Below are 57,203 nucleotides of genomic sequence, written 5' to 3' on the forward strand. Positions count from 1 at the left end.
TCGTACGAGGCCGGCATCAAGGCCGACCTGTTCGAGCGCCGCGCGCGCCTGGGCCTGAGCGTGTTCCGCTACAACGTTGACGGCCAGCAGCTGATCGCCGTGGGCGGTGCCAACAACACCGCCACCCTGCTCAACGCCGACAAGACCATCGGCCAGGGCGTGGAACTGGACCTGGAAGCCTACCTGGCCGACAACGTCCTGCTGACCTTCGGCAGCAGCTACAACGACACCGAGATCAAGGACAAGAACCTTGCGGTGGCGATCTGCGGTGGTGGCTGCACCATCAACGACCCGACCACGGTCATCAACGGCGGCACCTATGCGCTGGTGAACGGCAACCCGCTGCCGCAGGCGCCGAAATGGATCCACAACGCGACCCTGCGCGTGGGCTTCCCGCTCAGCGATGGCAGCGAGCTGTACGCTTACACCGACTGGGCCTACCGCAGCGCGGTGAACTTCTTCATCTACGAGTCGCCGGAATTCCGCGGCCGCAGTTCGCTGGAAGGCGGCCTGCGCCTGGGCTACAACTGGGATTACGGCCAGTACGACGTGGCGGTGTTCGGTCGCAACCTGACCAACCAGACCCGCGTGGTCGGCGCGATCGACTTCAACAACCTGACCGGCTTCCTCAACGAGCCGCGTACCTGGGGCGTGGAGTTCACCGCGAAGTTCTGATGCGGTGGTTGCGTTGATGCAATGCAGAAGGGCCGGCGCACTGCCGGCCCTTCTGTTTCCTGCTTCGTGTAGAGCCGAGCCTGCGCTCGGCTGCTCTGAGCCGAGCATGGCTCGGCTCTACAGAGGCGTGGCCTACAGCGCGCTCTGCGGGCGCACCTTCAGCACCGCATTCTCGGTGGCGCAGTCGCGGCTGGAGTGCAGGCCGGCCTTGCGCGCCGCTTCGATCTCCTTGCGTGCGGCCAGCAGGTCCTTGTTGAAGGCCGCGTTGTCGTGCAGGCGGGCCACGGCGGCCGCGCCCATGAAGCGGCCTTCGAGGATGTCGCTCTGCCAATGCACGTTGCACACCAGGCGGCTCTCGCCGTAGTTGCGGCCGCGGGCCTGGATGGCATCGGCGCGGTCCGGCGCGATCTCCGACAGGATCAGTGCCCATGCCCAGCCGATCGAGGTGTGGCCGGACGGGTACGAGCCGTTCTTGCGCAGGCCGTCTTCGTCCTTCGGCGAGCAGGTCGGTTCACCGTTGACCATGAACGGACGCGGGCGCTGGTAGTGGTTCTTGGCCGCCTTGGTCGCCGCACTGGCGTCGATCCGGCTGCGCTCCAGCAGGCGATACAGCGCCGGGGTCTTCACCGCATCGACGTCGATGTCGGCGGCGCAGGAGAAGTGGTTGGCGCCTTCGGGGAAACCGAGTTCCGCATCGACGCCGGCCTGGGCGAAGCGCGGGCTGCCACGCAGCGCGCGGGCCTCACGGCTGACCTGCTCGTCCAGGGCGAACGCGGCCGAACCGGCCACCGGTGGTGCCGGTACCAGGTCGAGGCTGGCCGGAACCGCGCTCTTGTCCAGATAACCCACCGCCTTGGTGGTGATGTTGGCTTCGACGGCGGTCGGCTTGGCGGCGGTGGCGGCACAACCGGCCAGGGCAGCGGCCACGGCAAGGCCGAGCAGCGGGCGGGCAGGGTGGGAGATCAGCGACATGGACGGGCTCCGGAGAAAGAACATCGCGTCATGATCGCAGTCCCAGTGCGGCACCGCAGTGGCCATCGGTCATACGGCCAGAACCGGCATGGTCATCGAAACAAGATGAAAAACGTCATCAAGTGACGCCAGTCTCCTGAATCCGGGCGCAGCGCACGGACTTTCACGCGCCCGCGCCGTGAGCATCGGCACATCGGCAGGCACCAGAGGCCGTCCAGTTCCAGCCGGGTCGGGGGGATCCGAAGACAGAGGGAGAGACGCGATGCGCAGCACCGCAACAGGAAGTACCGTCCTGGCCCTGCTCCTGGGGCTTGCAACAGCGCCGGCGCAGGCCGCCGACGTGGTCGGCGTGGCCTTCGTGCATGGCACCGGCGCGCAGACCAACGCCACCCAGGACTACTGGCAGCCGACCATCATCGACACCGTGCGCCAGGGCCTGCCCAACAGCAGCAATTACGTGGTCATCAACTGCGATTTCACCCAGTACATGTGGAAACCGGAAGCGGCCGGCTGCCTGGCCAACCAGCTGACCCGTTTCATCGACAGCCGTGGCATCACCCAGCTGGTGGTGATCACCCACTCCAACGGCGGCAACGTGGTGCGCTGGATCCTGTCCAACCCGACCTACGACAGCCGCTATCCGAACATCATCCGCACGGTGCGCAAGGTCACCGCGCTGGCGCCGTCTTCGGCGGGCACGCCGCTGGCCGATGCGGTGCTCAACGGCAATACCTTCGAAACCTCGCTGGGCTGGCTGCTGGGCTACAAGAACGACGCGGTGCGCCAGCAGCAGGTGGCGAGCATGGCCACCTACAACGCGCAGAACCTGTACGGCACCGCAGGCCGTCCCGCCCTGCCCAAGCCGTTCCGTGCGGTGGTCGGCAGCGACGTGGAATCGGCGGTATGGGACAGCAACAGCTACTGCGGTGGCTACGCCGCCAATGTCGGCCTGGAGTTCACCCAGAACTGGCTGTCCTCCTGCTCCGATGGCTTCCTGGAGTGCAGCAGCCAGAAGGCCGCCGGCACCACCTGGTTCACCGACACGCAGCGCACCCAGGGGGCAGAGCCGCTCAGCCACAACCAGAGCCGCCGCGAGTGCTTCGGCCTCGGCACCCTGCTGCGCAACGACCTGACCCAGTGAGGGAGACGACCATGACGATTCATTCCACCCTGCTGGCCAGTGCGGTGCTGGCAGTCCTGTCCCTTTCCGCCGCGCAGGCCGCGCAGCCTCTGCAGGCGGCCCGCGTGGGCGACCAGGTGCCTGCGGCGCTGGTTGCCGCGCCATTGCCGGCCGATGACAGCGAACGTGCACCGCTGTCCTTCGCCTGGGCGTTGGACCCGGCACAACCGCTGCAGGCGGCCACGCCGTATGCCTCGGTCAGCCGCAGCTACTGGCAGCAGGTCGATGGCTCGCAGCTGCAACGCGGCCTGGACCTGCCGCTGACGGCGCCCGATGCGGTGATCCAGCTGAGCCCGGCCGCAGGTGCCCGCGCGCTGCCTGCCAACACCCTGCAGATGCGCGACCCGGCTGGCCGCAGCAGCGTGGCCCGCAGTGTCGATGCGCGCGCGCTGCAGGATGCCGGCATGCCGGTGAGTGATGGCAGCAGCATGCTGCGCACCGGCGCGACCAGTTCGGCCGGTGCGTACACGCTGCAGAGCACGCAGGCGCAGGGCCGCTATGTGGTGCAGGTGCTTGAGCCGAACAGCCCGCTGCGGCTGGAAGTGCAGGCCAACCAGGCGCAGGTGCTGGCCGGTGGCAACGTGCAGCTGCAGGCACGCCTGCTGGAAGACGGCGCCACCACCGCGCAGCTGGCCTCGCGCCGTGGCGGCCTGGGCGGCGAAGCCCTGCTGGTCGCACCGGATGGCCGCAGCTGGCCGCAGCGCCTGCTGCGCACCACCGATGGTGCCCTGCGTGCACAGGTGCGGATTCCGGCTGATGTCGGCAGCGTGCAGGGGCTGTGGGAACTGCAGGTGTTCGCCCAGGCCGATGGCGTGCTGCGCGACGGCAAGGTGGCTTTCGCGGTGGCACGGCCCACTGCTCGCTTCAGTGGCCAGGCGGCACCCGACCCGGCCAGCCGCCAGGTCGCGCTGCCGCTGCAGGTGGCCGCCGCCGGTCGCTACGAGGCGCGTGGCACGTTGTATGCCACCGGCCGCGATGGCCAGCTGAAGCCGGTGGCGCAGGCGCATGCGGCCGCGTGGTTCGATGGACCGGGGCGTGGCCAGCTGGTGCTGCCATTCGACCAGGCCGCGTTGCCGGCTGGCTTCGGCGCACCCTACGAACTGCGCGACCTGCAGCTGCAGGACCAGAGCCGGATGGCACCGATCGAGTCGCGCGCGCTGGCGTTGAAGTTCTGAGCAAGGGTGCAGCGGGCGGGGTTCCGGCCCGCTGTACCGTTTTCTGTAGAGCCGAGCCTATGCTCGGCTGCCGTTCCCCGCGGCCAGAAGCAGCCGAGCATAGGCTCGGCTCTACAGTGGCATGTCGATTATCCCGCGTACGCGGTCAGCCGGCCTTCCTGCTCGCATACCGTGATCGCGCCACCGAACACCGCCGACAGCGGTTCGTTGCGCAGCAGCTCGGCGCGGGTACCGTCAGCCAGTACGCGGCCGTCACGCAGCAGCACCACGCGTTCGATCTCGGGAATGATCTCTTCGATGTGGTGGGTCACCAGCACCAGGGTGATGCCCTGCTGGGCCAGCACGCGCATGGTCGCCACCAGCTGCTCGCGGGCGACCAGGTCCAGCCCGGTGGAGGGTTCGTCCAGCAGCAGCGCCTGCGGCCGGTTGACCAGCGCGCGCGCGATCAGCACGCGGCGGGTTTCGCCGGCCGACAGCTCGGCGTAGGCACGTTCACGCAGGGACAGCGCGCCGGTCATCGCCAGTGTCTCGCCGACACGTGCGCGCATGTCGGCGGTCACCTCGCGGAAGCCGGGCACCACGTAGCTGGCGAAGAAGCCGGACAGCACCGCCTGTTCCACGGTCAGCCCCGGCATGTCGGCCAGGTTGCTGCTGAGGTCGCCGGTGACGATGCCCAGCTGCGAGCGCAGCCGGTCTACCTGCCAGCGGTTCTGGCCCAGCACCCTCACCGCGACGGAGCCGTCGACCTGCGCCAGCGGGTACAGCTCGCGGGTGATCAGCTTGATGAAGGTCGATTTGCCACAGCCGTTGGGGCCGAGCAGGGCGGTGTGCTGGCCCTGCGCGATGCGCAGGCTGAGCCCATGAAGCACCTTCACCTGGCCACGCACCACGGTGGCGCGGTCCAGTTCGATCAAGGGGGGCAGCTCCGCGACGGGCGGGGCGGCGGAAATGCGGCTGGCGCGTGGATCAAGGCTCGACAACTCAGGTCCCCAACTGTGAACGGTGCCACGGATGGCGATGCCAAGCACCGCCGCAGGGATGCAGTTTGCAACGCAAGCGCCCATCATGTCTGCCATCCCCGCGTGGATCCGGAGAGCTGCCATGCCTGATGCCCTGATGTCCCTGTTGACCGGTGGTGTTCTCGGCCTGGGGTGGTGGGCCATGCTGGCCGTGTTGCTGGTCTTCACCCAGATCACCATCTTCTCGGTGACCCTGTACCTGCATCGCAGCCAGGCCCATCGCGGGGTCGACTTCCACCCGGCGCTGGCCCATGTGTTCCGCTTCTGGCTGTGGTTGACCACATCGATGATCACCCGGGAATGGGTGGCCATCCACCGCAAGCACCACGCCAAGGTGGAGACCGAGGACGACCCGCACAGCCCGGTTACCCGCGGCATCGGCAAGGTGTTCTGGCACGGCGTGGAGCTGTATCGGGAAGCGCGTGGCATGCGCGCGGACATTGAGCAGTACGGGCGCGGCACCCCGGACGATGCGATCGAGCGCCACCTGTACACTCCGCACGCCACGCTGGGCCCGGTGCTGCTGCTGGCAATCAACAGCGTGCTGTTCGGCCTGCCCGGCGTGGCCCTGTGGGCGATCCAGATGGCATGGATCCCGTTCTGGGCGGCCGGCGTGGTCAACGGCCTGGGCCACTGGTGGGGCTACCGCAACTACGAGTCTGCCGATACCTCCACCAATCTCACGCCGTGGGGGTTCTGGATCGGTGGCGAGGAGCTGCACAACAACCACCATGCCTTCCCCAGCTCGGCGCGCTTCGCGATGCGGCGCTGGGAATTCGACATCGGCTGGAGTGCGATCCGCCTGCTGCAGGCGCTGCGCCTGGCCAAGGTGCTGCGGGTGGCACCGGCCATGGACGTACGCCCGAACATCGCCGTGCCCGATGCCGAGACCCTTAAGGCGCTGCTGTCGCACCGCTTCCAGGCGATGACCGACTACCAGCGCAACGTGTTCATGCCGGCCCTGCGCGAGGAAGCCGCGCAGGCCGGGGCCAAACTGCGTCGCCTGCTGCCGCGCCGGCTGCGCCGCGGTCTGGTCAACGATGGCCGCTGGCTGAAGCCGGACAGCCGTGCCCAGCTGAGCGCCTGGGTGGCACAGCGCCCGCGCATCCGCACCCTGGTCGAGTACCGCGCGCGGTTGGCGGCACTGCTGGAGGCGCGCGGCCACGATGCTGCCGAGCGCCTGCATCAGCTGCAGGCGTGGTGCCGCGAGGCCGAGGGAAGCGGTATCGCGGCATTGCAGGCCTACGCCGCACGATTGAAGGGCTACAGCCTGGTGGGCGCGTGAGGGCAGGGTACGGACTACTGCTGGCGGCGCTGCTGCCGGGCGCGGTGCTGGCCCAGGTCACCGACACCGCCAGCTACCTGCAGCGGATGGACAGCGATGGCGACGGCAAGGTCAGCGAGGCCGAGTACGTGCAGTGGATGCTGTATGCCTTCGACCGCATGGACCGCAATGGTGATGGCGTGCTGACAGCCGAGGAGCTGCCCGGTGGCAAGGGCAGGGCGATCAGCCGCGAGCAGCAGCGGCAGGTGATCGTGAAGCGCTTCCACACGCAGGATGCCAACGGTGATGGCGTCCTGGATGCGCGGGAACTGGCGGCACCGCCGCGCTGACTCTGCACCGTCGCCGGGCCATGCCCGGCGGCTTCGCATGGCCCGGCGTAGAATCACCCCATGCCCGAACTGCCCGAAGTCGAAACCACCCGCCGCGGCCTGGCGCCGCACCTGCAGGGCCGTCGCGTGCATGGCGTGATCCTGCGCCGCGCCGACCTGCGCTGGCCGATTCCACCGGAAGTGGCCGAGCTGATGCCGGGGCAGCGCATCGAGGACATCCGCCGGCGCGCCAAATACCTGCTGCTGGATACCGCCGTCGGCAGCGCGGTGCTGCACCTGGGCATGTCCGGCAGCCTGCGCGTGCTGCCCGGTGATACCCCGCTGCGGGCGCATGACCACGTCGACATCAGCCTGGACAACGGCCGCCTGCTGCGGTTCAACGATCCGCGCCGCTTCGGCAGCCTGCTCTGGCAGCCGGCCGGCGAGGTCCACCCGCTGCTGCAGGGGCTGGGGCCGGAGCCGCTGGACGAGGCCTTCGACGGCGACTACCTGTTCGCCCGCAGCCGGGGCCGCAGTGCGCCGGTGAAGACCTTCCTGATGGACCAGGCGGTGGTGGTGGGCGTCGGCAACATCTATGCCGCCGAGAGCCTGTTCAAGGCCGGCATCAGCCCGCTGCGCGAGGCGGGCAAGATCTCGCGCGAACGCTACCAGCGGCTGGCCGGGGCGGTGAAGGAAATCCTCGGCTATGCGATCACCCGGGGCGGCACCACGCTGCGCGATTTCATCAGCCCTGACGGCGCACCGGGCTACTTCGAGCAGGAACTGCTGGTGTACGGCCGCGACGGCCTGCCATGCCCGAACTGTGGCCGCGCGCTGAAGCACGCCACCATCGGCCAGCGCGCCAGCGTCTGGTGCAACCACTGCCAGCGCTGAGCCGGGCGGCCAGCGGCAGCTGAACGGGCAGGAGACGTCTCCGCTGCCCGTTAACGTTTGTCTGCCTATCATGGCCGACCTTCCCTTCGTGCCTGACGCGCCTGCATGCAACGACGCGACTTCATCCGCAATGCCTCCCTCGCCCTGGCAGCATTCGGCCTGCCGTCCCTGCCCGCGTGCGCGGCCAGCAGGAGCGGCCAGATGGGCCTGCGCCGCCTCGGCCAGCCGCAGCCGTTCGACTTCGCTACCCTCAAGGGCCAGGCGCGCGCGCTGGCACAGGCGCCCTACAAGAGCCACAAGCGGGTGCTGCCGGGCCGCCTGGAAGGCTTGGACTGGGACCAGTACCAGTCGATCGGTTACCGCCAGGACCATGCGCTGTGGGCTGACCAGCCAGGCAAGTTCCAGGCCAAGTTCTTCCATCTGGGCCTGTACTTCCATTCGCCGGTGCGCATGTTCGACGTGGTCGACGGCAAGGCGCAGGAGCTGGCCTATGACGGCGCGGCATTCAACTACGGCAAGAGCGGCATCAAGGACGGCGAGCTGCCGGCCGACCTGGGGTTCGCCGGTTTCCGCTTGAACACCCGCAAGGACACCGACCGCGACTTCGCCGCCTTCCTCGGCGCCAGTTACTTCCGCGCGGTCGGCAAGGAGGGTCAGTACGGCCAGTCCGCGCGTGGCCTGGCGATCGATACCGGCATGGGCAAGCCGGAGGAATTCCCGGATTTCATCGCCTACTACCTGGAACAGCCGTCGGCTGATTCGGACACGATCGTGGTCTACGGCCTGCTGGATTCGCCCAGCGTGGCCGGTGCCTATCGCTTCGCGATCACCAACGGTGACGTGCTGCTGATGGACATCGACAGCGCGCTGTACCCGCGCAAGGCGATCGAGCGGTTGGGCATCGCGCCGTGCACCAGCATGTACCAGGTGGGCGAGAACGACCGCCGCATGGGCTGGGACTGGCGCCCGGAGATCCACGATACCGACGGCCTGTCGCTGTGGACCGGTGCCGGCGAATGGATCTGGCGCCCGCTGCTGAACCCGCGCAACCTGCGCTTCAACATGTTCGTGGACCGCAACCCGCGCGGTTTCGGCCTGCTGCAGCGCGACCGCAACTTCGACCACTATCAGGACGACGGCGTGTTCTACGAGAAGCGCCCGTGCCTGTGGGTGGAGCCGAAGGGCGAGTGGGGCGAAGGCTCAGTGCAGCTGGTGGAGATTCCCACCGTGGACGAGACCTTCGACAACATCGTGGCGTTCTGGAATCCCAAGGAAAAGCCGCAGCCGGGCCAGGAGCTGCTGGTCGGTTACCGCCTGTACTGGGGCGCCGAGCCGCCGGCACGGCCGCCGATGGCGCACTGCGTGGCCAGCCGCACCGGCCTGGGCGGTGTGGTCGGCAAGAAGCGCGAGTACTTCAGCTGGCGCTTCGCGGTGGACTTCGAAGGTGGCGAACTGGCCAGGCTGATCGACAAGGGCGAGGTCGAGGCGGTGGTGGAAGCCAGCCGGGGCCGGGTCGAGATCGTGTCGGCGCGGCCGCTGCGCGAGATCAACGGCTACCGCGCGATGTTCGACCTGGTGCCGCCGGAAGGCAGTACCGAGCAGATCGACATCCGCCTGTTCCTGCGCAGTGGTGGCAAGACCCTCACCGAGACCTGGCTGTACCAGTACACCCCGCCGCCGGCCGGAGCGCCGGAGCGCACGCTGTACTGAGTGGTTTGGGATTGCAGGGCTTGCAGCCCTGCACCCGCTTCAAGCCAAGGCAACGTCAAATGCGTGCATTCCGTGGGATGGCGGGGTGGGTCCGGTTGCGGGGGACGCTGCAAGTACGTCCCTGTAAGCTCGGTCGCCGCATCCATGCGGCTCACGCCCCCGCAACCGGACCCACCCCGCCTTCGACAGACCTCCGCGATCTGTCGGAACAGCTCATGGGGTCAGATCCGTTTTCCGAAGGAAAACGGATCTGACCCCACGGAATTTCATTCGATATCTGACAACAGATGTGTCGACCAAGGTCGACACCTACCAACAGCCGCAGAAATCTGTCAGAGGTGGGGTGGTGTCGGAGTGCGGGGTGTCAGCCGCATGGATGCGGCTGCCAAGCTTACAGGGACGTACTTGCAGCGTCCCCGCACTCCGACACCGCCCCGCCATCCCACGGAATGCCCGCTGTTGCCGTTGCTTCGGCTTGAAGCAGGTGCAGGGCTGCAAGCCCTGCAAAAGAACACCCCTTACAGCGGCAGGGGCGCCTGCGCCGGATCGATCCGCCCTTCGCCGCGGGTGATCTTCTTGAACTCGGCGCGGCTGACCGACACGTAGCGGTCGTTGCCGCCGATCTCCACCTGCGGGCCGTCCTGTACTGCGTGGCCATGCTCATCCACGCGTACCGTCATCGTTGCCTTCTTGCCGCTGTGGCAGATGGTCTTGATCTCCTGCATCTCGTCGGCCCAGGCCAGCAGGTACTGGCTGCCCTCGAACAGTTCGCCGCGGAAGTCGGTGCGCAGCCCGTAGCACAGCACCGGAATGCGCAGCTGGTCGACCACCTCGCTGAGCTGCCAGACCTGGGCGCGGGTCAGGAACTGCGCCTCGTCCACCAGCACACAGCCCATCGGCCCGTTCGTCGCCAGGTCCTGCTCGACCCAGCGTTGCAGGTCGGTGTCACGATCGAAGGCCATGCCCTCGGCGCGCAGGCCGATCCGCGAGGCGACCACGCCGGCGCCGGCACGATCGTCCAGGCGCGGGGTCAGGATCGCCACCCGCATGCCGCGCTCGCGGTAGTTGTGAGCGCTCTGCAGCAGGGTGGTGGTCTTGCCGGCGTTCATCGCCGAATAGTAGAAGTAGAGCTTGGCCATCGACGGATTGTACGCCGCAGCTCCGCTCCGCCGAAGCCGTTCAGCAACCCCGCCGGCGGCCCGCTGTGGTCGTCACCCGGCCCCGCTACAATCCCCATCCCATGCACGGTCTCAATCCCCCCCAAGCCGCCGCCGTCCTGCACATCGAAGGTCCGTTGCTGGTGCTCGCCGGCGCGGGCAGCGGCAAGACGCGCGTGATCGTGGAAAAGATCGCCCACCTGATCGGCTGTGGCCGTTATCCGGCGCGCCGCATCGCAGCGATCACCTTCACCAACAAGTCGGCCAAGGAAATGCGCGAGCGTGTGGCCAAGCGCCTGTGCGAGCAGGATGCCGACGAGGTGACCATCTGCACCTTCCATGCGCTGGGCCTGAAGTTCCTGCAGATCGAACACGCCGCCGTGGGCCTGAAGCGTGGATTCTCGATCTTCGATGCCGACGATGCCGCTGCGCAGATCAAGGACCTGATGTATGGGGCCAAGCCCGACGACATCGAGGACATGAAGAACCTGGTGTCGCGCGCCAAGAACGCCGGCCTGTCGCCCGAACAGGCGATGGCCGCCGCGCGCAGCAACCGCGAGAAAGAAGCGGCCAGTGTCTACGAGCGTTACCAGCTGCGCCTGACGGCGTTCAACGCGGTCGACTTCGATGACCTGATCCGTTTGCCGGTGCAGATCCTGGAGGAAAATCCGGAGATCGCGCTGGCCTGGCGTGAGCGCATCGGCTACCTGCTGGTGGACGAATGCCAGGACACCAACGACGCGCAGTACCGGCTGCTCAAGCAGTTGGCCGGTGACAAGGGCAACTTCACCTGCGTGGGCGATGACGATCAGTCGATCTACGCCTGGCGCGGCGCCAACCCGGAAAACCTGCAGCAGATGGGGCGCGATTACCCCACGCTGGAAATCATCAAGCTGGAGCAGAACTACCGCTGCTCCAACCGCGTGCTGCGCGCCGCCAACGCGCTGATCGCCAACAATCCGCATGAGCACCTGAAGAAGCTGTGGAGCGACCAGGCCGACGGCGAACGCATCCGCGTGTGGGAATGCCGCAACAGCGAACACGAAGCGGAAAAGGTCGCCGCCGAGATCGCCTTCGTGGCGCAGTCGCGCAACGTGCCGTGGAGTGATTTCTGCATCCTGTTCCGTGGCAACTTCCAGTCGCGCCCGCTGGAAAAGGCGATGCAGCTGCTGCGCATTCCCTACCACCTGACCGGCGGCACCATGTTCCTGGAACGCCAGGAAGTGAAGGACACGCTGGCCTGGCTGCGCCTGCTGGTGAACCCGGACGACGACACCGCGTTCATGCGGGCGGTGCAGTCGCCCAAGCGCGATGTGGGTGCCGGTACGCTGGCCAAGCTGGCCGAGCTGGCGCAGGAAAAGGACATGCCGATGGCGCATGTGGCCGAGACCATCGGCGCCCTGCAGCAGTTGCCGCCGCGCGCGGCCAACAGCCTGGCGCGCTTCACCGACATCCTGCGCGACCTGCGGGCGCAGATGCGCCAGGTGACGTCCGGCGACATGATCCGCAAGGTGGCCAAGGAATCCGGGTTGCTGAGCGAGCTGCGCCAGCAGGCCAAGGAAGAGGCCAGCTACCAGCGCCGGGCGAACAACATCGAGGAACTGGCGCAGTGGTTCGAGGGCGGCCCGCGCGGTGCCACCGCCGCCGACCTGGCCGGCCAGCTGGCGCTGCTCTCGCGCAGCGACAAGGACGAGGGCGGCAACCAGGTGCGCATGATGACCCTGCACGCTTCCAAGGGCCTGGAGTTCCCGTACGTGTTCATCGTCGGCTGCGAAGACGGCGTGTTGCCGCACCAGGTCAGCCTGGATGAGGGCAACCTGCAGGAAGAGCGGCGCCTGCTGTACGTGGGCATCACCCGCGCCAAGATCCAGCTGTGGATGAGCTACAGCAAGCTGACGCGCAAGTTTGGCGAACATGTGCGGTTGAAGCCGAGCCGGTTCTTCGAAGAGATTCCGGCCGAGGAGATCCAGCGCGATGGCGCGGACCCGGTGGCCGATGCGGCGCGCAAGAAGGAACGGGCGAGCGCGGGGTTGGCCGCGATCGAGGCGCTGTTCGATTGAGGATCGAAAAGCCACTAAAGTGGTATTCCAATCCGTCCGATTGACGCTTCTGGCCTTGAGCCTGCATCGGGTTAAGGCCTAGTGTGAGCGCACCCGAAGTGCGCGCCGTGTCCTTCATCGTGTCCAACGATATCCCTGCTGTTCTCACCCGTACCTTCCTCGGGCTGGGCCTGGTCCTGCTTGTTTCAGCGCTTCTGGCCTACGTTGGGGCCAGGCGCTTCCTCGATGCGGCGGTCATTGCCGATGGCAGGATCACCCATGTGGATGCCGTCAGCGTTGATCGCGGTGGTTCGCGCACTTCAGGGGTGAAGTTCCTGTACTGGGTGGACTTCACTACCAGCAGCGGGCAAGTGATGCGGTTCTTCGCAGGTCGTACCCGCCATCGTGCCTACATGACGGGCGATCATGTAGATGTGCTGTACCTGCCGGACCGCCCGGACAAGGCCTTGGTGCGTTCGCTCTCATCACCCTGGGGCCTGAGCGTCATACTGGGAGTGACCGGCGGCCCATTCTTGCTGGGGGTGGGAATTCTGCACCTGCCGCAGGCGGCGAGGGCATGGCGGCGCAGGCAGCTCCTTCGCCACGGGACACGGGTGCAAGCCAAGGTCCGGGCGATCAAGCGCGATCGCGGAGTATTTTCGGGGGGAAGGCATCCGTTCGTCATCGTCTGCGCCTGGCGCGATCCTGAAACCACTCGATGGCATGTCTTCCACAGTGCGTATCTCTGGGCCGATCCCCGTGCACAGGTGAGTGGGCGTGAACTGGATGTCCATGTCATGCCGGGCAATCCGCGCTACTACCATGTCGATACCTCCTTCATCCGATCAGCGCCGGCACCTGCACGCTGATCGATCAACCCGGCCAGCACCCTGCCCACCCTCCTCAGATGTTTTTTGCTGTTTTTCTTTGCCGTGGGCCTGCTGATCCTTCTGGCCGCCGCCTGGCTGTTCGTGGACGTCCAGCGTTTCGCGCGCAAGGCCGTTTCCGTAACTGGAACGGTGGTGGCCGTCCAGGCAGAGGATGCCCGGTCGGAAATGGAGGGGATGCCCGCACGTGACATCACCCTGCATCGCCCGGTGGTGAGGTTCCAGACCGCACAGGGGCAGATGATTCAGTTCACCGCGTCCTCTGCTACCGGGGCACCACTGTACGTGGTCGGCGAACAGGTACAGGTGCTGTATCCCGGCGGCATGCCTTCCAAGGCTCGTATCCAGCACCCGGGATTGCGCTGGGGCGCACCGCTGCTGTTGGCGCTGATGGGCATGGGGTTCTGCCTGATCGCCGCATGCGTCCATCGCCTGTGCGTGCGCTACTGGCCGATCCTGTTCGGCCAGCGTGACGGGGCATGTGGCTAGGCTGGGCATCGTAGTGGCCCACCTGGCCTGAGCGTGCTGCACGGCGGGCGCTGGCGTTGCAAAATCGAGGTATTCCTTCCGGAGCCCACCCATGCATCCCATCGAAAGCGAACGCCTGCGGCTGCGCCGCCTGGAACCAGACCGGGATGCTGCGCCGATGCTGGCGCTGCTCAATGATCCAGGCTTCGTGCGCTTCATCGGCGACCGCAACGTGCACAGCGAAGAACAGGCACGCGAGTACATTGCGCTGCGGGTGCTGCACAGCTATGCGTTGAATGGCTTCGGCATGTATGCCATCGAGCGGTTGTCCGATGGTGCCTGGCTGGGCAACGCCGGGCTGGTGCGGCGGGATGGCCTGCCGGGGCCGGACATCGGCTATGCGGTGCTTTCGCAATTCGCCGGGCAGGGCTATGCCGGTGAGGCGGCGCGGGCGGTGTTCGCGCATGCACGCGGAGCGCTGGGCCTGCACGATCTGTATGGCATCACCGACCTGGACAACGTGGCGTCCGGGAAGATCCTGCTGGGCTTGGGCATGCAGGAGCGCGGGGTGATCCAGTTGCCGGGCGTGGACAGCCCGAGCCGGTTGTATGCCACGCCGGGTGCGGCGCAGGTCTGACCCTTGATGTTGGTAGGTGCCGGCCGCTGGCCGGCACAGTAGCGGCTGATGGTAGGTGCCGCTACTGTGTCGGCACTATTCAGATGCAGTGCCGACCAACGGTCGGCACCCACCCCCTCAACCGCGCAGTTCGGCCAACTGTGCCTGCAGTTCGGCCACCGCCGCTTCCAGCTGGGCCACGCGCTCGGCCAGGCCCGGGTCGGCCGCATCGCTGCTGCCACCGCCGCTGCTGGCGTACTTCGCCGCCAGCGCCGCGCCGTCCACTTCGCCGCACAGCAGGTGCATGTAGCGGTCTTCGCGCTGGCCGCTGGCGCGCGGCAGCACCACCAGCAGCGCGCGCTGCTGCAGGCGCTCGATGGCGTGGCGGGCTTCATCGGCGTCGGCGAAGCGGTGCAGGCGCTCGCTGCGCGTGATCAGTTCGCCCAGGGTCTGCGGCCCACGCAGCAGCAGCAGCGCCAGCAGCACGGTCTGCTGCCGGGTCAGGTCCAGCGCGGCCTGCAGGCGGTGCTCGTAGCGGTCCGCGCGCGAGGAGAAGTGCTGGCGGGCCAGGCCCATCGTTTCCAGCTGGCGCAGCGCGTGCTGCACGCTGCCGGCATCGACGTTCATCACCGGCTCGCGCGCGGTCTTCTGGTTGGCGGCCGATTGGGCGGCGTTGACCGTCAGCGGGTAGGTGTCCGGTGTGGTCGCCTCCTTTTCCACCAGGCAGCCCAGCAGGCGTGCCTGCACGGCGTCGAGCAGGGGGACGTCGGGGGTCTGGGTGGAATCGGTCATGGCGGCCTCCGGAAGGGCAACGGGTCAACCGCCAAGCATAGCCGTCCCGGGGCCGCCTTTGCCGGTAAAATGCGCCGGTATATCTGATTGCCGGTGAATCCATGCGTCGTCCCGTTTCCCTGTCCCTGACCCTGCTCGCTACCGCGGCGCTGGGCCTGTCCGCCTGCAAGCGCGTGGATGCGCCTGCTGCCGAAGCCGTTGCCCCGGAGGCCCCGGCCGCCGCTGCCAAGGCTGATGGCGCGCTTGATGCGACCGCCAACGACAATCTCAACGCAGTGCTGTGGATGCAGCGCGCGCAGGAGTACAAGGCCATCACCGAGCAGACCTACCGTGCCGCCGCCGACCACCTGGATGTCGCGCTGAAGGAAGCGCACTGGGATGCGCTGGTGCCGGAGGAACGCGGCAACGAGGCCAAGGGCCTGAAGCCGGCCGTGGTACTGGACGTGGATGAGACCGTGCTGGACAACTCGCCCTACCAGGCGCGCCTGGTGCGCGACGGCAAGGAATACGACGAGCTGAGCTGGGACCAGTGGGTGGCCGAGAAGAAGGCCAAGGCCATTCCGGGCGTGGTGGATTTCGCCAAGGCTGCCAACGCCAAGGGCGTGACCCTGCTGTACATCTCCAACCGCGCCGTGCACCTGAAGGACGCGACCCTGGCCAACCTGCGCGAGCAGGGCCTGCCGGTGGCCGATGACAGCGTGTTCCTGGGCCTGGGCACCGTGGTCGAAGGGTGCGAGCAGGCCGGTAGCGAGAAGAACTGCCGCCGCCGCCTGGCCGGGCAGAAGTACCGCGTGCTGATGCAGTTCGGCGACCAGCTGGGCGATTTCGTGGAAGTGACCGCCAACACCAACGAAGGCCGTGACGCACTGCTGCAGCAGTACCACGACTGGTTCGGCGAGCGCTGGTGGATGCTGCCCAACCCGACCTACGGTGGCTTCGAGCCGGCGCAGTTCAACAACGATTACAGCCAGTCGCGCCAGGCCCGCCACGACGCCAAGCGCGCTGCCCTGGACTACGCACCATGAGCCGCGCGCCACTGCCGCTGCGCGACGACGAGCGCCTGATCTTCGCGCTGGACGTGCCTGATCGCGCGCAGGCGCTGGAGTGGGTCGACCGCCTCGGCGACAGCGTGGCGTTCTACAAGATCGGCATGGAACTGCTGGCGTCGGGCGAGTACTTCCAGGTGCTGGACGAGCTGGCCCGCCGCGACAAGCGCGTGTTCGTCGACCTGAAGTTCTTCGATATCCCGGCCACCGCCGCGGCGGTGATCAAGCGACTTTCGCAGTGGCCGGTCAGCTACGCCACCATCCACGGCTGGCACCCGGCGATGATGGAAGCCTGCGCCGCCGCCAACAGCAGCGACATGCGCCTGCTGGCGGTGACCGTGCTGACCTCGATGGGCCGCCCGGACCTGGCGCAGATGGGCATCGACCGTGAACCGGTGGAGGTGGTGGTCGAACGCGCGATGGCCGCGCAGGCGGCCGGCATCGATGGCGTGATCGCCTCGGGCCAGGAGGCCGGCCCGATTCGCGCCGCGACCGGCGCCGGGTTCTCGATCGTCTGCCCGGGCATCCGCCCCGGTGGCCCGGTCGGCGATGACCAGAAGCGTACCGTTGGCGTGGCCCAGGCGTTTGCCGATGGTGCCGATGCCATCGTGGTTGGCCGTCCGATCCGCCTGGCCACCGATCCGCAGGCCGCGGCCCGGGCCATCCAGCAGGAAATCGCGTCGGCACTGGGTGCGCGCTGAGGTTCCGTTGCGAAGGCTGCAGGCCCGAACGCCATCCCGGCCCGCGCGGGATGGCGTTTTTGCATCTGTCTACCGAGCGGTTGTGCCCGAATCGCCGCAAAACCTGCCGTAGATTTCATTGCTTCCACCCCATCATCAGGTGGATCAATAAAATCAATAGTTTAAGGCGCACTACGTGAAGTGTTGCCTTAACTTGAGCGGCAGCGTAGGATCGCCGCCATCCGGTCCTCGGACCGGACATGTGCCACAACACTGTCCACCGGCCCTGCGCCGGTTTGAAGAGCCTGTGATCCCCGTGATCCCGGCTCTTTTTTTATTCCCGTCAGTGACTTGCACAGGCAACAGCGGAAACCGTGACGTCCCGGCTTGCCGCTGTCACGTCGCAGGCCGCAAGATGCGGACCGGTCCGGGGAGTCCGATTGCATGAGCGTGGCGGTGCGAGGAAGGTCTGCGCGTGGATGGGGGCTGGCAGCCATGCTGCTGCTGGCGGTGGCCGCGTGCCGCGAATCAGCCGATGATCCGGCCAAGCCGGCAGCCGAACCGGTCGCGGCGGTGCAGGCGATGGCCCTGCGCCTGGCCGAGGACGATCTGGTCGGCTACGCGAAGCTGTCGGTGCCGCCCAGCCAGTACCAGCGCCTGCAACAGGCCTGGACCGAAGGCCACAGCCAGTGGCCGCTGACCGAACTGCCGCTGGGTGACCAGCTGCTGCCGATGCTGGCCGCGCTGCGCAAGCCCAACGCCAGCGCCGAACTGCAGCGCAGCTTCGATCGCCAGCTGGCCGGACAGGCCGGCGCCGTTCGCCAGGCCGCGCAGTCGATGGGCAACTTCGGCGTGCAGTATCTGCGCCACCAGAAGGGCTATACGCCCGGCCAACAGGCGCATTACATCGCCCTGGTGGAAACCCTCGCCAGCTGGGCGCAGGGCGCACCGATCAGTGACCGCGCCCGCGCGCGCAGCACCATCGCCGCACTGGTTGGCGCGGCCGGCAAGGTTGGGTTCGATGATGAGGCCGGCCTGCAGGCCGCCGGCATGGAAGGCAGCCTGCAGCAGCTGGCGCCGTTCATCCACACCCTCAAGGCCGTGCTGGGCAGCTACGGACTGGGCGTGGACGAGGCGCTGCGCAGCGTGCGCGGTGAGCTGCTCTCGGTGGAGGGTGACAATGCGCTGGTACGCCTGCACTACGACCTGGCTGGCCGCGAAATGATCCTGCAGCTGCCGCTGAGCCGCCGCGAGGGCCACTGGTACCTGACCCGCACCCTGGCCGACACCGATGCGCTGCTGCGCAAGGCCGACGCGGCCCGCGCTGCGGCCTCGCCATCACCGGCTGAAGCCCCTGCTGGGGGTGGGGAAGCAGCAACGCCGCCGCCTAAGCCATAATGGCGCCGATGTCGAAACAGAACCCGCTGCCGTTTCCCGGCGAAGAATCCCAGTCGACGCCCGCCGATACGGTGCCGGCGTCCCCCTCGACCGGCACCGGCCCGAACCCGGTACCGCCGCCCGTGCACGCGCGTCCGGCCGGCCGCCGCCCGCTGTGGGCTCGCCTGCTGGGCCGCCTGGTCGAGCCGTGGCTGTCGCTGAAGATCGAGCCGGAAGACCCAGGCCAGTACAACGATGGCCGTCCGGTCGTGTACGTGCTGGAAGACTACGGCCTGTCCAACGCGCTGATCCTGGACAAGGCCTGCCGCCAGGCCGGGCTGCCCTCGCCGCTGGTGCCGCTGGCCGGTGACCCGACCGGGCGCAAGCGCGCCTACCTGGCGCTGTCGCGGCGCAGCTCCAGCAACTCGCTGATTCCCGAGCAGCGCGGCGCCAAGACCCACTCCGATTCGCTGGCCAAGGTCCTGCAGGCGCACCGCGTGCGCGACGACCTGGATGTGCACCTGGTGCCGGTGTCTATCTTCGTCGGCCGCGCGCCGGACAAGCAGAGCGGCTGGTTCGCGGTGCTGTTCTCGGAAAACTGGGCGCTGGTCGGTCGCTTCCGCCGCCTGCTGGGCCTGCTGCTGAACGGGCGCAATACCATCGTGCGCTTCGCCCCGCCGATCTCGCTGCGCAGCACCGTGGACGAAGGCCTGGAGCCGGAGCGCACGGTGCGCAAGCTGCAGCGCGTGCTGCGTACGCACTTCCGGCGCATCCGTGAATCGGTGATCGGCCCGGACCTGTCGACGCGGCGCCTGCTGGTGGACCAGGTATTGGCTGCCGAACCGGTGCGCGAGGCGATCGCCGCACAGGCCAAGCGCGACAATTCGAAGCCGGCCGATGCCTGGAAGAAGGCACACGCCTACGCCTGGGAAATCGCCGCGGACTATTCCAGCCCGGTCGTGCGCTCGGCCAGCTTCATGCTCAGCCACGTGTGGAACCGCATCTATGCGGGCGTGCTGGTGCACCACCTGGACAAGTTCAAGGCTGCCGCGCCGGGCCACGAAGTGGTGTACGTGCCCAGCCACCGCAGCCACATGGACTACCTGCTGCTGTCCTACCTGCTGTACGACCGTGGCATCGTGCCGCCGCACATCGTGGCCGGCATCAACCTGAACCTGCCGGTGGTGGGTACCCTGCTGCGCAAGGGCGGTGCGTTCTTCATCCGCCGCTCGATCCGCGGCAACGCGCTGTACTCGGCGGTGCTCAGCGAGTACGTCGCGCAGCTGGTGGCCGGTGGCTATTCGCTGGAGTATTTCGTTGAGGGTGGCCGGTCGCGCACCGGCCGCCTGCTGCAGCCCAAGGGCGGCATGATCTCGATGACGCTGCGTGCGTTCCTGCGCCAGCCGCGCAAGCCGGTGCTGTTCCAGCCCGTCTACATCGGCTACGAGAAACTGATGGAAGGCGGCAGCTATCTGGACGAACTGTCCGGCCGGCCGAAGGAAAAGGAATCGATCTGGTCGCTGCTGTGGGGCATCCCCAAGGTGCTCAAGCAGAACTACGGCCAGGTGGTGGTGAACTTTGGCGAACCGATCGCACTGAACGACGTGCTGGCCGAGAAGGCGCCGGAGTGGAAGGGCGAGGCGGTGTCCGAGGACGAGAAGCCGGCCTGGCTGTCGACCACGGTGGATACGCTGGCCGAACGCATCCAGGTGCGCATCAACGGCGCCGCCGACGTCAACCCGATCAACCTGCTGGCGCTGGCGCTGCTGTCCACGCCGAAGCACGCGATGGGCGAGGCCGACCTGATCGCGCAGATCGAGCTGTGCAAGACCCTGCTGGTCGAGATGCCATATTCGGACCGGGTGACGGTGACCCCGCACTCGCCGGAGCGGATCATCGCCCACGCCGAGGAAATCAACGTCCTCACCCGCATCAAGCACCCGCTGGGCGATGTGCTCAGCGTCAGCGGCGATACCGCGGTGCTGCTGAGCTACTTCCGCAACAATGTGCTGCACCTGTTCACCGCCTCGTCGTGGGTGGCCTGCTGCTTCCAGAACAACCGCCGCATGAGCCGCGCCGGCCTGGTCCAGCTGGGCCGTACGGTGTACCCGTTCCTGCAGGCCGAGCTGTTCCTGCCGTGGAGCGAGGACGAGTTCGCCCAGCGCATCGACCAGACCATCAACGTGTTCGTGCGTGAGGGGTTGCTGCAGAACGTCAATGACGACGACGGCGGCATTCTGGCGCGCAACACCGGGCAGACCGACGAGGTGTTCCGCCTGCGCGCCATCGGGCACTCGCTGCAGCAGGCGTTCGAGCGCTACTACATCGCCATTTCGGTGCTGGTGAAGAACGGCCCCGGCGTGCTTGGCGCCGCCGAACTGGAAAGCCTGTGCCAGCAGGCCGCGCAGCGCCTGAGCCTGCTCTATGCGCCGGCGGCGCCGGAGTTCTTCGACAAGGCCCTGTTCCGTGGCTTCATCCAGAAGCTGCGCGAGCTGCGCCTGGTGTGGCCGGACGAGAACAGCAAGCTGCTGTTCGACGAGCGCCTGGATGCCTGGGCCAAGGATGCCAAGTTCATCCTCGGCCGCGAGCTGCGCCACACCATCGAGCGGGTCAGCCCGGAAGCGGCGCGCCCGGACGAGCCGGCACCGCAGGATTGAACTGAATCCTGCGGTGGGTGTGGACCTTGGTCCGCACACCTTCCCGTCGTGCCGACTAGGGTTGGCACGTACCGGAGCAGGAGGCCAACCCGGGTTGGCACCCACCTGAACCCGGCTCAGGCCGGCTCGTCGGGAATCTGCAGGCTCTCCAGCCTGGCGATGCAATCCTTCAACTGCAGCTTGCGCCGCTTCAGGCGCTTGGCTTCCAGTTCGTCCTCGCCGTTGGCCGCCATGCGGGTGATCTGTTCATCCAGCAGGCGGTGCTCGGCGCGCAGGGCGGCGAGGCGTTCGACGATCTCGGCGGGGTCGTAGGTGTCCACAGGTCCCGAGCATACACAGCGATGATGACCGCCGGGAGAGGGGAATACCGACCCCCGGCCGGGGCCGCTCCGAGCCGTTAGAATGGAACCCATGAGTGCCGTGATTTCCCTTCCCGATCCCCTGCCGCGTTCCCAGCCGCGCGCCGCCCGCGATCCGCGCGTGGCCGAGCGCGAGCAGCACAAGCTGGCCAAGCGCCTGCGCCGCCAGGTCGGTGAGGCGATTGCCGACTTCGGCATGATCGAAGCCGGTGACAAGGTCATGGTCTGCCTGTCCGGCGGCAAGGACAGCTACACCCTGCTGGACGTGCTGCTGCAGCTGCAGAAGAAGGCGCCGGTGCCGTTCGAGCTGGTGGCGGTGAACCTGGACCAGAAGCAGCCGGACTTCCCCGAGCACGTGCTGCCGGAGTACCTGGCAGGGCTGGGCGTGCCGTACCACATCATCGAACAGGACACCTATTCGGTGGTCAGCCGGGTCATTCCGGAAGGCAAGACGATGTGCTCGCTGTGCTCGCGGCTGCGTCGTGGTGCGCTGTACAACTACGCCGAAAGCCATGGCTTCACCAAAATCGCGCTGGGCCACCACCGCGACGATATGGTGGCCACGTTCTTCATGAACCTGTTCCACCACGCCAAGCTGTCGGGCATGCCGCCGAAGCTGCGCAGCGACGACGGCAAGCATGTGGTGATCCGGCCGCTGGCCTACGTGCGCGAGAGTGACATCGTCGAGTACGCGCAGGCGCGCCAGTTCCCGATCATTCCCTGCAACCTGTGTGGCAGCCAGGAGAACCTGCAGCGCCGCCAGGTCGGCCTGATGCTGAAGCAGTGGGAGAAGGACCACCCGGGCCGCATCGAGCAGATCGCGCGCGCCATGAGTGAAGTCCGGCCCTCGCAGCTGGCTGACACCACCCTGTTCGATTTCATGGCGCTGGGCCGTCGCGACGACGCGCCGCTGCCCGACGCCCATGCCTGGCTGGCCGGTTCCCCGGCCGACGCCGACACAGATCCCGAGACGCCCGCCGTTTAAGGTCGGCCGCCCTTCCTCTTTGCCATCCGGAATTCCATGTTCTTTCGCAACCTGACGTTCTTCCGTTTCCCGACCACCACCGATTTTTCCGAAGTCGACACCCTGCTGCCGCACGCCCTGCTGAAGCCGGTCGGCGCGCTGGAAATGAACTCGCGCGGTTTCATCTCACCGTTCGGCCGCGAGGAGAAGGAGCTGCTCTCCCACCGCATCGCCGAGCACCTGTGGCTGACCGTGGGCGGGGAGGACAAGATCCTGCCGGCGGCGGTGGTCAACGACCTGCTCGAGCGCAAGCTGGAGGAGATCGAGGAGAAGGAAGGCCGCCGCCCGGGTGGCCGCGAGCGCAAGCGCATGAAGGACGACCTGCTGCATGAACTGCTGCCGCGCGCCTTCGTGAAGTCCTCGCGCAACGACGCCTTCATCGACCTGCAGCACGGCTACGTGGCAGTGGATACCTCCAGCCGCAAGACCGGCGAATACTTCATGTCCGACATCCGCGGCCTGCTCGGCAGCTTCCCGGCGATGCCGCTGAACGCCGAAGTCGCGCCGCGCTCGATCCTGACCGGCTGGATCGCCGGCGAGCCGCTGCCGACCGGGCTGAGCCTGGGCGAAGAGTGCGAGATGAAGGACCCGGTGGAAGGTGGCGCGGTGGTCAAGTGCCAGCACCAGGAGCTGCGCTGCGACGAGATCGACAAGCACCTGGACGCCGGCAAGCAGGTGACCAAGCTGGCGCTGATCTTCGAGGACAACCTGTCCTTCGTGATCGGCGACGACCTGATCGTGCGCAAGCTGAAGTTCCTCGACGGTGCCCTGGACCAGCTGGAGCATGCCGACGAAGATGGCCGCCGCGCGGAGTTCGACGCCCGCTTCGCCCTGCAGAGCGCCGAGATCCGCCGCCTGTTCCTGTTGCTGGAAGAAGCCTTCAAGCTCAGCAAGGCTGACTGAACAGGCAGCCCGACGGCCGCCGGTCATCCGGCGGCCCGAAGCAGCGCTATGCTGGGTGCATGAGCCGTCTGCTGCGCCGCCTGATCAGCCCGACCCCGCCCGCCACCGTACAGCGCGACACCGTTCGCCTGCGCCTGGAGGATGCCGAGATCGAGGTACTGCGCGTGCGTGATCCGCGTGCACGGCGCATCAAGCTGAGCGTGGATGAGCGCGGCGCGCGCCTGACCCTGCCGCCGCGCGCAAGCCTGGTGATGGGCGAACGCTTCCTGGAACAGCACCGCGACTGGCTTGCACTGCAGCTGCGCCAGTACCAGGGCCAGGGCCTGCCGGCGCCGCTGCAGCCCGGCGAAGACGGCGTGCTGCCCCTGCGCGGCGAACTGCTGCCACTGCGCTGGCAGGAAGGCCGCTATGCGCGCCTGGAGATCGACGCGCACGGCGCCTGCGTGCAGTGGCCCACCCGTGGTGGTGACGCCACCCTGCGCCGTCTGCTGCGCGAGTTCTACGAAGCCCAGACCCGCGCCGACGTCGGGCGCTGGCTGCCGAAGTACCTGCCCACCCTGCCGCGCGCACCCAGCCGCCTGCGGCTGAAGGTGATGTCCTCGCAATGGGGCTCACTGGCCCCCGACGGCAGCATGGCACTGGACCTGGCCCTGGTGCTCGGTCGTCCGGAAGCGTTCGAGTATGTGCTGGTGCACGAGCTCTGCCACCTGATCCAGCCCAATCACTCGCCTGCGTTCTGGCACGAAGTGGAACAACGCTTCCCCGCCTGGCGCGAGCAGCGCGACTACTTCCAGCTGGAAGGGCGACGCCTCAAAGCGATGCTGCACCAGCTGCTGTAGAGCCGAGCCGATGCTCGGCTGACGCGCGCAGCGCGGGGTTCCAGTCATCACGTTGAAGAGCAGCCGAGCATGGCTCGGCTCTACAGAAGAGCGCGCACAGCGCGCGACCCGCTTTGCTCCTGCTCTTCCTTCTTTCTTCCGTGGTGGGCACACCGGAAACTGTCGAAGGACGGGATGGGTGGGATTGCGGGGGTGTCCGCGGCATGGATGCCGCGGCCAAGCCCCCAGGGACGGGTTTACGGCGTCCCCCGCAATTCCACCCATCCCGGCCAACCTCATGATCGTGCAGACCCACCGACCACGAAGGGCTCAGCCGTTGGCCGAAACCCTCACCCCGCCCGCAGCGCCGCCGCCGCCGCCCACCGCGCCGCCACCCGCGGCGCCGTAATGCACACCGCCTGATCGGTCACCGTCGTCACCGCGCGCTCCAGCAGCTGGATATCCGCCTCATGTTGGCGCGCCACGTGCGGATCCTCGAAGAAAATCGCACGCTGGCAGCGCCCCTCCAGCACCCGGTCGGCAATCTGCGCATCACCGCCCATCGGGCCGCTCTGGTAGCGCGTCACCCACGGCGTATCACGTGGCCAGCCCCGGCTCCAGGCCAGTTCGTTCAAACGCTGGCCGGTGGTGCCCGTCGCCACCCGCTCGCCGAACCGGACCAGCACATCGAAGTGCTCATCGGCGAAGGCCAGCATCGCCGGCTTCATCGCATCGTGCGCGATCAGCGCCAGCGTCTGGCCTTCGAACGCATGCAGGTCGTCGGCGCCGCCGTCTGCCGCCAGCCCGGCGTGGACGCGCTCCACTTCGACCCAGTCGCGTGCGGTGGCCACGGTCGAAATGAACGGCTTGCCGTGAATCACGCACTGGCGCTTCAGCGCCGTGGCTTCCGGAAATACCGAGGACGGATCGACCGGGTCGATCAGGTAGATCGCGCCATCCAGTGTCCGATCCGGACCCATGCCAACGACTTCGGCGACCAGCTTCATCAGCCCACCCTCGCGACCGTAGGGATAACGGTGCAGGCCCGCGTACCCGGCTAGGAAGCCCTGTCGTTCGATCGCGTCATGGGTGCGACCGACCGCATGCAGCGACACGCCCAGCTCGCGCAGGCCGGCCTCGCTGCTGCGCAGCCAACGGAACAGCGCGGCGCGCGCGTCGTGGTGATGAAGACGGTTGGCAGCCAGGCCGATGCGCATCGAACGCTCCGCAGTTACGGGTGAAGGCGGCAGTGTATGTCGGCATTCCCCTATCTGGATGCTTTTACAACTTTCTTCATTGCCGTCGGTCCGCACGTCGATAGCGTGGCAGGTAGCGGTACCGCAGCGCGGCCGTTCCTTCCGCCCGCGAGATGAGGATGCCTACCGTGAATGTCGCCGGCTTCCCGGCAGCCATTGCTGTCATGGCCAGCCTGCTGCTGCCTGCCACGGCCTCCGCCACGGGCTGCAGGACACCGCTGCGCATCGCCTGGCCTTCCGACCGCGCACCCTTGTCGTCCAGCGAACAGGGTGAGGCACGGGGGCTCGGCGCGGTGTACCTGGAGCTGTTGGGCCGGCAACGGCCACTGCAGCTGCTGCCCGTGCCGGCCGCCAGCGTGGACCGGGATGAGCTGCCGGCCGGCACCCAGGCGCTGCTGGGGTGGCCACGCTCGCAGCTGCCCGCCGGGTGGGTGGCCAGCACGCCCTACCTGCAGCTGCCACAGGTGATCGTCCGCCGGGAGGGTACGCCGCCGGTGCTGGGCCTGGAAGATCTGCGTGGACGAACCGTGGCCAGCCCCAGCCGGATGCCGCTGCAGGGGCTGCTGGCCGAGCAGGCAGCGGGTGCACAGCTGCTGCCACCGGCAGCGCTGGACGATGCGCTCCCGCTGCTGGGCACCGGATTGATCGATGCGGTCGTCGCCAACCTCGGCGACGTCGAGGCCGCGTTGCGCCGCTACCAGGGCGATGCACTGCTGATCGCTGCGCCGGCCGGTTTCGATGATGCCCTGGTGCTGGCGACCACGCCCGCCTGCGCCGATGTCATCGCCGGCTTCGAGCAGGCGCTGTCGCAGCTGACCGATCCCGAGCGCGAACAGATCCGTGCGGACTGGCTGCCGGACCGGCCGCGTAATTCCCCGTCATCGTCGCCCCTGCGCTGGCTGGTGCCGGCCTCGTTGATCCTGCTCGCCCTGGCGCTGGTACATGCCTACGGTTACTGGCGGGTGCATCGCGAAAGCGTGCGCCGCCGAGTAGTGGAGCAGCGCCTGCAGGAGGTGACTGCGAACCTGCCGGCGGTGGTCTACCAGGCGCGTCGGTCGGCGGGCGGCCATTACAGCTTTCCGCAGATCGCCGGTGACGTGCAGGCCCTGTTCGGAATCAGCGTGGAGACCGCGCGGATCGATCACCAGCGGTTGTTGGCCGCGGTCCATCCGGATGACCGCAGCCAGGTGATGGCCTGTGTCGAGACGGCTGCATTGGCGCGTGGCCCGATCGACGTCACTTTCCGCACCCGTTCGCCACAAGGGTGGCGATGGGTGCGTTCGCATGGGCGGCCGTTGCCCTGCGACGACAGCGACGTCGAGTGGAGCGGCTATTGGATCGACGTCAGCGAGGTGCAGTCACGTACCCGCGCGCTGGCCGACGCGCGCCGCCAGGCCGAACAGGCAGCACAGGCCAAGGCGCACTTCCTGGCAACGATGAGCCACGAGATCCGCACCCCGATGAGCACCTTGCTGGGCATGCTCGAACGGCTGGCGGGCAGCAGGCTGGAGGCGCGCCAGCAGCAGGTGCTGGCCACGGTCGATGATGCCGCGCGGATGTTGCGGCAGATCCTCGACGATGTCCTGCACAGCCAGCGCCTGCAGGGCGCACCACTGCAGCTGCGGCCCATCGATCTGGCGGCACTGGTGCGCGCGGTGCAGCAGCTGCTGATGCCGGTGGCCGCCAGCCGCGGCCTGCACCTGCAGGTGGTGCTGGATCCGGAGATGCAGCCGGGATCGCTGGCCGACGGCCTGCGCCTGCGCCAGATCCTGTTCAACCTGGCCGGCAACGCATTGAAGTTCACCCGGCAGGGCCACGTGGAACTGCAGGTGCAGGTACTGCAGCAGCGTGACGGCGGCCAGCGGCTGCGCCTGCAGGTGAGCGACAGCGGCGTGGGCATCAGCGAGGAACGCCAGCAGGCGGTGTTCGCCGCCTATACCCAGGCGGAGCGCTCGACCACACGGCGCTTTGGCGGCAGTGGGCTGGGCCTGGCGATCTGCCGCGAGCTGGCAACCTCGATGGGGGCGGAGCTGCAGCTGCGCAGCTCCCCTGGGCAGGGCACCACGGTATGGATGGATCTGGACCTGGAGGCCTGCGAGGCACCCATGGCCGCACCTTCGGCGGCATCAGCGGATGAGCATCCATTGCCGGCGGCGTGCGTACTGGTGGTTGAAGACCATCCTACCAACCTGCAGCTGCTGGAGCAGCGCCTGTGCGCGCTAGGGCTGCGGGTCCACGCCTGTACCGATGGGCGGTCGGCGCTTGAAGCATGGCAGGCGCAGCCGTTCGAGCTGGTGATCACTGACTGCCACATGCCGGGCATGGACGGCTTCGCACTGGCGCGGGCGATCCGCGCTGATGCCTGCCCGGCACGTGCGCAGGTGCCGATCATCGCGCTCACGGCCAGCGTGATGGAAAGCACCCGCGAAGCCTGTCGCGCGGCTGGCATCGACCACTTCCTGGCCAAGCCGGTGGAGCCGCACGTGCTGCGGGCGCTGCTGGCGGTACTGCTGGCGCCGGACTCAGTGGGCCAGTAGCCGGACGATGCTGGCGGCGGCATCGCGGCCCTCGGCCACGGCGGTCACCACCAGGTCGGCACCGCGTACCGCATCACCACCGGCGAACAGGCGCGGATGCGCGGTCTGGAACGGCAGGCGATCCTTGCCTCCGGCCACGATACGGCCGTTGGACCGGCCTTCCACGCCGTGCTCGGCCAGCCATGCCGGAACGGTCGGCGAGAAGCCGAAGGCGATGATCACCACGTCGGCCTCCAGCAGCGATTCGCTGCCATCGATCGGCACCGCGTTCTGGCGGCCGTTCGCATCCGGCTCACCCAACCGGGTCTCGACCACGGTTACGCCGATTACTTCGTCATCGGCGCCGGCTTCGATCGACAGCGGCTGCCGGTTGAACAGGAAGCGCACACCTTCCTCGCGTGCATTGGCGACCTCGCGCGCGCTGCCGGGCATGTTTGCTTCGTCGCGGCGGTAGGCGCAGGTGACCTTGGCCGCGCCCAGCCGTATCGCGCTGCGCACGCAGTCCATGCCGGTATCGCCACCGCCGAGCACCACCACGCGCTTGCCGTTGAGATCGGGCAGGGCGATGGTGTCTTCCCAGCCGGCAATCGGCCGGCCCTTCGGATCATCACCACCGACGATGCGGCTGTTCTGCACCAGGAACGGCAACGCCGGCAGCACGCCTTTCAGGTCCTGGCCGTCGAGGCCGCCATCGGTGTAGCGGTAGGCGCCGGTGCCGACGAACACCGCATCGTGGGTATCCAGCAGCTGCTGCAGGCTGATGTCGCGGCCGATCTCCACGCCGAGGCGGAACTGCACCCCCATGCCCTCCAGCACGTCGCGGCGGCGACGGATCACGTCCTTGTCCAGCTTGAAGCTGGGGATGCCGAACTGCAGCAGGCCGCCGATCTGCTCGTAGCGGTCATAGACCACGGCGGCAATGCCGGCGCGAGCCAGGCGGTCGGCACAGGCCAGCCCCGCCGGACCGGCGCCGATCACCGCCACGCTGTGGCCGGTCGGCTGCACCGCGGCCAGATCCGGGCGCCAGCCACTGGCCAATGCGGTATCGACGATGTACTTCTCCACCGCGCCGATGGTGACCGCACCGAACTCCTCCAGCGTGCAGCTGCCTTCGCACAGCCGGTCCTGCGGGCACACCCGGCCGCACACTTCCGGCAGCGGGTTGGTGCTGTGGCACAGCGTGGCCGCCTCGTGGATGCGGTTCTCCTGCACCAGCTGAAGCCACTGCGGAATGGCGTTGTGCACCGGGCACTTCCAGCTGCAGTACGGGTTGCCGCAGTCCAGGCAGCGGCCGGCCTGGTACTGCGCGTCTTCCTTGCCGAACCTGCCGTACAGCTCACCCCAGTCGCCGGAGGTGCGCAGTTCCACCGGAATGCGCTGCGGCATGGTGCGGGGCAGGTCGAGGAACTGGAAAGCGTGCTTGCGGCTCATGGCGGGCTCTGTAATGCGAGGGGGAACGTTGCCGGCCAGCGGCCGGCACTACCGGAAAACATCACGCGGCGCGTCGCAGGGTTTCGGTCAGCGACTCGATGCTGGCGGCCTTCGGTTTGACCAGCCAGAACTTGCCGATGTAATCGCGGAACTCGTCCAGGATCTGCTGCGCCCAGATGCTGCCGGTCAGCTCGCGGTGGCGGCCGATCAGGCGGTGCAGGTGCTGGCGATAGTTCTCGAAGCCCTCGGCGGACACGCGATGGATGTCGATCAGCTCGTGGTTGTAGCGGTCGACGAAATCGCGATCAACGTCCAGCACGTAGGCCAGGCCGCCGGTGAAACCGGCACCGAAGTTCAGCCCGACCTTGCCCAGCACCAGTACCACGCCATCGGTCATGTACTCGCAGCAGTGGTCGCCGGCACCCTCCACTACCGCCAGCGCGCCGGAGTTGCGTACCGCGAAGCGCTCGCCCGCCCTGCCCGCGGCGAACAGCTCGCCGCCGGTGGCGCCGTACAGGCAGGTGTTGCCGATGATGGCGGTGCTGCGTGCCTCGAAGCGGGCACCGCGCGGCGGTCGCACCACCAGGCGGCCACCGGCCATGCCCTTGCCGACGTAGTCGTTGGCTTCGCCTTCCACCTCCAGGTGCAGGCCACCCACGTTGAATGCGCCGAAGCTCTGCCCGGCGCTGCCGCGAAAGCGCAGTTCCAGCGGTGCCTCGGCCATGCCCTGGTTGCCGTGCGCGCGTGCCACCGCGCCGGCCAGGCGGGTGCCGATGCTGCGGTCGGTGTTGTGGATCAGGAAGCGATGCTCGCCGCCGCGCTTGTGCTCGATGGCCGGGGCCAGCAGGCCATCCATCTGCGTGGCCAGGCTGTCCGGCGATTCGTACAGGCGCTGCGCGGCGCAGTGGCTGCCCTCGTAACGGGCATCGGCCAGCAGGCGCGACAGGTCCACGCGTACGTCGTCACGCGGCGCAGCCTCGATCTGGCGCAGCAGGTCGGTGCGGCCGACGATCTCTTCCAGCGAACGTGCGCCCAGGTAGGACAGCCAGCCACGCACTTCTTCGGCCAGCAGCCGGAAGAAGTTCTCCACGCGCTCCGGCTGGCCGGTGAAGTGGTTCTCGCGCAGGCGTTCGTCCTGGGTGGCCACGCCGGTGGCGCAGTTGTTGAGGTGGCAGATGCGCAGGTACTTGCAGCCCAGCACGATCATCGGCGCCGTGCCGAAGCCGAAGCTGTCCGCGCCCAGCAGCGCGGCCTTGACCACGTCCAGGCCGGTCTTCAGCCCGCCATCGGTCTGCAGCAGGGTGCGCCCGCGCAGGTCGTTGGCCAGCAGCGCCTGGTGCGCTTCGGCCACGCCCAGCTCCCACGGCACGCCGGCATAGCGGATCGAGCTGACCGGCGACGCACCGGTGCCACCGTCATGGCCGGAGATGGTGATCAGGTCCGCACCGGCCTTGACCACACCGGCGGCGATGGTACCAACGCCGGCATGGCTGACCAGCTTCACCGATACCAGCGCGGTCGGGTTGACCTGCTTGAGGTCGTAGATCAGCTGCGCCAGGTCTTCGATCGAATAGATGTCGTGGTGCGGCGGCGGCGAGATCAGGCCGATGCCCGGCCGCGCGTAGCGCAGACGTGCGATCAGTTCGTTGACCTTGTGGCCGGGCAGCTGGCCGCCCTCGCCGGGCTTGGCGCCCTGCGCGACCTTGATCTGCAGCACTTCGGCATTGACCAGGTACTCGGCGGTAACGCCGAAGCGGCCCGAGGCGACCTGCTTGATCTTGCTGCGCTTCGCAGTGCCATAGCGCGCGGGATCCTCACCGCCTTCGCCGGAATTGCTGCGGCCGCCGAGGCGGTTCATGGCGATGGCCAATGCTTCATGTGCTTCCGGCGACAGTGCGCCCAGGCTGATCGCCGCAGTATCGAAGCGCGGGAACAGGGTACTGGCTGGAGCGACCTCGTCCAGCGGCACGGGCGCGGCCGCCGGCACCAGCTCCAGCAGGTCACGCAGCGCCGATGGCGGGCGCGCATGCACCGCATCGCAGTACTGCTGCCACGCACGCGGGTCACCGCTGCGCGCCGCGCGCTGCAGGGTGGTCACCACGTCCGGGTTGTACATGTGGTATTCGCCGCCGTGCACGTACTTCAGCAGGCCGCCGACATCCACGCCCTGCTGCGCGTCCCAGGCCTGCGCGCACAGTTCGCGCGCGTCGGCATCCAGGCGGGCAAAGCCGGCGCCGCCGATGCGCGAGGCGGTATCGGGGAAGCACAGGTCCACCACTTCCGGTTCCAGGCCGATGATCTCGAACAGCTGCGCGCCGCGGTAGCTGGCCACCGTACAGATGCCCATCTTCGAGATGATCTTCGACAGGCCCTTGTAGATACCCTTGCGGTAGCGGCGGCCGATCTGCGATTGCTCGCCGCCCTTGCTGAGCTTGAGGATGCCGCGACGGCCCAGGTCGAACAGGGTCTGGTAGGCCAGGTACGGGTAAACCGCCGTGGCACCGAAACCGAGCAGGCAGGCCATGTGGTGCGGGTCACGTGCGGTGCCGGTCTCGACGATGAGGTTCACGTCGCAGCGCAGGCCCAGCCGAGACAGGTGGTGGTGGATGGCACTGGTGGCCAGCAGCGCATGCACCATCGGCCGCCCGGCCACCGGGTAGCGGTCGGACAGCAGCAGCATCACCATGCCATCGCGCGCGGCCTGTTCCGCTTCGCTGCAGATGCGTTCGATGCCGGCGCGCAGGCCTTCGTCTTCGCTGTAGGAAAGGTCGAGCAGGCGGTTGGCCTGCACGTACTGGTCCATCTTCAACAGCTGGCGCAGCTTGCGCTGGCTCAGTACCGGCGAATTGAGGATGACGTGGTTCACCGTCTCCGGGCCGGCATGGAAGATGTTGGTTTCCTTGCCGAGCTGGGTGGACAGCGACATCGCGCAGTCTTCGCGCAGCGGGTCGATCGGCGGGTTGGTGACCTGCGCGAAGGCCTGGCGGAAATAGTCGTACAGCGGGCGGCTGCGCTGGCTCAGCACCGCCATCGGCGTGTCGTCGCCCATCGAGCCGGTGGCTTCCTGCTCGGTCTCGGCCAGCGGCCGCAGCACCTGCTCCACCTCCTCGCTGCTGAGCTGGTACAGCTTGTGGTAGCTGCGCAGGGTGCCTTCGTCGAAGGGCTCTTCCACCAGCGACGGGTCGATCAGTTCGGTCTGCAGGTAGGTCACGCCCTGCTGCAGCCACTGCTTGTAGGGCGCGCGGCCGCGGTTGATGCGGTCCACCGCATCGGAGTCGAGCAGGTCGCCGCGCTTGAGGTCGATCGCGATCATCTCGCCGGGGCCGAGCTTGCCCTTGCGCACCACGCGCTCGGTCGGCACTTCCCACACGCCGGCTTCGGAGGCGACCAGGAAGTGGCGGTCGGCGGTGAGCATCCAGCGCGCCGGTCGCAGGCCGTTGCGGTCCAGCGTACACACCGCATAGCGGCTGTCGCAGGCGACGATGCCAGCCGGGCCGTCCCACGGCTCGCTGTTGAGGCCGTGGAATTCGTAGAACGCGGCCAGGTCCGGGTCCTTGAATTCCAGCGACTGCGTGGCCGGCGGCACCAGGATGCGCAGCGCCTGGATCAGCTCCATGCCACCGGCGACCATCAGCTCCAGCATGTTGTCCAGGCTCTGCGAATCCGAACCGTGCATGGAGATGACCGGATCGAATTCGGCGATGTCGAAGCGCGGGGTCTTCCACACCTTGCTGCGCGCTTGCGCCCAGCGCCGGTTGCCTTCGATGGTGTTGATCTCGCCGTTGTGGGCGAGCATGCGGAACGGGTGGGCCAGCGGCCAGCGCGGCAGCGTGTTGGTGGAGAATCGCTGGTGGAACACGATCGCGCTGGAGGCCAGCTCGCGGCGCTGCAGGTCCGGGAAGAAGCGGCTGAGCTTGTCCGGCAGCACCATGCCCTTGTAGCTGATCGCATCCGGGGTGAGGGTGGTGACGTAGAAGTCGGCGTGATCGCGCAGCTGCTGTTCGCTGCGGCGGCGGGCCAGGAACAACGCCAGCGCGAAGCCGGCATCATCCTGGCCAACCCCCGCATCGACGAACACCTGCTCGATGCGCGGCAGCGTGTCGCGCGCCAGTTGGCCGCAGACGCTGTCGTCGGTCGGTACCTCGCGCCAGCCAGCGACCTTGCAGCCCACCGCTTCCACCTGCGCCTGCAGCTGCGCGCGGCAGGCCTGCGCCGCGTCGGCGTCATGCGGCAGGAATACCAGGCCGGCGGCGAAACGCGCGGCGGTGGCGATGCCGGCTTCGCTGGCCAGCAGTTTCAGGAACGCATCGGGGCGGCGCAGCAGCAGGCCGCAGCCATCACCGGTCAGGCCATCGGCGGCAACACCGCCACGGTGGGTCATGCGCGAAAGCGCGGCGATGGCGGTATCAACCAACAGGCGCGATGGTTGATCGTCGAGCTGGGCGACCATGCCAAATCCACAGGCATCGCGCTCGGAGCGCGGGTCGTAAAGCCCTTGGCGGTTGCGGGGGGCCATCTCTACCTCGATGCGTATAGGGTTGGCGGCGACACTCGTCCCCGCTCATTCCCTGGAGCGCATCGTGAGGCCACCGGATGCCTCGACTAGATCACAGGTTGCTGCAACGCCGCAATACACGGTTGCAGGTGCAACAGAACGCGCCGGCAACCCAGTGCCGGCGCGGGGCGGGACTCAGCCGCAGCGCACGCCGCTGATGGCGCCCTTGGCGTCCACTTCGATGTTCAGGCGGTCGCCTAGGAACTCCATCGTGGCCACATCATTCGGCTTGAGCACGCGTACCTGGCTGGCGCCTGCATCTTCCTGCGCCTGCTTGCCCAGCCCATCGGTGTAGGCCTGGCCGACCAGGCTCTGCACCTGGCTGGCATCGCAGGTGCCGACCGGCGGCGCCTCGATGGCCTTGCCGGCTTCGTCGGCCGGTGCCTTGGCGGCTTCGGCCGCCTGCTGGGCGTGGGCCGTGGCCGAATCCTGTTCATCCAGCGCCGGTGCCTGGCAGGCGGTCAAGGCCAGCACAGCCGGCAGCAGCAGGGCGGAGAGCGAACGGGCGCGAATCGGGAACGACATCATGACTCCGGAAGGGGTTGTGAAGACCCGAGCATAGCGGCGAACCGGCCCTCACGTGTTTGTCTTGTGTTATCGACAGGATCGCGGCACGGCGACCGCGACACTACTGGCATGCCGACCGCCTCCACTCCCGAACGACAGGCCGCGCGCGCGGCCGGCCTGCGCTATGTCGACGACACCCAGCCGGGCATCAGCCGGCGCCGCGCCGGAAAAGGTTTCAGTTACCGCGATGCTGATGGCCACGCGATACGCGACGCCACCACCCTGCAACGCATCCGCGCACTGGCGATTCCACCGGCCTACACCGCGGTGTGGATCTGCGCCCACGCCAACGGCCACCTGCAGGCCACAGGCCGCGATGCGCGCGGGCGCAAGCAGTACCGTTACCACCCCGACTGGGCGAAGGAGCGCGACGCCGGCAAGTTCGACCGCATCATCGCCTTTGGCGAGGCCCTGCCCACGCTGCGGCGGCGGTTGTCGCGGGATCTGAAACGGCCGGGTTTCCCTAAGGAAAAGGTGCTGGCCATGGTGGTCGCGTTGCTGGCCGACACCCTGGTGCGGGTCGGCAATGAGACCTATGCGCAGCAGAACCGGTCATTCGGACTGACCACACTGCGTAACCGTCATCTGGAGCTGCTGCGTGGCGGCCGGGTGCGAATGCGTTTCCGCGGCAAGTCCGGGCAGCTGCAGGAGGTGACCGTGGGCGACCGCAGGCTGGGGCTGCTGGTGCGGCGCCTGCAGCAGCTGCCGGGGCAGGCGTTGTTCCAGTACCGCGATGACGACGGTGCGCTGCAGCCGGTCGACTCCGGTGCGGTGAACGACTACCTGCGCGAGGTGATGGGCGAGGACTTCACTGCCAAGGATTTCCGCACCTGGGGCGGGACCGTCGCGGCGGTGCAGGCGTTTGCTGCCACCGAGCTGCCGGAACCGGCCAGCCAGCGTGCGCTGGCGCAGGCACAGCGCAGCGTGGTGTGCCAGGTGGCGGCCCGGTTGGGCAACACGCCGGCGGTGTGCCGCAAGGCCTATATCGACCCGTGCGTGTTCGTCGGCTGGGAGCGCGGTGAACTGGCCAAGCTGGCCGGCCTGCGCGGGCCGCGCCAGTGGGAGCAGGCCACCCTGCGCGTGCTGCGCAGGGCACGCCGGCTCAGCCGCAGTCGTCAGCCGCAGTAGATCGCGACGATATTGTTGGTGCGGCCCTTCTCGATGGTCAGGCGGTCGCCGCCTTCGCTGGCCGGTGGCACCCGCGGGCCGTCGTGGCGCAGGACCCGCACGTGCAGGCTGTCGCTGTCCACGCGTGCGCGGGCCACAGTGGCGTCCGAGGCGGCCAGGCCCACCGCGCCGCGCACCCTGTCGCTGTGGCACTGGCCGGAAATCACGCCGTCGATCGGCTGCACCTGGGCCATCGGTGTGCTGCTGCAGGCGGCGAGGGCAAAGCAGACGGCGGCGGTGGCGATGGCATGTTTCATGGAGGCGTTCCCTGTGTGGTTGCGTGCAGGGTGCGACGGCGCACGTGGTGGCGGAATGAATGCCGTGCACATCGTGGACACGGCGCGCTCACTGCCGCCAACAGCGTGCGTAGAGAGACTGCAGGTGCGGCGTGCGCCGCCCCCCCGGTAGTGTCGGCCGCTGGCCGGCAGCCCCGTTCCCTCCCGAGGAGACCTGCATGGCCACCACCAAGAAGACACCCGCCCGCCGAAAGGCATCGCCGAAAGTGCGTAAAGGCAGCACCCCGGCCAAGGCGGTCGCCGACCCCGATCGCCCCCGCGTAGTGAAGACCGCGACCCGCAAGGCGGCCGCCAGCGATCCGCGGGCAGCACGCGTCGCGGCCCGGCAGCGGCGCCTGCAGGACCAGGAGAAGGCCAAGGACGCCCGGGCGGCCAGCAAGGCCACGAAGAAGACCGCAACCCAGGCCGGCGCACGGCGCCAGCCGGAGGCGATGCCGGCGCAGCAGCTGGCCAAGCCCGGGCATGAGCACGAACTGGAGCTGGCGCCCCGCTTCCTTGCACCCGACTACGCGGGCAGCGGCAAGCTGCATGGCATGCGGGCGATCGTCACCGGTGGCGACTCCGGCATTGGCCGTGCGGTGGCGGTGCTGTTCGCACGCGAAGGCGCGGACGTGGCCGTGCTGCACCTGGACGAGGCCGAGGACGCGGACATCACCCGCCAGCACGTGGAGCGCGAAGGCGGTCGCTGCGTGGTGATCGCCGGTGACGTGCGCGATCCGCGCTTCTGCGACAAAGCGGTGAAGCAGGTGGCCAAGGCGTTCGGCGGCATCGACATCCTGGTCAACAACGCCGCGTTCCAGCTGCACTGCGAGCGGCTGGAAGACCTGGAAGACGCGCACCTGCAGGAGACCCTGCAGACCAACATCGGCGGTTACATCCAGATGGCGCGCGCGGTGCTGCCGCATCTGGGCGAGGGCGCCAGCATCATCAACACCGGTTCGGAAACGGGCATCTTCGGCAGCAAGGCGCTGATCGACTACTCGGCCACCAAGGGCGCGATCCATGCGTTCACCAAGTCGCTGGCCAGCCAGCTGCTGCCACGTGGCATCCGGGTGAACTGCGTGGCGCCGGGGCCGGTGTGGACGCCGCTGAACCCGGCCGACAAGCAGTCCGAGGACGTCGCCGAGTTCGGCAAGGACAGCGACATGGGCCGGCCCGCACAGCCCGAGGAACTGTCGCCCGCCTATGTGTTCCTGGCCTCTCCGGCCTGTGCCAGTTACATCAGCGGGGTGATCCTGCCGGTGATGGGCGGTCCACGTGGGTGAGACGGGCCTGCCGGCCGCTGGCCGGCAGCCTCAGGGCACGGTCACCGCAGGCGCATAGAGATCGGCAATGCGTGGAATGAACTGCTGCGGATTGGCACCGACCAGGTTGGTCAGCACCACCACCGCCACGCCGCGCTCGGGATAGACCACGAACGCCGCACGCGCACCGCCGATACCTGCCACCTGCAGGTCGGGCGATGCGCGCAGTACCGGCCAGCCCTCCGCCCACGGGCCGGCACGGCCATCCGCCAAGCGCTCTGCGCTCCACATCCGCCGCAGGGCCGCCTCCGGCAGCAGGCGGCCTTCGGTCAGCGCGGCCAGCCAGCGCGCGGTGTCGTCGGCGGTGGTGAGGATGCCGCCACCGGCCCACAGCGAAGGCGGTATGTCGTAGAACCAATGCGACAGGCGTGGCGGTGCATCGGCCGCGTCGGTGGCACGCGGGGCCAGGCTGTACATCGTCGCCGCATCCGGAATCAGGTCGTAGCTGTCGCCGAAGGTGGTGCGTGCCATGCGCGCGCTGCTGAACTGGCCGGTGGCGAGGAAACGTTCGTAGGGCATGCCGGATTGCTTCGCGATGATCCGTGCCAGAAGAACGTAGTTGGTCTGGTTGTAGGCGAAGCGCTGCCCGGGTTCGGCTTCGACCGGCTGCGCAGTGACGGCCGCCCACGCCTGCGCTTCTGAGCCAGCGCCCAACAGCCCGTTCGCATCAAGGATGTCCGGAAGGCCGGAGGTATGCGCCAGCAGCTGGTGTACGCGTACGTCTCTCCACGCTGGTGGAAGATCATCCAGGTAACGCGAGGCCGGCGCGTCCAGATCCAATCGCCCCTCCTGCGCCAGCTGCGCGGCGGCCACGCCGGTGAACGCCTTGGTGGCCGAGTTGAGCGGGAAGCGGGTGTGGCGCGAAGCAAGCACGCCGTTCTCGACGTTGGCCAGGCCGTAGGCTTCAGACAGCACGATCTGCCCGTCCTTGACCACCGCGACCTGCAGCCCGGGGATGCGCTGCTGCATCATGATCTGGCGGATCAGGCGGCGGGTCTGGTCGTTGGCATGGTCCTGGCTGGCAGAGACGGCGGTGAAGGGCAGGGCACTGATGAGCATGAGCACGACTCGGAGCATTGGACGGAACATGCGGAATTCCAGCGGGCGTTGCGGATCGGATGCGGACAGCACGCCAAAGGTTTAAGTGCTCGGCGCCGCTACCGTTCGTCGGCCCATGACTTCCGGGGGGTTGACTACAGCTGTCGTCAAGCTGACAGTGGCGACACGTGTAGTCAAGGGAGTGGTGTCATGCGTGGCAAGACCATCGGGGACCAGGAGCTGGCCCTGCTGCAGTACATCGATGAACATGCGCCGGCCAGCGTCGGCGAGGTCGCCAGTGGATATGGAGAGGCCCGAGGCCTGGCCCGTTCCACCGTGCTGACGATGATGGAGCGGCTGCGGGCGAAGGGGTATCTTCAGCGCCGGCAGCAGGACGGCGTCTACCGCTACCAGGCCACCCGTGGCCCGCAGAGCGTGCTGCAGGGTGCCGTGGCCCAGTTCGTCGACAACACCCTGCAGGGCTCGGTGTCGCCGTTCGTGGCCTACCTGTCGCAGCGCCAGCAGGTCAGCGACAACGAGCTGGCCGAGCTGGAAGCGCTGGTCGCCCAACTCCAATCGCGTCGCCACGAGGGCTGAGCCATGGACACCACGATGCTGATCCCGATGCTGGAACGGCTGGGCTGGACCAGCCTGCAGACCGTACTGCTGGTGGCGCTGGTGTACGGCCTGTGCCGCGTGCTGCCGTCGCTGTCGGCGGCCACCCGCTGCCGCCTGTGGTGGCTGGTCTCGCTGCAGGCCGTGCTCGGCCTGTTCTGGAGCCAGCCGTTGCAGTTGCCCTGGCTGCCGGCCCCGCAGGCGGTGGCGATGACCGCGACCGACGTGGCCGCTGACATGGTCTACCCGCTGGCCCCGGAGGCCTCGGCACAGTTGCTGGCCGCGATGCCGATGCCTGCAGCGGACGTGCCGGCAGTGGCGTGGTGGGCCGTTGCACTGGCTGCGCTGTGGGCATCCGGCGTGCTGCTGATGGCGCTGCGCACCTTGGGTGAGTGGCGCCGCTGCCGCGCACTGCTGGCTGCGGCCTATCCCTGCGAGGACGAGGCGCTGGTACAGGCGCTGCAGCTGGCCTCCGATGCGCACGGCGTGCGTCCTGCGCCGCGGTTGTGGATGAGCACGCAGGTGGACGCACCGCAGCTGGTCGGGCCGTTCCGCCCGGTGCTGCTGCTGCCGGCCGGCGACAACGCCCTGCAGGGCGACGCGCTGGACCTGGCCCTGACCCACGAACTGCAGCACCTGCAGCGGCGTGACCTGCAATGGGGCCTGCTGCCTGCACTGGCCCAGCACCTGTTCTTCTTCCACCCGCTGCTGCGCCTGTCGGTGCGTGAATATGCACAGGCGCGCGAGGAAGCGGTGGATGCAGCGGTGGTTGGCCAACATGGCGCCAGCCGCCAGGCCTATGGCCGCCTGTTGCTGCAGTTGGGCGTGGCCCCGCAGCCGCATCTGGGCGTGGCCAGCGCCGCACCGAGCACCACCAGCCTCAAGCGTCGCCTGCTTTCGCTGCAGTCGCCCCGGTCCTGCCCGCGTCTGCTGGCGGTGGCGCTGACCGCTGCGGTGGTGGTGGTGGGCGTGGCGCCGATGCGGCTGGTCGCAGCGCCGGTGCCGCCCGCCCCGCCCGCCCCTCCGGCCGCGCCGAAGGCCGTGGCGCCGCCACCGCCTAAGGCCCCGGAAGCACCGTCCGCACCGCCGGCGGCCGCGGCTGCCCCAGCGGCACCTGCCGCACCGGCAGCCCCGGCCGAACCTGCTGACGCGACCGGGCCCGACGATGCCGACGTGGCCGACGTCGACGATTCCACCGGCATGGCCGAAGACGATGAAGGCACGGTGTCGGCCGCCCGCTCCATCACCACCTACGGCCGCCTGGACCTGGGCAAGTCGCCCCGGGAGGCTTTTGTGCTGGTCGATGGTGATTCGACTTTCGCCAACGGCGGCATGGACGACGTGACGGTGGCCCGCAGGCAGCTCGGCAAGGGCCCGGCGCTGTGGTTCCGCCAGGGCGACAAGCGCTATGTGGTGCGCGACCCGATGCTGATCCAGAGCCTGCAGCGTGCCTACAGTGGTGCCGCAGAGCTGGGTCGCCAGCAGAGCGAACTGGGCCGCCAGCAGAGTGCGCTGGGTCGCCAGCAGGGCGAACTCGGCAGGCAGATGGGTGAGATGAGCCGCCTGCAGGGCGAGGAGTCGCGCCGCATCGCACTGATTGCCGCCGAGGCTGCACGCAATGCGATGGCCGCCCACGACATCAACCGTGAGGCCGCCGCGGAAGCGGCGAAGGCAGCGCGCGGTGCAACCGGCGATATGGCCGTTGCGCGTGAGGCTGCACGCGAGGCCGCCGCCGAGGCACGTCGTGCGATGCAGGAAGCCCGCAGCGAGGCCACGCAGTCCGGCCGCACCCGTGACATGCGGCGTCTGGCCAACCAGCAGTCTGAACTGGCCAGCCGCCAGGCGGCACTGGGCAGCCAGCAGGCCGCGCTGGGTGAGCGCCAGGCACGTGTGCATGCGCAGGCATCGCAGCAGGCACAGCAGGTGATCGCGCGTGCACTGGCCAGCGGCAAGGCCGAGCGCCTCTGAAACGGCGGTAGCGCCGGGCCATGCCCGGCGAGCGCAGCGGCACACCTGAAGAGGGAAGGCGCCGGGCATGGCCCGGCGCTACCAGCGGAACATCAACCGCAGCTGGCGCGTTCGATGCGGTTCTGCGCATCCACCTGCACGGTCACGCGGTCCTGACGGAAGTCCATGGTCACCGCCATGCCAGGCTTGACCACCCGTGCATTGCGCGCGCCGCTGGCGCTGACCAGCTGCTTCACGGTGGCCTCGTCGGCGGTCTTGCCGGTGAAGGGTTCAAGCTTGTCGGGCTGGCACTCATGCGGGCCATCGGCCGCCGGTGGCGGCGTGGTCTCATGCGCGGTACTGCTGCCGGCATGGCTGCAGGCGGCCAAGGGCAGGATGGCGAGCAGGACCAGGGGATTGAGGCGCATCGTCGGGCTCCAGGCGTGGATGGTGGCGGCAGTGTCACCGCTGCCACCGTCAGGGCATGTCAACGCTGCCCCGTGTCATTACTGCCCGACCAGCGCCAGTGTCTCGCGCTCGCGCTGTTCCTCGCGCACCAGCCGCTGCAGCAGCAAGGCCAGCGTCACCACGTCCTGATGATTGTGATCGGCCACCCGGCGCAGGTTCACGGCGTCGCCGCCACGCAGGAAGCGCAACCATGCTCCCGGTGCCTCCGAGCCCGGCAGGTCGTCCTCGCGCACCACGCGCAGCAGCTGGCGCTCGATGGTGGACAGCCTGCAGTTCTCCCAGGTGCCGCGATAGCGGCGACGGGTGGGGTAGAGCAGGTCGACGTGGTCCAGCGCGGTGATCGGATCGCGTTGGCGCGCCAGCCGGTAGCGCGCCTTCAGCAGCGGCGCATCGTAGCTGCGGCCGTTGTAGCTGCAGAACACGGTGGAGGGCTGCAGCCAGCTGGCGAAGGTGGCCAGCATCGCTTCTTCCGCAGCCATGGTGGACATCAGCAGCTGGCGGATGCGCAGGCCTTCGCCACGCTGCGGGCACACGTACCAGTCGGCCGCGCCGATCATGAAGGCACGCGTGCCGGTGCCACCGGCCAGGCCGGTGGTCTCGGTATCGAAGAACAGCAGGTCGCGCGCAGCTACGTGCTGGTCCTCGCGCTTGGCGAAGGCCAATGACAGCGGGGTGGTCGGGATTGGTTGCGGCTGCAGCGATTCGATCAGGAACAGGCCCGGTGCGATCTCCTCGCCGGGCAGCTGACGATCCTGTGCGCTGGCGCGTGCCGGCGTGGTACTGCCGCGGGAGCGCAGGCCGAGCAGGCGATGCAGGCTGCCTACTTCCGGCCGACGCAGCGGTACGGGTGCCGGTGCGGAGGCCGCAGCGCCGGTCGGCTTGTGGCGGATTTCCTGTTCGACCCAGGCGAACACCGAACGTTCGGCCGGTGGTTGCCGCGCATCGTTGGCGGCCACGGATGCCGGTGGCGCAGGGGGCACGTCCGGCGCGGCCGGTGTGCTCGCCTTCGGGTCGCCGGCCTGCTTCCGCAGCAGGCGCAGCTTGTCCAGGCTCAGGCTCACGGTGCCAGCAACTCCATCGGCTCGCGCGTGGTGATCACCACGTCGGGCACATCCTGGCAGGCGTCGGCATCGAACAGGTCGAGCACGCGCAGCGCCAGCGTGCGCGGCGAAGTCTCATCGTCTTCCTGCGCGGCCAGCACCGGGCCCACGCAGGCCGGGCAGCCAGCCTTGCAGTCGCAGCGCTGCACCAGTTCGCGCGCGCGCTGCACCAGTTCGGCCTGGCGTTGCCACAGCGGTTCGCTGAGGCCGACACCGCCGGGGAAGTTGTCGTACAGGTACACGGTGGGCACGAATTCCTGCAGCAGCTCCACTCCAGCGGGATCGCCCTCGCTGCCGCGCAGCTGGCCACGGCCGCTCTGGTCGGCGATCGCGAACCAGGAACCATCGCCGTTGCCGACCGACTTCTGCAGGTCGCGCGCATCGGCCATCACCGCCACGGTGGCGACGATGTGCAGCGCGTAGGCGGCGCCGAGGAAGCCATCCAGCGCATCCTGCTTGCTGGCGAAGGCGCGCAGCAGCAGCGCCTGTGGCAGCTGCCACCACACCGCCGTGGTGTGCAGTTCCTGGTCGGGCAGGTTCACCGGCCCGTAGCCGATGTTTTCGTGGGTGTAATAGCGGATCTTCTTGTAGCCGGCCACGCGGCGTACCACGTGCACTTCGCCGTGGTGCGAATCGCCACGGCCGGCCACGCCGCCATCGAAGCGGTCGAGCACCTTGAGCTTGGTGAAGTCGATGCTGTCGGTGTAGTAGTCCACGTGGGTGCGGGTGACGTAGGCCTTGCGGCCGTCCCAGTCCAGCGTCTCCACCTGGTATGGAGTGGACTGAACCATGTGGATGGCGCCTTCGTACAGGGTGAGTGCGGCGGCGGAATAATCGACCTCGGCGATGATCTGCTGGCGGCCATCGCTGCGGTCGACCACCACGAAGTTGCCGTCGGCCACGGCACGCAGGCTGACCGCATTGGCCGGATAGCTGTCGGCGATCCATTCCCAGCGCTCGCCTTCGCGATGGATGACTTCGGTTTCAGCCAGCGCTTCCAGGAACACTTCCGGATCGATCGGGCCGAAGCCATCGCCGACCCGGAACGGCAATTCAAAGGCCGCGCAGCGGATGTGGTCGAACAGGATCAACGGCTGGTCCGGCGCGATGCGCGCATGTTCGGGCGAGGCTTCGGCGAAGAAGTCCGGATGTCGCACCACGTACTGGTCCAGCGGCTGCGAACTGGCCACCATCACCCCCAGCGCGGGCTGCTGGCGGCGACCGGCGCGGCCGAAGCGCTGCCAGGTGGCGGCCACGCTGCCGGGATAGCCATTGAGAATGACCACGTCCAGGCTGCCGATATCCACGCCCAGTTCCAGCGCCGACGTGCTGACGATGCCGTCGATGTTGCCGGCGCGCATCGCACGCTCGGTCTCGCGCCGCTCGGTGGGCAGGTAGCCACCGCGGTACGCCCGGATGCGCGGCGGTTTGCGCGGGTCGTGGTCGAAGATGTCCTTCAGGTACTTGGTCAGCACCTCCACCATCAACCGCGTCTGCGCGAACACCAGGGTCTTCAGCCCGGACTTGATCGCGATGCGCGCGATGCGGTTGCTCTGCGACCGCGCCGAGGCGCGCAGGCCCAGGTCCGGATTGATCACCGGCGGGTTCCACAGCAGTACCTGTTTCGGTCCGCTGGGCGCACCGGATTCGATGATCGCGGTGACCGGCGCCTCGATCAGCGCCTCGGCATGCGCCTGCGGGTTGCCGATGGTGGCCGAGCACAGGATGAACTGCGGTTGCACGCCGTAGAACGCGCAGATGCGCTTGAGCCGGCGCAGCACGTTGGTGACGTGGCTGCCGAACACGCCGCGGTAGGTGTGTACTTCGTCGATGACGATGTAGCGCAGGTTCTCGAAGAACTGCGCCCACTTGGTGTGATGCGGCAGGATCGCCTGGTGCAGCATGTCCGGATTGGACACCACGATGTCGCCATGCAGGCGGATCGCCTGGCGCGCATCACCCGGGGTATCGCCATCGAAGGTGAAGGCCTTGACGCCCAGATCGCCAGCACGGTTGAGTTCCAGCAGCTCGGCCACCTGGTCCTGTGCCAGCGCCTTGGTCGGGAACAGGTACAGCGCCTTGGCCTTGTCCTGCATCGCCGCGCTGACCACGGGCAGGGTGTAGCACAGCGACTTGCCGCTGGCGGTGGGGGTGACGATGGCCACGTGCTCACCACGCTGGCTGGCCTCCCAGGCCTCGGCCTGGTGGCTGTAGAGCTGCTCGATGCCGCGTGCCTTCAGGGCCGCGGCCAGGGCCGGCGGTACCGCGTCGGGAATGGGGGCATAGCGGCCCTCGCGGCCGGGAATGGCAAAGCTGCCGGTGATGCGGTCCTGGTAGCGGCGCTGCAGGCGCGCGCTGAGCAGGGCGCCGTCACGGGCGGGCAGGCCATCGCGGGTGGCGAGCTTCTGCTCGGCATCGGCGGTGCGCTTGGCGAGTTCGTAAGCCATGGAAGAGGAAGCGGGGACGGATTGCGAGGGGTCACATGGCACCACATCCACGTCTCAGGATGTGAGACATCGCGCGCGAAGGGCGTGAACCGTTCAGTGCCACGGGTCCGGACGCTGCGCGATGTCCGCGTCAAGCGCCTCGCTGCGGCGGAGGAACTGCACCATGCAGATCACAATCCGCACCGCGTGCCAGCCCAACGCCAGCAATGCCACCGCCCCCCAGCCAGACGCAAGCGGCCAGCCCAGCTCCAGGCGCTGCGACCACGGCATCCAGGCGGCGCCGAAGACCAGCACGCACAGCAGCAGGCCCAGCCACGCCAGTTGCCAGGACCCTCCCGGGGGCGGATAGCGGCGTCGGTCGCTGGCCAGGCACCACGCCGTGCCAGCGCCCAGCACTGCGCCGTCACAGGCGCGCACATCCAGCAGCATCGAGCGCCTGCGGGAGAATGCCGCAGCGTGCTCCCATTCCGCTGGAAGCTGCACACGCCGGTCATTGCCCAGCAACCACACCCGTGATGTCTGGGCAGTACGCTGGTACGCGCGCAGGCGCCCGCGGACCCGCAGCACGCGCTGCGCTGTCGCAGGGCCGTTGCGGCGAGGGAAGCCCAGCCAGGCCGCAAGACCGGCGATGGCGAGCAACGGCATGGCGAGCAGGCCCGGGACGCCGGTGGCGGCCCACAGCGCCAGTGCGGCAATCAGCAGCGGGGACGGGCGCAGGCCGGGACCCCGTCGCATCGAGACTTCTTCGGGTGTCTCCAGGCGCTCGCCACAGACGCGGCTGGTGGCTGCATCCGGCCGTGCAGCAGCGATGGTGAAGCCATTGAGACGCACCACCATGGCCACGTGATCACCCAGTACCACGTCAGCTTCATTGTCTTCCGAGAGGTAGGGCCATGCCTGTCTTGGCACCAGCACGGGAATGCCAGCCAGAAAGCCGTCACCGACCGGGAAGCTGTTCCGCCACGCCCCGCCGGTGAAGGCGCCACTCAGCCGCTTTATCTGGTCGTCATGGTCGCAGCCGGTCAACGCGCGCACCGGTGCCAGTGCCATGTGTTCGTCCGCGCCCAGCGTCCGCAGCGTGCTGCTCCGGCGCAGCGAGGCGATGCCTGCGCGGACACGCGATGTCCATTCGGCTGCGGTCGCGATGACCATCAGGCACACGACCGCCAGACCAACCAGTACTGCCGCGCGCGACATCAGCAGGCGACTGGCCGACGCGGCGGGCGTGTGGAGGGAGCTGTCATCAAGGAGGGCCTTACCGGGAAAACCGCAGGATGCCGTCCCCGCGCCCCGAGGGGAATGAAGTTCGTTGCAAACTTCGGCGCCCAGGCCGCGCAGCGACGATGCGTGACACACCCTGAATGCCCCCGCCGATGCCAACGAAATCTGAAGCCCGCATCCGTATCCTTGTTCACTGGACGCAACCAACAGGGTGGATGGCTGTGGCACGACCGGGAACGCAGGGAGCACTGCTGGCCAGCCTGTTGCTGGCGGGCATCGCGCAGGCGCAGCAGGCAGCGCCGGTAGCGGTGTCCGATCCTGTGCCCGCTCCCCCTGCTGATGCCCCGGCAGCACCTGCCGCGCCGATCTCCACCACCCTGCCGCAGGACAATGTCACCACCCTGGGCGAAGTGCGTGCGCTCAAGCCCGATGACGAACCGCTGGACCTGTACCGCTTCAAGAATCCCGTGAAGTTCGGCGACAACCGCTTCAGCCGCGACTGGAGCGAACCGCCCTCGCCGGAGCAGGTCAGTATGGGCGGCGGCTACATCATGATGGGCGTGGTCAAGGGGGTGATGGCGGCGGCCAAGGGGATCAACAAACTCACCGGCGGACCTGCGCAGATCCAGGCCGCCGTGGCGCGGCCACCGCCCGAGCTCAGTGCCGAACAGCAGCAGCGTGCGCTGCGGTTCTCCCAGGAGCAGGATGCCGGTGATGCACCGCCGGTGAAGTAGGGCGGTATATTCTGCCGGCTCCTCCACCGGTAGTGCTGCCATGTTCCTGCGTTCGATCTGCCTGTTGGCCGCCTTGCTGCCGGTCTCCGCCTTCGCGGATGGCATTGCCGATGATGGCGCCTGCCGCAATGGTGCGTTTCCCTCCGGACAGAGCCGGTTCGCCCTGGCGCGGGTGGTCGATGCGCCCCGTCTGTATCTGCTGGGTGACATGGACGGCTGCCCGGCGAAAGGCGAACCGGCCTGCCGCCAGCGCAGCTATGTGGTCAATGGCGATACCGTGGTGACCGGGCGTGATCTCGGCCGCTATCGCTGCGCGTTCTTCCCAAACAAGGTGGGCGGCAGCGCCGGTTGGGTCGACCGCAGCAAGCTGCAGGCGTTGCCGGTGGTCGTGCCAGCGCTGCAGGATTGGGCGGGCGAGTGGAAGGATGGCGACAACGGCCTGAAGATCCGCGTGCAGGGCGGGCAACTTCATGTGGAGGGTGACGCCTACTGGCCCTCAGCCAACCCCACGCCGGAACAGCGTCCCTACGGGCCGAACATGGGCCAGGTGGAAGCCCGGGCGACGCCGCGTGGTGCTGATGTGGAATTCGTCGAGGACACGTGCCGGGTGCGCGTGCATTCGCTGGGCGAGGTGCTGATCGTGGCCGACAACAGCGAATGCGGTGGCATGAACGTGCGTTTCAACGGTGTGTACCGGCGCGCCGGAAAACGTTGAATGGCGCATGAGGATTGGGGCCAGTAGATCCACGCCACGCGTGGGTGCTGCCCGCGATTCAATCGATGCGGTCAGCGCCGCCGCTCCAGCCACCACAGCAGCGAGGCGCACAGCACGAACGCCAGCCACCACGGCCAGCGCGAGCCCGGCACGGGTTGCACCACCGACGCGTCTGCCAGCGTGCTGGCAGCCAACGCCCGCGTGGTCGCATCGATCATCACCTGTCGATGCAGCGTCGGTGCATCCTTCGGGTCGAACACATAGCGCCAGACAACGCTGTCGCCATGCTGCAGGCGTTGCCAGCCTGCCTCACGGGGCCACCAGCCGGCGCAGCGCAGCGCCGACGCCGTGCCATCGACGATCAGGGGCACGTCGTCGCCGCGTTTGTTGAAGGCCTGCAGTGGTGCCTGCACACCGCACAGCGCCTGTCGTTCACCTGCCCAGGCGATCGGCTGCGGTGACCACAGTGCATCAGCGCTGTCCTGCGCGCGTGCCAACGTGGCCACCGCGTCGCTCCAGAGTTCGCCGTGACGGTCATCGCGGCCGGCCAGCACCCAACGCCAGCTGTCGGTGATGGGCAGCAGGCCGATGCGGCCCTTGCCGACCGCGCGCCAGCCACCGATGGCATTGCCGGCACGATCGTGCAGCAGCGCGTTGCTGCACGGCGGCTGCAACGCCAGTGCTTCAAGCGAAGGCAGCGCGGCACTGTGCGAGCTGCGGTCGGCCTCTTCGCCGTAGCCGGTGGGCAATGTGCCGGCGGCGAGCGGGCCACGGCGTGCGGCGAGGATCGCGCCTTCGCCATCGCCGGGAAGTTCAAGGGTGCGGCTGCTGCCATCACCCTGCACTGGCAGGCCCAGATCGCGCAGGCGCTGGCGTGCACTGGCCGAAGGTGCGCCCGCACTGCGTACCAGCACACCCAGTCCATCGCGCAGCGCCTGGCGCACGGCGGCCAGCTGGCCCGCACTCAATGCTACGAGGCTGCGCTCGTCCAGCAGCAGCAGATCGCTGCGCGTGAGCGATGCTGCATCAATCGCCACCGCGCCATCGCCAATGCTGAGTCCGGCCCCGGTATCCGCCTGCACCTGCACACGGATGCCGGCATCGGCTGCCCAGCGGCGCAGGTACTTCAGCTCTGGCCCCGGCGCGCTGGCGCGCACCAGCAGGCGCAGCGGTGCGGACGGCAGGGTCTGCTGCGGCACCGGTAGGCTGTCCACCACATGGCCGTCGGCATCGAGAAGGCGCAGCTGGAACACGCTGCGGCCTTCGGCGCGGGCGATACCACTCAGCTGCACGCGGCCGTCGTCGGCAACCTCCGTGCGATCGACCACGCTGCCGGCCGGGTCGAGCAGTTCTGCTTTCGCCTTGGCCACGCCACGCGCCTGTGCCTGCACGTCAAAGCGGGCACCGGGTGCGACATCGGCCGGTGGTTGCAGCGCGATCCAGCCGCGCGGCTCCGGTGCAGCCTGCCAACGTATATTCGGTGGCAGCAGCGCGTCGCGGTCCCGTGCGGCCAGGCCCGCACCGACCAGCGTCAGCGTGGAGGCTGGATGCTGGCGCAGCGCGGTGGCCAGGTCGGGTACGCGCTGTGCGCCGGGCACATCGGCAGCTTCGGGTAACAGTAGCAGTGGGCCTTCGCTGGCCGGCAGTGCGCCAGCCCGGTCGGCATCGATTCCCAGCACGACCAACCCGCCTGCGGGCTGCTGGCGATTGGGGGGTAAGAGGCAGAAATACAGCAGCATGGCAGCGGCGATCTGCAGCGCGATCACGATCCACCTGCGGCCTGGGTGCGTTGTGCTTCCACGCAACTGGCGCACGCTGGCGATGACCACGACCACAGCAAGTGCCAGCGCAATCCACAGGTTCGGGCTGGAGGGGGTCATGGCTGCGCCTCCAGCGCATCCAGGTAGCGCTGGCCCATTGCATCGGCCGCACTGCGCCGCATCGCCTGCGGCAGCGGACGCTGCAGCACCCGCCACAGCTGCGCACGCAGGCGCAGGCGGCAGTCGTGGCAACCGGGCTCGATGCGCAGCTGCTCGATGGCGGCGGCCAGATCCAGTGCATCGGGCAGGTAGGCGGCGTTGCGCTGCTGCCAGGTCGTGAGCGCATCGAGATCCGGTGCGCCGGTGCCATCACCGAGGCGCTGCCAGGCCTCAACGATGGCCGGATCCGGCGGCGTGCGCGCGGCCAACGGCAGTTCACGACTGGCCAATCCGGCGCGATCACCGCCGAGGCGACGGCCTTCATCAATCGGTGGCAGCTCCGGCCCGACCCGGGCCAGATAAATGCGTTCGGCCTGCTGCACCTGCTTGATGAAGCCCAGCGCCTTGTAGGCGAAGGGCAATGCCTGTTCCGGACGGCCCTGGCGCAGCTCGCCTTCGGCCGACCACATCTGGTCCAGCGCGGCCTTCAACGTGGCGCGGGTCTGCGGATCGAGCAGGGTCGCCGCCTCGGCGTGGTCGTGGGTGTGGCCATACTCGGAGAGCACGTCGGTGTCGCTGCCGAACACCGGTGGCGTATCGGCATTGGTCGGCTTGCCGCCGTGATCATGGTCATGCGCGTCGTGCGCGCCGGCCTCGGCGCCATGGTCGTGATCGTCGTCGTGGTCGCCGGCGGCCGGCGTATCGCTGGTGGGCAGGTCGCTGGTCGGCGGTGGCTTCGGTGCACCTTCGCTTTCCTCGCCCAGGAACTGGCCGTAGCGCAGGCGCAGGATGCGCTGGTCGACACCGATCGCATCGCTGCGCTTCACGAAGTCCTCGGCGGCCAGGCTGCGTCGCTGCCGGATCAGCGCTTCGGCATCGATGATGATCTGCCGCTGGCTGCGGAAATACGCAGGCAGGGTCTTCTTGATGCGGCCCTCGAGCTCTGCACCGAGCGCGACTTCGGCGCTGGGTAGGCGCAGGATCACGCTGCTGCTGCGCCCGGTCTGCGGCGTGGGTGCATGGTTGTCGCGCACTTCCAACTGGGCGATCACATCGTTGCCGGGCTGCGCGCCCAGCGCAGCCAGATCCAGGGTATGGGCGAAACGTCGCGCGGTGGCTTCGCCGCTGCCGGCAAGCGTGATGCCGCGCTTCACGAAGGTGATGTTCTCCCCGCTGCCCTGGGTGGTGGTGATCGACAGCGTTGCCTGCGCCGCGACACCGTAATCGTCGTTGGCTTCGAAGCGCAGTGCCCACTGTCGTTGCCCCGGCGTGCCCAGCACCAGGCTGGCCGTGGGCTCCAGTACGCGCACGCTGGGTGCACGGTCGGCCACCACATCCAGCCGATGCAGGCGGGTCTCTGCCAGTGCCGGTTCGCTCACCACGCGGTACAGCACCGGCGTGCGTGCAATGTCCTGTGCCTGCCACTGTCCTTCGTGCTCGCTCAGTGGCAACCTGCGACCATCGTGGAACTGCAGCCATGCCTTGTCCGGTGCGCGGTCGAAGCGCAGCGACCAGGACAGTCGGCTGTCGGCGGCGACCTTGGCGTCCAGCGCATTCTGGGTAAGCGTGGCCTGGCCGGTATAGGCCGGTGCGTCGATGTGCAGGCGGGTGGACTGCAGGCGTAGCGGGCCTGCGGCGGCCGTGCTGCCTGGCGCTGAGGTGCGGACTGGCGCGGAACCGGGGTTCGAACGTGGCCAGCCGACTGCCAGCACAACAATGGCCAGGCCCGCGATCCAGCACAGCGCCAATGCCCCAGGCGGCCAGTGTGGACGCAGCTCCGGCATCGCGCGTTCCAGCGTGGCCAGCACATGCGCACGCTGGCGCTGCTGCAGCGGATTGAGCGTGGCGGCATCGGCGAACAGCAGATCGGCACTGTCCTCGCTGGCACCGCTGCCATCAAGGTGGCGTTGCAGCCACTGCCGGTCCAGTTGGCGGGCGTGCGCAGTGGCGAAGCCCACACACGCGAGCAGGCTGATCGTACCGACGACGCAGGCGATATCGAAACCTGCCAGACGCAGGGCCAGCCCCGCCGCAGCCAGCGCCCATGGCAGGCCCAGCAGCAGGGTGATGAGCGCACGGCGCCGGCGCGCACGTTGCCAGGCGTGCTGCAAGGTATTCATGCGGCCACCCTGCGGCGGGCGCTGCTGGCCATCCAGCGTTCCAGGGCGAACAGCAACACGATAGCCAGCAACAGCCAAGGCGTCGGCTCACGCAGCGGTGGTGTTGCAGCAGGCAATGCGGCCCGCTGCGGTGCCTGGTCACGTGCATCGCCCAGGCGCGGAGCCGTGGGTGGCTGCAGCGCCAGCAGCAGGGCACGCGGCAACTTCGGATCGCGCAGCGCGGCGTTGCTCGTGGTATTCCAGTCGCCCGGCAGCGCCAGCAGATAGCCGTGGCCGACGCGTTGTTGCCACAGCAGCGGTGCGCCCTCCGCGTCGCGCAGCAGGATGCGGGCGTCGGCAGCAGGCTTGCCGGCAGTCATGACAAGACCGCCGTCACGCAGCCACGCCTGCCAGTTCGCCGGCAGTGCATCGCTGCGGCTCCACACACCAATCTCGCCGCGCTCCGGCAGGGCATCTCTCGGCAGCGGAGCGAGCGGCGACGGCACGCCCCACGCGCGCTGCACTGCGTTCAACCATCGCTGGGCGGCGGCCGGCGCATCGCTGTGCACGCGCAGACGCGGCATCGCTGCGGCACCCGGTTGCGCAGCGACCGGCATCGGCTGCGGGCGCCACTGCACCTCGCGCGACAGCTGCAGGCGAGCGCCATCCAGGCCGGGCAGGGGATCGGGAACGTGCACGGTCAATGCGGTGCCCGCAGGCAGTTGTGCGTCCAGTTCGCGCAGCAGGCTGGGCAGGGACGCCGTGGACGCAGGTGGCACTTGATCAATGGCCGGGAAGCCGGGCGCCAGCCAATGCCAGTTGCCCGCTTCGGCGGTGCCACGTAGTGCGGTCGCGTCCAGCCCTGGAGCAACGACCGTCCACGCAATGGGGGCTGGCGCAGGCCCGGTCAACGCAGGTCGTGCCAGCAGAAAGGCCAATGCAGCCAGCAACAGCAGCCGCACCAGAAGCAACGGCCAGTCATCGAAGCGGATGCGCTGGCGCGGCCGGATCTGTGCACGCAGCCAGCGCAGCGCGGCGAAATCCAGTGGCGTATACGGATGGCGTCGGGCCAGGTGGATCAGCAGCGGCAGCAGCCCTGCGGCGAGCGCGGCCAGGCCGAGCGGGAACAGCAGGGTCATGCACCGCCCCCACGGCCGAACAGCGCCTGCAGTGCCTGGTCCAACGGTTGGTCGAGCCAGCCGGTGGCACTGGCGATGCCACTGGACCGCAGGCGCGCATGCAACGCGCTGCGTGCGTCAGCGAAGCGCTGCAGGTAGTCGGCGCGGATCGCCGCGCCGTCGCCCAACAGTTCCTCGCCGGTCTCCGGATCGCGGAAGCGGTGGCCGGCGTCGAACGGGAAGTCACGCTCGTCGGCGGTGAGGATCTGCAGCAGTGCCACTTCGCGGCGTGCGCTGGCCAGCTGTTCCAGCAGCACAATGCCGGCCTCGTCAAAACCGTCGCCGATCGCCAGCAGCAGGTCGCCCGGGCGCACGCGTTCCCACAGCGGCCGAAGGCGATCGGCCGCAGGCCAGGCGCCGCGCGCCTGCAAGGCATGCAGTTGCAGATGCACGCGATCACGCTGGCGTGCGCCGTTCGCCGCGGGAACCAGCCGCAGGCCATCGCCATTGATCGCCAGCAGGCCGAAACGGTCGCCCTGCTGCAGCGCCAGTTCCACCACGCAGGCGGCCACGCCGCGCATGTGATCCAGGCGCGTGCGCTGCGGTGCCGCGCGATCGGCCTGGCCGGCCGAGGCGGTGGCATCGAGCAACAGCCAGACCGTGATCGGGCTTTCGCGTTCGGACTCGCGCACGAAGAAGCGATCCGAGCGGGCGTATAGCTTCCAGTCGATCTGGCGCAGTTCGTCTCCCGGCTCGTAGGCACGGTACTGGGCGAACTCGAGGCCGGCACCGCGGCTGCGGCTGGCGTGCTGGCCGATGCCACTGGCACCGCTGGCCAGGCGCGGCCGCAGCCGCAGCAGGCGCAGGCGCGCACGCAAGTCCGGTGGCAAGGTCAGCGGGGTACCGGCGTTCACGCGTGGCTCAACCCGGGAACGGCACGGCCTGCAGCAGGGCAGCGACCACGTCGTCGGCACGCTTCTGCTCGGCTTCGGCGGCGAACGACAGCAGCAGGCGATGGCGCATCACCGGTGCGGCCAGTACCTGCACGTCCTCGCGGGTGGCGGCGAAGCGGCCCTGCAGCAGTGCGCGCGCTTTTGCCGCGAGCACCAGCGACTGGCCGGCGCGCGTACCGGCGCCCCACTTCACCCACTGGTTGATCGCTGCCGGTGCGCCTTCGCCCGGCCGGCTGGCACGCACCAGGCGGGTGATCCAGGCCAGCACATCGGGGCTGACATGCACCTGGCGCACGGCCGCCTGCAGTGCGGTCACCGCTTCGGCATCCATCACCTTCGGTACCGCGTCGGTGGTACCGCCGGTGGTCTGTTCCAGGATCTGCCGCTCCTCGTCTTCGCTGGGGTAATCCACCAGCACGTGCAGCAGGAAGCGGTCCAGCTGTGCCTCCGGCAGCGGGTAGGTGCCGGCCTGCTCGATCGGGTTCTGCGTGGCCAGCACGAAGAACGGCGCGGGCAGCGCGTAGGTGGTGCCGGCGTAGCTGACCGTGCGCTCCTGCATCGCTTCCAGCAGTGCGGCCTGGGTCTTGGGCGGGGTACGGTTGAGTTCGTCGGCCAGCAGCAGGTGGGTGAAGATCGGGCCCTGCTGGAAGCGGAAATGGCGATGGCCGGTGCCGTGGTCTTCTTCCAGCAGCTCGGTGCCGAGGATGTCGCTGGGCATCAGGTCGGGGGTGAACTGCACGCGCCGGAACTGCAGCTCCAGCGCCTGCCCGAGCGAGCGCACCAGCAGGGTCTTGCCGAGCCCGGGCGCGCCTTCCAGCAGGCAGTGGCCGCCGGCCAGCAGGCCGATCAGCAGCTGCTCGACCACGGTGTTCTGGCCCACCACTGCGCGTGCAAGCGCGGCGCGCAGCGCATCCAGGCGCGGCAGCAGGGAATCGAGGTCGGGGGAGGTCATGGGCGTGCAGGTCCTATCAGTTGTTCAACGCGTACATCACGATGTTGACGCCGAAGCGGGTGTTGTCTTCGGCCAGGAAACGCTTGTTGCGCCAGTCGTAGTCCCACTCGCAGCCGTAGTCCTTGTTGCTGTAGAGCAGCCCCAGGCGGCCATCGACCTCGATGCCCTTCAGGTAGTCGTGCACCAGGTCGTCGCCCCAGCCGTTGAGTTCGAAACTGGTGGCGGGCGGGCCGTCGGGGAAGCGGAAGAAGCTGCGGTACAGCGGGTGGCTGTTGGGCAGCTTCTGCAGTGCCTTCGGGCCGAACAGGCGACCCATCTGCGCCTCGAACGAGGTGGCGAACAGGCCATCGATGTCGTGGTTGCAGTCGTCCACGAAGACGAAGCCGCCATTGCGCACATAGCGCACGAAGTTCTGCCGCTCGGCGGCATTGAACTCCACCAGCGTGTGGCCGGCCAGGTAGCAGAACGGCGCTTCCAGCATGCGCGGGTCGGCCAGTGCCACCACGTGCTCCTGCGGGTCCACGCGCAGCGAGGTGTAGTCGATCAGCGAGGTGATCAGGTTGGACGGCATGCGCGCGTCCACGTCCCAGTCACCGGAGTCGTACTGCAGGCGGGTGAACCAGAAGTCGTAGCGCGAACTGCGCGGGCCTGCCTGTGCCCAGGCCGGCAGCGCCGCCGCCGAAGCGGCAGCAGCCAACCAGCGCAGGCAGGCCCGGCGATCCATCAGACCGCGTCGGACAGCGAGGTGAAGGTGAAATCGCGCAGCTTCATTGGCGGGATCATCATCACGAAGCTGGATTCATCACCGGCCACGCGCACCGGCCTGCCCAGCTCTTCGATGTTGTTGAGCATGATCACCGGCGATTCGTTGAAGCGGAAGTTCTTCACCGGATGCTTGATCTGGCCGTTCTCGATGTAGAAGGTACCGTCGCGGGTCAGGCCGGTCAGCAGCACGGTCTGCGGATCGACCATGCGGATGTACCACGTGCGGGTGACCAGGATACCCTTCTGGGTGCCGCGTACCAGCTCGGCGGTGCTCTTGTCGCCACCACTCATCAGCAGGTTGCCCGGCGAGGCCTTGGCGGTCTTGCCCTGCTTCTGCGCCCAGAAACGCGAGTAGTCCAGGTTGGCGATCCTGCCGTTCTCGATGATCGCCATGCGTTCGCGCGGCAGGCCTTCGTTGTCCCACGGCAGCACCGGCGCCTCCGGATGCCACGGGTCGGCGATCATGGTCACGCGCGGGTCGTAGACCTGCTCGCCCAGCTTGTTGCCGCCACCCTTTTTTGACAGGAAGCTGCGGCCTTCATCGGCCGAGCGTGCGCTGAAGAAGTTCATCATGAAGCTGATCAGGCCTGCCGCCGCGGCCGGCTCCAGGATCACCGTGTACTTGCCCGGTTCCAGCGCCTTGGCTTCGGCCGATTCGGTGGCCTTGCGCATGGCGATGCGGATGTCCTGGTCGGCCTTGAAGTCGGCGGCATCCTTCAGGTTGCGGCCGACCCAACCCGAACCGCGGCCATCTTCGGTACGCACGGTGCAGGTGTAATCGAAGTTGGTGGTGCGCTGGTAGGCGAAGTTGCCGTTGCTGTTGGCGGTCGCCTGGAAGCCCTGGCCGTCCTCGAGGAAGCCGGCGGCAATGAGCCCGTTGCCACGGCACGGGGCGATCGAATCGGCGGCAACCTTCGCGCGGAAGGCCGGATCGATCGCGGCGGTGGATTCGCTGAAGGTCGGGCTGGGACGGTAGCTTTGCTTGCCGATGGCCGGCATGAACTCCGGGTTCTCCGGGGCCAGGCGCGCCAGGTCTTCAGCACGGCGCACCACGCGTTCCAGCGCGGCGTCGTCGAACTCGTTGATCGAGGCGGTGCCGACGCGCTTGCCGAAGGCGACGGTGACCGCCAGCTCGGTGTTATCGACGATGCCGCTGGTGGAGACATTGTTCAGCGCGAAACGGATGTTGCCGCTGATCGCGCCGGACAGCACGGCGGTGCACTCGTCGGCCTTGGACAGGGCGATGACCTTGTCGAGGATGGCCTTGGCCTGGGCTTCGGTGAAGATACTCATGGTGTAAGGGCTCCTGACCGATCAGCCGAGGCTGCGTGCGGTGTTGATGACGTTGATGCCGTTGAAGCGCGCGGTGGACGAACCGTGCGAGACCGCCGAGACCTGGCCCGGCTGGCCCTTGCCGTCGAAGAACGAACCGCCCAGGCGGTAGTCGCGCTCGTCGGCCACGGCGGTGCAGGCATTCCAGAACTCCGGCGTGCGGATCTGGTAGGCCACGTCTTCCAGCATGCGGGTGATCTGGCCGTTCTTGATCTCGTAGAACAGCTGGCCGCCGAACTGCGCGTTGTAGCGCTGCTGGTCGATCGAGAACGAACCGTCACCGATGATGTAGATGCCGTTCTCCACGTCCTTGATCAGGTCGGGCACGCTCAGCGGCTTCTTGCCCGGTGCCATCGACACGTTGGCCATGCGCTGGAACTGCACGCTGGACCACGAGTCGGCATAGCAGCAGCCGTCGGACTCGCTCTTGCCGAGGATGTGGGCCTGGTCGCGGATGGTCTGGTAATCCACCAGCTTGCCGTTGCTGATCAGGTCCCAGCGCTTGCACTTCACGCCTTCATCGTCGTACGCCACCGCGCCCAGACTGCCCGGCTGGGTCTTGTCGGCGAAGATGTTGACCAGCTCGCTGCCGTACTGGAACTGCTGTTCGCGCTTGTCCAGGGTGG

At 68.2% G+C, this 57,203-nt stretch carries 48 protein-coding genes (2 of these 48 running past the window's edge); 25 read left to right on the forward strand and 23 right to left on the reverse strand.

Annotated elements, in window-relative coordinates:
- Positions 1-675 carry the end of a TonB-dependent receptor gene (locus AC5P8C_RS16230; RefSeq protein WP_058983198.1) on the forward strand. It extends 1,596 nt beyond the left edge of the window, so only the last 675 of its 2,271 coding nucleotides appear in the window; its start codon lies beyond the left edge, outside the window; its stop codon occupies positions 673-675.
- A gap of 132 nt (positions 676-807) precedes the next feature.
- Here the strand turns inward: AC5P8C_RS16230 and AC5P8C_RS16235 are convergent, their stop codons facing one another.
- Positions 808-1,647 carry an acid phosphatase gene (locus AC5P8C_RS16235; RefSeq protein WP_021204632.1) on the reverse strand — a complete coding sequence of 280 codons (840 nt, stop codon included), beginning with the start codon at positions 1,645-1,647 and terminating at the stop codon, positions 808-810.
- A gap of 262 nt (positions 1,648-1,909) precedes the next feature.
- Here AC5P8C_RS16235 and AC5P8C_RS16240 point away from each other — a divergent pair, with 262 nt between their 5' ends.
- Both AC5P8C_RS16240 and AC5P8C_RS16245 read left to right on the forward strand, forming a co-directional pair.
- Positions 1,910-2,788, forward strand: a complete 879-nt coding sequence (locus AC5P8C_RS16240) for a lipase family protein (protein ID WP_233653395.1) — start codon at positions 1,910-1,912, stop codon at positions 2,786-2,788.
- Between the two features lie 11 nt (positions 2,789-2,799).
- Complete coding sequence (locus AC5P8C_RS16245) at positions 2,800-4,002, forward strand: DUF4785 domain-containing protein (protein ID WP_019658840.1); 1,203 nt, start codon at positions 2,800-2,802, stop codon at positions 4,000-4,002.
- A 128-nt stretch (positions 4,003-4,130) separates the two neighbouring features.
- Here the strand turns inward: AC5P8C_RS16245 and AC5P8C_RS16250 are convergent, their stop codons facing one another.
- Entirely contained in the window at positions 4,131-4,916 is a 786-nt protein-coding gene (locus AC5P8C_RS16250) for an ABC transporter ATP-binding protein (RefSeq protein WP_020723483.1), read from the reverse strand.
- A gap of 187 nt (positions 4,917-5,103) precedes the next feature.
- On the opposite strand from AC5P8C_RS16250, the gene AC5P8C_RS16255 reads away from it, so the two are divergent.
- The 4 genes from AC5P8C_RS16255 (at position 5,104) to AC5P8C_RS16270 (ending at position 9,218) form a co-directional block, all read left to right on the forward strand.
- On the forward strand, positions 5,104-6,306 hold the full coding sequence (locus AC5P8C_RS16255) for a DesA family fatty acid desaturase (protein WP_019658842.1): 1,203 nt from the start codon (positions 5,104-5,106) through the stop codon (positions 6,304-6,306).
- Positions 6,303-6,635: an EF-hand domain-containing protein gene (locus AC5P8C_RS16260; protein WP_019658843.1), complete on the forward strand. Its 333-nt coding sequence runs from the start codon at positions 6,303-6,305 to the stop codon at positions 6,633-6,635. Before AC5P8C_RS16255 ends, AC5P8C_RS16260 begins: the two co-directional genes overlap by 4 nt.
- Positions 6,636-6,695: 60 nt before the next feature.
- Positions 6,696-7,508 carry a bifunctional DNA-formamidopyrimidine glycosylase/DNA-(apurinic or apyrimidinic site) lyase gene (gene mutM / locus AC5P8C_RS16265; protein ID WP_134731978.1) on the forward strand — a complete coding sequence of 271 codons (813 nt, stop codon included), beginning with the start codon at positions 6,696-6,698 and terminating at the stop codon, positions 7,506-7,508.
- Between the two features lie 105 nt (positions 7,509-7,613).
- Entirely contained in the window at positions 7,614-9,218 is a 1,605-nt protein-coding gene (locus AC5P8C_RS16270) for an OpgD/OpgG family glucan biosynthesis protein (RefSeq protein WP_019658845.1), read from the forward strand.
- Positions 9,219-9,736: 518 nt separating this feature from the next.
- Here the strand turns inward: AC5P8C_RS16270 and AC5P8C_RS16275 are convergent.
- Positions 9,737-10,357 (reverse strand): thymidine kinase, encoded by a 621-nt coding sequence (locus AC5P8C_RS16275; protein WP_010487338.1) that lies wholly within the window; start codon positions 10,355-10,357, stop codon positions 9,737-9,739.
- A gap of 101 nt (positions 10,358-10,458) precedes the next feature.
- Between AC5P8C_RS16275 and AC5P8C_RS16280 the strand changes: the two genes are divergently transcribed.
- From AC5P8C_RS16280 to AC5P8C_RS16295, 4 genes are all read left to right on the forward strand, one after another.
- The gene (locus AC5P8C_RS16280) at positions 10,459-12,435 is read left to right on the forward strand and encodes a UvrD-helicase domain-containing protein (protein ID WP_495219104.1); all 1,977 of its coding nucleotides are present in this window, start codon (positions 10,459-10,461) and stop codon (positions 12,433-12,435) included.
- 107 nt (positions 12,436-12,542) lie between these two features.
- Positions 12,543-13,283 carry a DUF3592 domain-containing protein gene (locus tag AC5P8C_RS16285; protein ID WP_205405453.1) on the forward strand — a complete coding sequence of 247 codons (741 nt, stop codon included), beginning with the start codon at positions 12,543-12,545 and terminating at the stop codon, positions 13,281-13,283.
- 195 nt (positions 13,284-13,478) lie between these two features.
- Complete coding sequence (locus AC5P8C_RS16290) at positions 13,479-13,790, forward strand: DUF3592 domain-containing protein (RefSeq protein WP_495219105.1); 312 nt, start codon at positions 13,479-13,481, stop codon at positions 13,788-13,790.
- 91 nt (positions 13,791-13,881) lie between these two features.
- Entirely contained in the window at positions 13,882-14,406 is a 525-nt protein-coding gene (locus tag AC5P8C_RS16295; protein ID WP_495219107.1) for a GNAT family N-acetyltransferase, read from the forward strand.
- Positions 14,407-14,523: 117 nt separating this feature from the next.
- Here the strand turns inward: AC5P8C_RS16295 and AC5P8C_RS16300 are convergent, their stop codons facing one another.
- Positions 14,524-15,177, reverse strand: a complete 654-nt coding sequence (locus AC5P8C_RS16300; RefSeq protein WP_495219108.1) for a YceH family protein — start codon at positions 15,175-15,177, stop codon at positions 14,524-14,526.
- 101 nt (positions 15,178-15,278) lie between these two features.
- Here AC5P8C_RS16300 and AC5P8C_RS16305 point away from each other — a divergent pair, with 101 nt between their 5' ends.
- The 4 genes from AC5P8C_RS16305 to plsB all read left to right on the forward strand — a co-directional run bounded on the left by AC5P8C_RS16305 (position 15,279) and on the right by plsB (position 20,937).
- Positions 15,279-16,202, forward strand: a complete 924-nt coding sequence (locus AC5P8C_RS16305; RefSeq protein ID WP_019662242.1) for a 5'-nucleotidase, lipoprotein e(P4) family — start codon at positions 15,279-15,281, stop codon at positions 16,200-16,202.
- Positions 16,199-16,924, forward strand: a complete 726-nt coding sequence (gene pyrF, locus AC5P8C_RS16310; RefSeq protein WP_019662243.1) for an orotidine-5'-phosphate decarboxylase — start codon at positions 16,199-16,201, stop codon at positions 16,922-16,924. The genes AC5P8C_RS16305 and pyrF overlap by 4 nt, the downstream gene beginning before the upstream one ends.
- A 423-nt stretch (positions 16,925-17,347) precedes the next feature.
- Positions 17,348-18,301, forward strand: a complete 954-nt coding sequence (locus AC5P8C_RS16315) for a hypothetical protein (RefSeq protein WP_019662244.1) — start codon at positions 17,348-17,350, stop codon at positions 18,299-18,301.
- Positions 18,301-20,937 carry a glycerol-3-phosphate 1-O-acyltransferase PlsB gene (gene plsB, locus AC5P8C_RS16320; RefSeq protein ID WP_019662245.1) on the forward strand — a complete coding sequence of 879 codons (2,637 nt, stop codon included), beginning with the start codon at positions 18,301-18,303 and terminating at the stop codon, positions 20,935-20,937. The genes AC5P8C_RS16315 and plsB overlap by 1 nt, the downstream gene beginning before the upstream one ends.
- Before the next feature lie 116 nt (positions 20,938-21,053).
- Here the strand turns inward: plsB and AC5P8C_RS16325 are convergent, their stop codons facing one another.
- Complete coding sequence (locus AC5P8C_RS16325) at positions 21,054-21,257, reverse strand: YdcH family protein (protein WP_005407501.1); 204 nt, start codon at positions 21,255-21,257, stop codon at positions 21,054-21,056.
- A 91-nt stretch (positions 21,258-21,348) separates the two neighbouring features.
- Here AC5P8C_RS16325 and ttcA point away from each other — a divergent pair, with 91 nt between their 5' ends.
- The 3 genes from ttcA to AC5P8C_RS16340 are packed head-to-tail and all read left to right on the forward strand — an operon-like array spanning position 21,349 to position 24,062.
- Entirely contained in the window at positions 21,349-22,281 is a 933-nt protein-coding gene (ttcA, locus tag AC5P8C_RS16330; protein WP_185744934.1) for a tRNA 2-thiocytidine(32) synthetase TtcA, read from the forward strand.
- Positions 22,282-22,317: 36 nt separating this feature from the next.
- Entirely contained in the window at positions 22,318-23,223 is a 906-nt protein-coding gene (locus AC5P8C_RS16335; protein ID WP_005411825.1) for a recombination-associated protein RdgC, read from the forward strand.
- Between the two features lie 59 nt (positions 23,224-23,282).
- Positions 23,283-24,062 carry a M48 family metallopeptidase gene (locus AC5P8C_RS16340; protein WP_495219110.1) on the forward strand — a complete coding sequence of 260 codons (780 nt, stop codon included), beginning with the start codon at positions 23,283-23,285 and terminating at the stop codon, positions 24,060-24,062.
- 329 nt (positions 24,063-24,391) lie between these two features.
- Here the strand turns inward: AC5P8C_RS16340 and AC5P8C_RS16345 are convergent, their stop codons facing one another.
- Complete coding sequence (locus AC5P8C_RS16345; RefSeq protein ID WP_019661978.1) at positions 24,392-25,258, reverse strand: hypothetical protein; 867 nt, start codon at positions 25,256-25,258, stop codon at positions 24,392-24,394.
- A gap of 167 nt (positions 25,259-25,425) precedes the next feature.
- Here AC5P8C_RS16345 and AC5P8C_RS16350 point away from each other — a divergent pair, with 167 nt between their 5' ends.
- The gene (locus AC5P8C_RS16350) at positions 25,426-27,834 is read left to right on the forward strand and encodes an ATP-binding protein (protein WP_495219166.1); all 2,409 of its coding nucleotides are present in this window, start codon (positions 25,426-25,428) and stop codon (positions 27,832-27,834) included.
- Here AC5P8C_RS16350 and AC5P8C_RS16355 read toward each other — a convergent pair.
- The 3 genes from AC5P8C_RS16355 to AC5P8C_RS16365 form a co-directional block, all read right to left on the reverse strand.
- Complete coding sequence (locus AC5P8C_RS16355; protein ID WP_019661976.1) at positions 27,820-29,265, reverse strand: FAD-dependent oxidoreductase; 1,446 nt, start codon at positions 29,263-29,265, stop codon at positions 27,820-27,822. The genes AC5P8C_RS16350 and AC5P8C_RS16355 overlap by 15 nt on opposite strands.
- Positions 29,266-29,326: 61 nt before the next feature.
- Positions 29,327-33,781 (reverse strand): glutamate synthase large subunit, encoded by a 4,455-nt coding sequence (gltB, locus tag AC5P8C_RS16360; protein WP_019661975.1) that lies wholly within the window; start codon positions 33,779-33,781, stop codon positions 29,327-29,329.
- A gap of 174 nt (positions 33,782-33,955) precedes the next feature.
- Complete coding sequence (locus AC5P8C_RS16365) at positions 33,956-34,345, reverse strand: I78 family peptidase inhibitor (RefSeq protein WP_026347258.1); 390 nt, start codon at positions 34,343-34,345, stop codon at positions 33,956-33,958.
- A 111-nt stretch (positions 34,346-34,456) separates the two neighbouring features.
- Here AC5P8C_RS16365 and AC5P8C_RS16370 point away from each other — a divergent pair, with 111 nt between their 5' ends.
- Positions 34,457-35,515 (forward strand): DNA topoisomerase IB, encoded by a 1,059-nt coding sequence (locus AC5P8C_RS16370; RefSeq protein WP_019661973.1) that lies wholly within the window; start codon positions 34,457-34,459, stop codon positions 35,513-35,515.
- Here the strand turns inward: AC5P8C_RS16370 and AC5P8C_RS16375 are convergent.
- Positions 35,503-35,811 (reverse strand): putative periplasmic lipoprotein, encoded by a 309-nt coding sequence (locus tag AC5P8C_RS16375; RefSeq protein WP_019661972.1) that lies wholly within the window; start codon positions 35,809-35,811, stop codon positions 35,503-35,505. The two genes, AC5P8C_RS16370 and AC5P8C_RS16375, sit on opposite strands and share 13 nt — an antisense overlap.
- A 197-nt stretch (positions 35,812-36,008) precedes the next feature.
- Here AC5P8C_RS16375 and AC5P8C_RS16380 point away from each other — a divergent pair, with 197 nt between their 5' ends.
- On the forward strand, positions 36,009-37,115 hold the full coding sequence (locus AC5P8C_RS16380) for an SDR family oxidoreductase (RefSeq protein ID WP_019661971.1): 1,107 nt from the start codon (positions 36,009-36,011) through the stop codon (positions 37,113-37,115).
- Between the two features lie 30 nt (positions 37,116-37,145).
- Here the strand turns inward: AC5P8C_RS16380 and AC5P8C_RS16385 are convergent, their stop codons facing one another.
- The gene (locus AC5P8C_RS16385; protein ID WP_032955530.1) at positions 37,146-38,213 is read right to left on the reverse strand and encodes a serine hydrolase domain-containing protein; all 1,068 of its coding nucleotides are present in this window, start codon (positions 38,211-38,213) and stop codon (positions 37,146-37,148) included.
- A gap of 189 nt (positions 38,214-38,402) precedes the next feature.
- Here AC5P8C_RS16385 and AC5P8C_RS16390 point away from each other — a divergent pair, with 189 nt between their 5' ends.
- On the forward strand, positions 38,403-38,789 hold the full coding sequence (locus tag AC5P8C_RS16390) for a BlaI/MecI/CopY family transcriptional regulator (RefSeq protein ID WP_019661969.1): 387 nt from the start codon (positions 38,403-38,405) through the stop codon (positions 38,787-38,789).
- A gap of 3 nt (positions 38,790-38,792) precedes the next feature.
- Positions 38,793-40,775 carry a M56 family metallopeptidase gene (locus tag AC5P8C_RS16395; RefSeq protein WP_019661968.1) on the forward strand — a complete coding sequence of 661 codons (1,983 nt, stop codon included), beginning with the start codon at positions 38,793-38,795 and terminating at the stop codon, positions 40,773-40,775.
- A 92-nt stretch (positions 40,776-40,867) separates the two neighbouring features.
- On the opposite strand, the gene AC5P8C_RS16400 is transcribed toward AC5P8C_RS16395, so the two are convergent.
- From AC5P8C_RS16400 to AC5P8C_RS16415, 4 genes are all read right to left on the reverse strand, one after another.
- Positions 40,868-41,182, reverse strand: coding sequence for an I78 family peptidase inhibitor (locus tag AC5P8C_RS16400; RefSeq protein ID WP_019661967.1), 315 nt, complete (start codon positions 41,180-41,182; stop codon positions 40,868-40,870).
- Positions 41,183-41,260: 78 nt separating this feature from the next.
- Complete coding sequence (locus AC5P8C_RS16405) at positions 41,261-42,283, reverse strand: ribonuclease H-like domain-containing protein (RefSeq protein ID WP_233653412.1); 1,023 nt, start codon at positions 42,281-42,283, stop codon at positions 41,261-41,263.
- Positions 42,280-44,769, reverse strand: a complete 2,490-nt coding sequence (locus AC5P8C_RS16410) for a DEAD/DEAH box helicase (protein ID WP_019661965.1) — start codon at positions 44,767-44,769, stop codon at positions 42,280-42,282. Before AC5P8C_RS16410 ends, AC5P8C_RS16405 begins: the two co-directional genes overlap by 4 nt.
- Before the next feature lie 93 nt (positions 44,770-44,862).
- Complete coding sequence (locus tag AC5P8C_RS16415) at positions 44,863-45,921, reverse strand: hypothetical protein (RefSeq protein WP_233653414.1); 1,059 nt, start codon at positions 45,919-45,921, stop codon at positions 44,863-44,865.
- A 284-nt stretch (positions 45,922-46,205) separates the two neighbouring features.
- Here AC5P8C_RS16415 and AC5P8C_RS16420 point away from each other — a divergent pair, with 284 nt between their 5' ends.
- Together AC5P8C_RS16420 and AC5P8C_RS16425 are read left to right on the forward strand one after the other, a co-directional pair.
- Positions 46,206-46,724, forward strand: coding sequence for a hypothetical protein (locus tag AC5P8C_RS16420; RefSeq protein WP_019661963.1), 519 nt, complete (start codon positions 46,206-46,208; stop codon positions 46,722-46,724).
- A gap of 40 nt (positions 46,725-46,764) precedes the next feature.
- Positions 46,765-47,439, forward strand: a complete 675-nt coding sequence (locus AC5P8C_RS16425; RefSeq protein WP_019661962.1) for a hypothetical protein — start codon at positions 46,765-46,767, stop codon at positions 47,437-47,439.
- A 71-nt stretch (positions 47,440-47,510) separates the two neighbouring features.
- Here AC5P8C_RS16425 and AC5P8C_RS16430 read toward each other — a convergent pair whose 3' ends face one another.
- The 8 genes in view from AC5P8C_RS16430 to AC5P8C_RS16465 are tightly spaced (at most 21 nt apart) and all read right to left on the reverse strand, a layout consistent with a single transcriptional unit that may run on beyond the window.
- On the reverse strand, positions 47,511-49,319 hold the full coding sequence (locus AC5P8C_RS16430; protein WP_233653416.1) for an amino acid adenylation domain-containing protein: 1,809 nt from the start codon (positions 49,317-49,319) through the stop codon (positions 47,511-47,513).
- Positions 49,316-51,478: a hypothetical protein gene (locus AC5P8C_RS16435; RefSeq protein ID WP_495219112.1), complete on the reverse strand. Its 2,163-nt coding sequence runs from the start codon at positions 51,476-51,478 to the stop codon at positions 49,316-49,318. Before AC5P8C_RS16435 ends, AC5P8C_RS16430 begins: the two co-directional genes overlap by 4 nt.
- On the reverse strand, positions 51,475-52,596 hold the full coding sequence (locus AC5P8C_RS16440) for a BatA domain-containing protein (protein WP_019661959.1): 1,122 nt from the start codon (positions 52,594-52,596) through the stop codon (positions 51,475-51,477). Before AC5P8C_RS16440 ends, AC5P8C_RS16435 begins: the two co-directional genes overlap by 4 nt.
- Complete coding sequence (locus tag AC5P8C_RS16445; RefSeq protein WP_019661958.1) at positions 52,593-53,489, reverse strand: DUF58 domain-containing protein; 897 nt, start codon at positions 53,487-53,489, stop codon at positions 52,593-52,595. Before AC5P8C_RS16445 ends, AC5P8C_RS16440 begins: the two co-directional genes overlap by 4 nt.
- A 7-nt stretch (positions 53,490-53,496) precedes the next feature.
- A complete protein-coding gene (locus AC5P8C_RS16450; RefSeq protein ID WP_495219113.1) occupies positions 53,497-54,480 on the reverse strand; it encodes an AAA family ATPase in 984 nt (327 codons plus the stop codon).
- A 16-nt stretch (positions 54,481-54,496) separates the two neighbouring features.
- Entirely contained in the window at positions 54,497-55,204 is a 708-nt protein-coding gene (locus AC5P8C_RS16455) for a DUF4159 domain-containing protein (protein ID WP_019661956.1), read from the reverse strand.
- Positions 55,204-56,538, reverse strand: a complete 1,335-nt coding sequence (locus AC5P8C_RS16460) for a TldD/PmbA family protein (RefSeq protein ID WP_019661955.1) — start codon at positions 56,536-56,538, stop codon at positions 55,204-55,206. Before AC5P8C_RS16460 ends, AC5P8C_RS16455 begins: the two co-directional genes overlap by 1 nt.
- A 21-nt stretch (positions 56,539-56,559) precedes the next feature.
- Positions 56,560-57,203 carry the end of a TldD/PmbA family protein gene (locus tag AC5P8C_RS16465; protein WP_021203292.1) on the reverse strand. It continues 991 nt past the right edge of the window, so the window shows 644 of its 1,635 coding nt (coding positions 992-1,635); the start codon falls outside the window, past its right edge; it ends in the stop codon at positions 56,560-56,562.

The organism is Stenotrophomonas sp. YJH_SMC_46 (assembly GCF_059370315.1).

Coding starts and splice junctions, on each gene's coding strand:
- pyrF (WP_019662243.1), top strand. CDS start 16,199: ATGAGCCGCGCGCCACTGCCGCTGCGCGACGACGAGCGCCTGATCTTC.
- AC5P8C_RS16290 (WP_495219105.1), top strand. CDS start 13,479: ATGCCCGCACGTGACATCACCCTGCATCGCCCGGTGGTGAGGTTCCAG.
- AC5P8C_RS16440 (WP_019661959.1), bottom strand. CDS start 52,596: ATGACCCTGCTGTTCCCGCTCGGCCTGGCCGCGCTCGCCGCAGGGCTG.
- AC5P8C_RS16245 (WP_019658840.1), top strand. CDS start 2,800: ATGACGATTCATTCCACCCTGCTGGCCAGTGCGGTGCTGGCAGTCCTG.
- AC5P8C_RS16270 (WP_019658845.1), top strand. CDS start 7,614: ATGCAACGACGCGACTTCATCCGCAATGCCTCCCTCGCCCTGGCAGCA.
- AC5P8C_RS16395 (WP_019661968.1), top strand. CDS start 38,793: ATGGACACCACGATGCTGATCCCGATGCTGGAACGGCTGGGCTGGACC.
- AC5P8C_RS16340 (WP_495219110.1), top strand. CDS start 23,283: ATGAGCCGTCTGCTGCGCCGCCTGATCAGCCCGACCCCGCCCGCCACC.
- AC5P8C_RS16390 (WP_019661969.1), top strand. CDS start 38,403: ATGCGTGGCAAGACCATCGGGGACCAGGAGCTGGCCCTGCTGCAGTAC.
- AC5P8C_RS16275 (WP_010487338.1), bottom strand. CDS start 10,357: ATGGCCAAGCTCTACTTCTACTATTCGGCGATGAACGCCGGCAAGACC.
- AC5P8C_RS16415 (WP_233653414.1), bottom strand. CDS start 45,921: ATGGTCATCGCGACCGCAGCCGAATGGACATCGCGTGTCCGCGCAGGC.
- AC5P8C_RS16430 (WP_233653416.1), bottom strand. CDS start 49,319: ATGACCCCCTCCAGCCCGAACCTGTGGATTGCGCTGGCACTTGCTGTG.
- AC5P8C_RS16425 (WP_019661962.1), top strand. CDS start 46,765: ATGTTCCTGCGTTCGATCTGCCTGTTGGCCGCCTTGCTGCCGGTCTCC.
- AC5P8C_RS16400 (WP_019661967.1), bottom strand. CDS start 41,182: ATGCGCCTCAATCCCCTGGTCCTGCTCGCCATCCTGCCCTTGGCCGCC.
- AC5P8C_RS16380 (WP_019661971.1), top strand. CDS start 36,009: ATGGCCACCACCAAGAAGACACCCGCCCGCCGAAAGGCATCGCCGAAA.
- AC5P8C_RS16255 (WP_019658842.1), top strand. CDS start 5,104: ATGCCTGATGCCCTGATGTCCCTGTTGACCGGTGGTGTTCTCGGCCTG.
- AC5P8C_RS16280 (WP_495219104.1), top strand. CDS start 10,459: ATGCACGGTCTCAATCCCCCCCAAGCCGCCGCCGTCCTGCACATCGAA.
- plsB (WP_019662245.1), top strand. CDS start 18,301: ATGGCGCCGATGTCGAAACAGAACCCGCTGCCGTTTCCCGGCGAAGAA.
- AC5P8C_RS16410 (WP_019661965.1), bottom strand. CDS start 44,769: ATGGCTTACGAACTCGCCAAGCGCACCGCCGATGCCGAGCAGAAGCTC.
- AC5P8C_RS16300 (WP_495219108.1), bottom strand. CDS start 15,177: ATGACCGATTCCACCCAGACCCCCGACGTCCCCCTGCTCGACGCCGTG.
- AC5P8C_RS16235 (WP_021204632.1), bottom strand. CDS start 1,647: ATGTCGCTGATCTCCCACCCTGCCCGCCCGCTGCTCGGCCTTGCCGTG.
- mutM (WP_134731978.1), top strand. CDS start 6,696: ATGCCCGAACTGCCCGAAGTCGAAACCACCCGCCGCGGCCTGGCGCCG.
- AC5P8C_RS16460 (WP_019661955.1), bottom strand. CDS start 56,538: ATGAGTATCTTCACCGAAGCCCAGGCCAAGGCCATCCTCGACAAGGTC.
- AC5P8C_RS16385 (WP_032955530.1), bottom strand. CDS start 38,213: ATGCTCATCAGTGCCCTGCCCTTCACCGCCGTCTCTGCCAGCCAGGAC.
- AC5P8C_RS16355 (WP_019661976.1), bottom strand. CDS start 29,265: ATGAGCCGCAAGCACGCTTTCCAGTTCCTCGACCTGCCCCGCACCATG.
- AC5P8C_RS16295 (WP_495219107.1), top strand. CDS start 13,882: ATGCATCCCATCGAAAGCGAACGCCTGCGGCTGCGCCGCCTGGAACCA.
- AC5P8C_RS16335 (WP_005411825.1), top strand. CDS start 22,318: ATGTTCTTTCGCAACCTGACGTTCTTCCGTTTCCCGACCACCACCGAT.
- AC5P8C_RS16365 (WP_026347258.1), bottom strand. CDS start 34,345: ATGTCGTTCCCGATTCGCGCCCGTTCGCTCTCCGCCCTGCTGCTGCCG.
- AC5P8C_RS16375 (WP_019661972.1), bottom strand. CDS start 35,811: ATGAAACATGCCATCGCCACCGCCGCCGTCTGCTTTGCCCTCGCCGCC.
- AC5P8C_RS16315 (WP_019662244.1), top strand. CDS start 17,348: ATGAGCGTGGCGGTGCGAGGAAGGTCTGCGCGTGGATGGGGGCTGGCA.
- AC5P8C_RS16345 (WP_019661978.1), bottom strand. CDS start 25,258: ATGCGCATCGGCCTGGCTGCCAACCGTCTTCATCACCACGACGCGCGC.
- AC5P8C_RS16450 (WP_495219113.1), bottom strand. CDS start 54,480: ATGACCTCCCCCGACCTCGATTCCCTGCTGCCGCGCCTGGATGCGCTG.
- gltB (WP_019661975.1), bottom strand. CDS start 33,781: ATGGCCCCCCGCAACCGCCAAGGGCTTTACGACCCGCGCTCCGAGCGC.
- AC5P8C_RS16420 (WP_019661963.1), top strand. CDS start 46,206: ATGGCTGTGGCACGACCGGGAACGCAGGGAGCACTGCTGGCCAGCCTG.
- AC5P8C_RS16435 (WP_495219112.1), bottom strand. CDS start 51,478: ATGAATACCTTGCAGCACGCCTGGCAACGTGCGCGCCGGCGCCGTGCG.
- AC5P8C_RS16370 (WP_019661973.1), top strand. CDS start 34,457: ATGCCGACCGCCTCCACTCCCGAACGACAGGCCGCGCGCGCGGCCGGC.
- ttcA (WP_185744934.1), top strand. CDS start 21,349: ATGAGTGCCGTGATTTCCCTTCCCGATCCCCTGCCGCGTTCCCAGCCG.
- AC5P8C_RS16240 (WP_233653395.1), top strand. CDS start 1,910: ATGCGCAGCACCGCAACAGGAAGTACCGTCCTGGCCCTGCTCCTGGGG.
- AC5P8C_RS16455 (WP_019661956.1), bottom strand. CDS start 55,204: ATGGATCGCCGGGCCTGCCTGCGCTGGTTGGCTGCTGCCGCTTCGGCG.
- AC5P8C_RS16305 (WP_019662242.1), top strand. CDS start 15,279: ATGCGTCGTCCCGTTTCCCTGTCCCTGACCCTGCTCGCTACCGCGGCG.